Raw genomic sequence first — 57,671 nt, 5'->3', positions numbered from 1 at the left:
CAACTCTTTCACGTTCATATACTCCACTTTCCTCGTGGAAGCTCTCGACCATCTCCCGCTTGGCAAGCACATCTTTCCAGCGGCGTCGTCATCCCGACGAAGGCGACGCGCGAACCGCACCGCGAGAGAATCACTGAGCCAGAATTGCCCCGAAGCCTCCCTGCAGGATGCAGATGGCAACTTCGCCCTCGCGTCTCAAATCTCGCCCAAGTTCCTCAGGGCATCCGGCCCGACGGCGCGCAACGCCGCCTCGCACGGCTCGATCGCGTAGTTCGGCTGGGTAATGACCGGGTCGGGCATCAGGGCCACGCGCTCGACCGCAAGCGGATGATCGGCGAGGTCGTCGTAGATGCCGAAGCCCAAAGCCCGCTGAGGGCACGCCTCCACGCATATCGGGCCCAAACCGGCGGCGACGCGGTCGTGGCACCCGTCGCACTTCTCGATGTGCGCGCTCGCCTCGTTGAAGCGCGGGGCGTGATACGGGCACGACAGAGCGCATACCTGGCACCCCGTGCATCGTTCGACATCGACCCTCACGAACCCGAATTCGTCCTTGGCAATGGCATCGGAGGTGCAGAAGCGCAAGCAAACGGGATTCGTGCAGTGGTTGCACGACATAGAAACGTAGAAGGCGAACACATCGTGCTCCCATGCCCCCTCGTCGTTCTGAGTCCAGATTCCGCCGGCGTACTCGTGCACGGTGCGAAATGCCGGGCCCACCCCGAGGTCGTGGTAGTCCCGGCAGGCCATCTCGCAGGTCTTGCAGCCGGTGCAGCGCCGCTGGTCGAACGAGAAGCCGAACTGATGGTGCGAATCGCCCAAAGCGTCCGCTCCCGCGACGGGCGCGGACGTCACCTTCGCGCGCGTCATCGCGCCCCCTCCCCTCGGCCCGCCTCAGCCTCACGCCGCGCCGCTTCCGCCCGTTCGGCGTCGGTCAGGTGGCGCAGACGCACCAGACACGAGTTGTGCGGATTGCCATGTGACCACGCCGTCGGCTCGTCGGAGGAGACCGTGTTGGCGCACCCACCCCAATCGAGGCGATCGCCCTGCATGTCCGCGTCGTGCCAGGCACCCTCGGGCAGCGCCACCACGCCCGGCATGATGCGCGGCGTCACCCGCGCCCGGCACACAAGGGCGCCCCGATCGTTTTCGACGACCACCAGAGCGCCCGAGGCGATTTGGAGCCGCTCGGCATCGACGGGGTTCACCGACAAGCGCCTGGGCACCACGACCGCAAGCTCGGGCACGTTGGAAAATGACGAATGCGCGCTCTGTCGCCCGTGATAGCTGATCATTTGGAAGGGATAGGGGCCGTCAAGTGCCGCCTCGGCGCCCTCGGGCGCGGCGATGTACGCCGGGATCGGGCTTACCGGCAGACTCGGATCGGCCGCCAAAAGCTCCGCGACCTTTTGATCGTATATCTCGACCTTCCCCGAGGGCGTGGGCAGAGGATGCGCTTCCGGATCTCGTCGGAAATCGGCGTAGGCGACCGCCTCCCCCTCGTAGGGACGCCGCACGACCCCCTGATCGGCCAGTTCGGCACGCACGGCCTCGGCGGAGGCGGCAAAGCAGCTCTCGCGCAGCCGCAGCTCGTCCATCTCGCCCAACGTGGCGACGCCTTCGCAGAAGGCCTCCTCCACCCCGAGTCTGCGCGCGAGCTCGCGGGCCACCTCCCATGCGCACCGACGATCGAGCGCATCGCCGCCCCACGACGCAGCCGAGATGATGCCGCGGACGCCGTCGGAGTTTCCCGACGAAACGAGCACGTCGCGCTCGGCCTGGGCCACATCGGGCAGCACGATATCGGCGTAGCGCATCGAGTCGGTCATCATCACGTCGATGCCCACGATGAACTCGCACAGGCTCTCGTCGGCGAGGATCTCATGGGTTCGATTGATGTCGGCGTGCTGGTTGGTGAGCGCGTTGCCCGCATGGTTGATGATGAGCTTCACCGGCGTGTGCAGACAATCGGCCCCACGCACGCCGTCGGAAGCCGTAAGCTCGCCTCTCCGCTCGAGCGCGCGCGACCAGAGAAACGCCGGGATGGCCGTTTCAACGGGGTTGTCCCCCACCGGGTCGTCGGGAAGCGCGGGCCTAAAGAGCCGCTCGCGCGCCCCACTGTTTGTACCGGGAAGACCGAAATTGCCCGTGAGCAGGGCAAGCAGACAGATCGCCCGCGCCGATTGCTCTCCGAAGGCCGTGCGTTGCGGGCCCCAGCCCTGCATGATGAATACCCGCTTCGCACCGGCGAGCTCGCGGGCGAACGAAACGATGCGGGCCGAGGGGCATCCCGTGATGCGGGCAGCCCACTGCGGCGTCTTCGCCACACCGTCCGGCCCTTCCCCCAGCACGTAGGCGCGATAGCTCTCCGAGGCGGGCACACCCACAGGCATCGTCGCGCCGTCGTATCCGACGCAGTACCGGTGCAAAAATTCCTCATCGGTGTGCCCCTCGGTGATGAGCACCCAAGCCACGCCGGCCACAAAGGCCGCGTCGGTACCCGGGCGAAGGGGGATCCACGCATCGCCCTCGCCCGTTACCGCGTCGCTCTGGCACGGGTCGATCGCGATTACCCTGAAGGGGCGCCCCTCTCCCTCGGCCTCCTCACGCGCCTGCGCGAGACGGTACGCGCCGCTTGCCCCGCCCATGCGCGTGAGCGCTGGGTTGGCGCCGAAGAGCACCACCAAATCGGCCCGGGATGCCTCGGAAAGCAGCGATCCAGTGTAGTAGCCGTCGTCGCCAAAGAGCGACGTGCACGCCGTTTGCAGCTGCATGCAACTGTAGTCGCCGTAGATGCCCAAATGTCCGCCGTAGCAGTTCATCAGTCGCTCGAACGGCGAGCCGGAACCCGACCATATCGCCGTCGCGTAGGGAAGCAGCACCGCTTCGTTTCCCCATCGCGCAACCGTTTCCTTGATGCGCCCGGCAATCTCATCGAGAGCCTCGTCCCAGCTGATGGGTTCGAACCGACCCGAGCCACGAGGCCCCACCCGGCGCAGCGGCTCGTTCAAGCGATCGGAGCTGCCCAGCCAGTAGCGCAGGGCCCGGCCGCGCAGGCACGCGCGCATCTGCGGGTTGCCGGGCTCCTCGGGGCGACAATCGGTCTCCGTCCAGAGAATCTCGCCGTCGCGCACTTGGAGGCGCAGCGCGCAACGGGATCCGCAGTTCACCGAGCACGTCTGCCACACCTCTTGCGCCCCGTTCCGGCCGGACGACCACCCCTCGCGCCTTACCATGGAAGCTCCGCCAGTGCATCGAGGGCTGCATCCTCCAGCTCGAGCAAATGCTTGAGCGCGCGTTGCACAACCCGCTCCTCCACCGCCTCGCCGAACATCGACACGAGCACGGCGTACAGATCCTCGGCCACCTCCTGCACGCAGATCATTCCCTGGGGCGTGAGCTTGAACAGAATGCCGCGAGCATCACGCTCGTCGGGCACGCGCACCAAATAACCCTGTTCCTCCAGACGCACCGAGGCCGTGGTCACATAGGCCCGCCCCGTTCGCAGGAAGGCCACCATATCGCGAGCGCGCATCATCCTCGCCGCTGTACGGCGCTTGGGATAGAGCTCCAGCAAAAAGCGGAAATCAGTGAGCGATAGCGACGTCGCCTTCTTGACGGCCGTCTGAACCGCATAATGGAGCATGGCCGTCGCCGCCAGCCCGCGTCGGGCATCAAACGCCTCGGACGCCTCCCCCGCAAGGGGCCTGCGCGCGTAGTAGCTACCCGGCATCGAAAACGCGCGGCGCAGCAGATCAGCCAAAACAGCGCGTTCCTCTTCGGAAAGGTCATCCACGCACAGCGCGAAGAATGCATTCAGGCGCTCAGTCAACCGTGCCGCTCTCTCGCGCCCGGCCCGCGTCAGCTCGATACAGCCATCATCGCAGACCCTAAGAAGATCCCGATCCGCCAGAACGCCCACCGCTTCGTCGACATCGGCCGGCTTCAGCACCAACAGCCGCGCGGCGCGCATCGGGAGCACCCGTTCGGATTCAGGCAAGGTCAGCTGCGCCAGAAGACGAAACTGAAGCGGGGTCATCTGCTTGGGGAGAAGCTTAGTCACGCCTCGGGTCGCCTTGGCGATCACAGCGCACCACAAGGTGACGATATGGGCCTTCGCATAGTCCACGTCCCGCCCCTTTCCGCCTCTGCGTCCGATCGGCGCGCAAAAAAAGCGCCTGCACCTGCGACATTATAGCGTACGCAGGAACAGGCGCTAAGCGAGGGGGCCTTCTTTAGGCTACCGAGGCCAACGTATTCGGCGAAGCGGCTTGAACGACCCCGAGCAGACCGCCGGCGAGATCGGCCAGAAGGCCATAATAGGTCGCCCCCTCCTTGTGCAGCGCCGCTGCAAATTGCCCGAACCACGGAACCAAATCGGCCTCGACGAACGACTTCAGCAAAGCTGCCTCCTCCGCCTTTGCAAGGCCGTTCGAGGCCGCCCGCTGCGCGAGCGCGCTGCAGTAGAGGAGCTCGATACCGATATGGTCGGCATACTGGTTGTTCTCGTTCGACACCTCGAGCCCCGCATCGCGAAGGCGCTCCTGCATGCGAAACGTCGGCTCGCCGAACCCGTTCGTCACACCTTCCTGCACATAAAACGACTCCCAGGGTGCCACTGCCGGCTCCGGCGGCCCGATGAACAGGCGCGCGTACTCAACCGAGACATCGCGCACGCGCTCGTCGCGCGGCGTGCCTTCGTCCGCGGCGGCCCAGGCGAACAGCCCGTCCAAAGCGCACGTCACTTCTTCGCTTCCGAAATCGGGGAAGGCGGCCCAAAATGTCCGGCCGAGTCCCGCATCGGACGTTTGGCTCATCGGGGCGAGAAATGAGTTCCCCGCGAAGGCCAGCGCCCGGGCCAGCTCATGCGCGGCCGCCTCCTCGCACCCGTAGGGCCTCTCGTGCTCCAAGGCGTACTCCATGACGCACTCCCTTCCTCTCCTTAGTCCTATTTCTCGCGGCGCTCCACGATCAGCTTGCTCGCGAGCACCATGAACGCCAAGATCACCAGGGAAATCACGCCGGCGACCACGAGGATCTCGATCGGCGTGGGCGCATACGAGCTCAGCACCGCAAACGACGCCGTGCCGGTCGCGTGCGCCGCCTCACTCGAGCCGGAGATAATGCCCGGCGCGCCCATCACGTTGGGAACGATGAAAGCGGTGAACAGAAGCCAGATGCGCTTGCAGAACACGCCCACGACGATGAGCACGCAGGCCACGTTGACGAGCACGGCGCTCTGGCGGTTCTTCGCGAACACGAGGATGCAGAACGGAACCACCAAACCGCAGATGATCTCGAACCAGAAGAAAGGAGCGGTAGGACCGGTCGTCAGCAACGCCAAAGTCTCCGCTCCGGCCGCTCCGGGATAAGCCATAGTGAGCACTTCGCAGAAGATGAAGAACGCGTCCACCGCCACGCACGTGCACAGAAGACCGGCGAGCATCGCCATGAGCTCGCGGGAGGTATCGTAGATGCCGGCCTTCTTCAGAATGCCGAGCACCACAAGCAGAAGCGCGAGGCCCGAATCCATAGCGCTCGCCACGAAAATGGGAGCCATGATAGCCGTGTACCAGCCCTCTTTGGCCGCTTCCAGACCGAAGATCCACGCGGTCACCGAGTGCACCAGAATGGCGCAGGGAAGCGCGAAGCGCGACACGATGGACACGGCATGCTGGTTGCCGCGCGTCATGAACACGAGATAGAGCACGTTGATGATGAGGTAGCAGGTAATGACGCACACGTCCCACAGAAGCGGGGAGGTCGGATTGGGGCCGGTCAGAATGCGCCACACGCGCTGAATGCCGCCCAAATCGATGAGCACGAACATGCCCGCCGCGCAGATGCACACCGTGGAGAGGATGATGGCGGGAAGCGCCACCGCCTTGAACTTCGTGATGTGGAATACGCTCGCCGAGGAGGCCACGATGAGGCCGCCGGCGGAAAGACCCACGAAGAACATGAAGTTGGTGATGTAGAGGCCCCACGAGGTGCCGTTGTTCATGCCCGTCACCGTCAGGCCGAAGATGAGCTGGTACACCCAGCACCCCACGCCCACGGCCACCACCACGGCCAGGATGGCCGCCAGGACTTTGTATCGCTTGATCAGTTCCATGAGAGCCTCCTATTCGAAGTAGTGAACGGACGGACGGGTGCCCTGGCCTTCCAGGAGCGTCCACGCCTTGCGGTTCAGAATGGTCTGGGAAATCTCGCTGTCCGGATCGTCCAAGTCGCCGAAGATGCGCGCATGGGCCGGGCAGCACACGACGCACATGGGCTCCTCGCCGCGGTCGGTGCGCTCCTTGCACAAGGTGCACTTCTCGGCCACGCCCTTGGGACGCACCGGCACCTCGGCATCGCCGTAGTTGGCGCCCGTCACGCGCACCGGCGTCTGCCAGTTGAAGTTGCGCGCGTTGTAGGGGCAGGCGGCCATGCACATGCGGCAGCCGATGCACTTGTCGTAGTCGATCTCCACGCGGCCCTTGTCGTCCTTGTAGGTGGCGCCGGTGGGGCACACGCGCTGGCACGCCGCGTTCTGGCAGTGCTGGCAGGCCACGGGCAGAAACGTGCGCGTCACGTTGGGATAGGTGCCGAGCGCACCGTCCATAACGTCGCAGTCCTCGGTGAGCACGCGGTTCCACAGCATTCCCTCGGGCACGTTGTTCTGCATCTTGCACGACAGGGCGCAGGTGTGGCAGCCGACGCACCGGTCGAGGTTGATGGCAATGGCTAGTCTGGTCATGATGTCCCTCCCTTACGCTTTCTCGATCTCGACGAGCGTGTCGGAGAACGGAATCACCGGGCCGCACATGAGATCGTAGCCGCGCTCGATCATCGTGTTGTTCGTGACGTTCTGCAGGTTGCCCGCGACGGTGTAGTCGGCCGTGGCCGCCTCGTAGATGCGCGCCGAGCCGGGACGGATGGCGTCGTTCGCAGCCGCATGCACTTCGAACTCACCGCGGTCGTTGAACACGCGCACAGTGTCGCCTGTCTCAAGGCCACGGCTTTCCATATCGGCCGGGTTCAGCATGACGAGCGGCTCGTACATCAGCTGGAGCCAGTCCGAATCGTAAAACTGGTTGTGGATGCGGAAGCGTGTGCGCGTGTTGGTGAGCTGGAGCGGGAACTGCGCGCGCAGGGTCGCATCGGCGATCTCGGTGCAGGGCTCCCACTGGGGTAGCTGCTGGTCGAAGGGCACCATGGTGTCGTAGTACAGCTCCATGCGGCCCGTCGGCGTCGGGAACACTTGGTCGGGCACGACCTCGCGGATGACCTCGCGATCGGGCACGGGCCATACGGCACCGTTCTCCGAGATCTTCTCCACCGTGAGCTCGGACACCCACGGCTCAGTCGAGGTGGAAAGAATCGCGTTGCAGCGATCGACCGAGCTTGCGGGAATGCCGGCCTCAAGGCCCAGGCGGCTCGCCAGCTCGCGCTGAATCCACAGATCGGTATGCGCCTCGAAAAGCGGATCGATGACCTTCTCCTGGATGACGATCTGGCTGTAGCCCGCCTTCACGTTGCCGAACGGCTCATCGTACTCGAAGCGCGACGTGCACGGCAGGATGTAGTCGGACCACTTCGCGCCCTCGGTGAAGTAGGGATCCATGGTCACGATGAAGTCGAGCGTGTCGGCCCAGTCGCAGGTCACGTTCATGTTGGCCAGATGCTGCGCCACGATGTCGCCGCAGAAGATGGCCGCATGGCAGTTGCTCTCCTTGTAGGGCATGTCGTAGATGCTCACTTCAGATGCGGCGGCAGCCCAGTCCTCCGGCATCGCCCACGCGCCAAGTGCCGGGGCGTAGCTGTTGTAGGACTGACCCACGTAGACGCCCACGCCCGTGCCCGGCTTGCCCACATTGCCCGTGATGGCCACGAGCACCGCGGCGGCGTGCCCGGCGATATCGGCGTTGGTCATCTTGTCGTTGCCGCCCCAGCCAAGCGCCAGCGACGAAGGGCCCTCGGCGTACTCCTCGGCCAGGCTGGCGATGCGCTCGGCGGGAACGCCCGTGATCTCGGCCGCCCAATCGATCGTGTAGGGCTTCTGTCCCTCTACGAGCTTATCCCACACCGTAACCGCGTTGCGGCCGCGCACCTGGGCGGCGCCGGAGAGCGCCGGCGCGGCGCATTGGGTGTGGTGGACCGGCGCGCCGGTTACCGGATCGATGACGAAATAGGGGTTCTGCTCGGGCGTCTCCGGCTCGGCAGCGGCTGCCGCATCGACCGGGGCGATCTCCTCATGATCGCGGATGAGCAGGCCCGTCTCGGCGTCGACGAGGAACGGCATCGTCGAGTGCTGCGCCATGAACTCCTCGTCGGTAAGACCGTTATCGATGATGTGCGAGATCATGCCCAAAAACAGCGCCGCATCGGTGCCCGGCTCAATGGGAATCCACTCGTCGGATTTCGAGGCGGTCGTGGAATAGTGCGGGTCGACCGTCACCATGTGCGCGCCGGCTTCTTTGGCGTCGAAGAACGTGAACACGTTGGGCAGGCTCGACTCGCAGTAGTTCGATCCCACCGTGAGCACGAGCTTGGAACGCTGCCAATCGCGCGCCTCGGGGGCACACATCGCGTACCCCGCGCCAAAGCCCATAGCCGGGTCGAGCCCGTTGCCGGTGCCCACGTCGATGCCGTCGAAGCCCCCGTTCTGCGCGCCCAGCATGGGAGCCAGAAAGCCGAAGTCGGCCTCGGCGGTGGCGAGCACCATGATGGAGTCGCGGCCGTAGGAATCCTGCGTGGTCTTGATAAGCTCGGCGATCTCGTCGAGCGCCTCGTCCCAGCTGATCGGCTCGAACTGACCGCTCCCGCGCTCGCCGACGCGCTTGAGCGGCGTCTGCACGCGGCCCTTCCCGTAGATGTGCGCGACCTCCGAGATGCCCTTCAGGCAGATGGTCTGGAAGTCGGGGTTGCCCACGCCGTTGGGCTGCACCTTCACCATGCGCCCATCGCGCACCGTGCACGCCAGCGAGCACATGCCCCCGCAGTGGCTCTGGTGGTAGGTGCGCGCCACATGCTCCTCTGGTGCGGCCTCGGCGGTGGCCGGCGCGAGCCAGCCGTCGACAGACGCCATGCCCGCCACACCGGCGAGCCCCGCAACGCCGGCCGCGGCGCCGGCGGTCTTCAGGAATCCGCGGCGCGTCAGCTGCCCGCGCGTGCTTGAAGACTCGGTCATCTCTCCTCCTTGCTCTCGTTTTCAAACGGGTTTTGAAACCGCGCAAAAGTATAGGAGCGAAACCGGTGAAATTCTAGGAAACAAGTTTCCCATCTATAGGCTTTGAACTGGTGTTTTACAAAAATTCTGAGGTAATTTGGTAAACAAAAGCGTCGGTTCCCTGCGCCGCCGAACACAGAGGGACCGACTTCGCAAATCAGATCAATCTCAGGCCAACTGCATCCAGGTCATGCCTGCCGTGCGCGACTCCGTCGTCGTCGACAAGTCGCTGCTCATCGCTGACCTCTTCCGCAGCGGCTCGAAGGCCACGCTCTTCTGTCGGCCGCGCCGATTCGGGAAGTCCCTCAACCTGAGCATGCTGCACTGCTATTTCGAGATCGCGCCATCCGACTCCCCCGCCGAGGCACCCGATGACGACGTCTTCGCGTCCATGGCCATCTGGGACGAGGACGCCGTGGCGTTCCGCAAGCACCACCGCGCCTATCCGGTCGTCCATCTCTCCTTCAACAACACCAAGGCCCAGACCTGAAGCGAGGGGCGGCGCTCCATCGAGGAGAACATCGTGGGCGAGCACCTGCGGCACGGCTACCTCGCCGAGAGCGCCGCGCTCTCGGCGGAGGAAAGGGCACTCTTCTCCCGTATCGCAGGAAGCCACGGGGAGGACCAGCTGCCGACCAACTCCCTGCTCCTCCTTTCCCGCCTGCTCTTCCAACACCATGGGCAGCGCGCAGTGATTCTCATTGACGAGTACGACGCCCCCGTCATGAGCGCGTCGGCCAACCATTACTACCGGGAGGCCGTGACGTTCATGAAAATGCGGGCTACCATACCACCGACGATGTTGAGATGCCGAACAACACCCGCATCCGGCGGACCCTGCGCATCCCCAACGCCGAGATCCGCGAGCTGTACCGCACGGAGATCATCGAGCGCTTCTCCTCCGTCGCCGTGACGTTGCAGGCCTAAACGCTGCTTTATCAAGTGCAAATACTCGGTTCCAAAGCAGATATATCAAATTTATTACACCCTATAGCCTAATCTTTCGATTAGTTTATCATTTTGTGATACTATGTATCATATTCTTTACAAAAGGAGATCCATGCTGCTCAACGAAGACATAGCGGAAAGGGTCAGAGAAGGCCGGCGACGGCTCGGTTTGACGCAATCCGATCTCGCAAACCTTGCCGGAGTGAGCCGTCCCACCATTGCCCGCATAGAAGGAGGAGGCGCAGAGCATATCGCCCTGGGCACCGTTGAGCGCATTCTCAACGCCACCAATTGGGAGCTCAGCCTCGATCGCGGGGTGCGCCCCAAAATGCGCAACGATTCCTTCGACATGGAGGCCTATCTCGATTCGCTGTATGGTGATGCGCGATGAGTTCCGCGCGCGAGAAGAACCTCGAGGTACTCATCGCCGGGGAAGCCGTCAGCAACCTCTCCATGTCCAAACCCATAGATATCACGTGCCTGCAAGCCTAGGCCCCGACCCGGCTTCTCCCGCGCGTATCCCGTTGCCTTCCACAAGGCCCTGGCGGCGAGAGGCACGGCCGCCGTGGCGGTACGGAGGTAGGTCGGCTTCCGCAGAAACACTTTACCCATTAAGTGCACAGCAAAGCGGGCCCCTCACCGTGAGGGGCCCGCTTTCTATTCCCGTGGCGGGAAGAAGGCTGTGCCTGGAAGAATTATGCCAGGGCGTACTTTGCGGCGTTGGTGCCGGCGTTGCGGCCGAAGGTCATGCAGTCGGCGATAGCGTTGCCGCCCAGGCGGTTCTCGCCGTGGATGCCGCCGGTGCACTCGCCCGCGGCGTACAGGCCGGGGATCGGCTCGCCGTCGGCATTGCAGGCCTCGGACTCCACGTTCACGCGGATACCGCCCATGGTGTGGTGCACGGTGGGCACCTTGCGGCAGGCGTACCAGGGGCCCTCGGTCATGGCCGCATCGGCGGTGTTGTCGGCCACGAAGCCGAATTCGTCGGTGCCGCCTTCCACCACGGCGTTGTAGGCGTCGATGGAGGCCTGCAGGTTCGCGGCGTCCACACCCATCTCGCCGGCCAGGGCCTCCACGGTGTCGCCAGCGACGATGTGGCCCAGAGCCAGCATGTTGTTGATGGTGGCGCCGTTGGCGTCCGGCTCGTCGGGATCGGGGTAGCGCAGGGTGTTCACGACGATCCAGTAGGTGCCGTCAGGCTGGGCGAAGATGTTCTTGCACAGAACGTCGCGCTCGGCGCCCTCGTTCACGAAACGCTTGCCGTCGGTGTTCACGAAGATACGGTTGCGGCCGGAGGTGCGGATGTCCTCCATGAGGCCCGTGCCCGGGGTGCCGCAGGGGTGCAGCTGGATGTCGGACAGGCAGATGAGCTCGGCGCCAGCGTTCTCGGCGAGCACCATGCCCTCGCCCTGGGCGCAGGGCTTGATGTTGGTGCAGCCGATGGAATCGTCCAGCACGACTTCCTTCCACACGCCCGTGTTCACCTTCTGACGGTACTCCACGTTGCCGCCGAAGCCGCCGGTGGCGATGACCACGGCGCCGCAGTTCACGGTGACCTCCTGCTCGCCGTCATAGAGCGCCTTCACGCCCACCACGGCACCGGCGTCATCCAGGATGAGCTCTTTGGCCTGCATGTCGTTGAGCAGCATGATGGCATCGGCGTTGTCGTCGATGAACTGCTGGAACGAGCGGATGTAGGTGTTGCCCGACGGCGTGGCCGGGTAATGGCTGCGCTGGCCGAGCGATCCGGTGGCCGAGCCGATCTCGTCCTTGAACTCGACGCCCAGGCTCTCGAGCCAGTGGACGGAATCCAGCGCATTGTCCGTGAGGAAGTGCACGAGCTCGGGATTGTTGGTGTTGTGGCCGCCCTTCATGGTGGTCTCGTAGAAGGTGGGGATAGAGTCCTCGATGCCCTGGGGCTCCTGGCGCTCGGGATCGACGGCGTTCAGCGCGCCCTCGGAGACGTTGGTGGAACCGCCGGTAATGCCACACTTCTCAAGCACGATAACGCCCGCGCCGGCCTGCACGGCCGCGATGGCCGCCGCCAGGCCCGAGCCGCCGCCGCCCACGACGCACACGTCGGCGTCGTAGACCTCTTCCACCGCCGGCTTCTCGGGCACGGGCGCCTCCGAGAGCACCTCGAAGGCCTGAGCCTGCTTCGCGCAGTCCTCAAGACCGGTCTGCAGGGAGAGCGAGGACAGCGTCGCGCCGGTGACGGCATCGATGTTGATGGTCTGGTTGTCGATGGCCTGCTGCTGCAGGGCCTTGAGCGCATCGGCGCCGACGCCGAGCGACTCCTGGTTGGCCGACGTGTCGATGGCCGTGATGGCGTCATCGGAGAAGGTCACGGTCATGGTGTAAGGGGCATTGTGGCCCGTCACCTCGGTCGTGTAGGTGCCCGCCTTCCACGGCGCGGAATCGGCCAGCTCCTCGGCACGGGTATGGGGCGCGCAGCCGGCCAGACCGAAGCTGGCCAGACCGCCCCAAACGCCGAGGACGGCCGCCCCTTTGCAGAACGTACGACGAGAGATGCCATTCAGGGGAACAGAATCGGATGTGCGGGTCATGATGAGCCTCCTTCTAACGCGTCACAGTAAGGGAACCGGGAGTCGCTTGAAGGATCAGCCTGCCGAACTATCGGACCGCCCAAGTGGCTCGAACGATTACCTGATAGCTGGACTTTAGCGCGCCAGACAGTGGTAACTGCCAGTCAACAGGCGCTTGTTGGCTTTGCGCGCGAACTATGTAGGAACTCTGAAACCCTGTCAACAATTCGTCACATTGGGCACCGATCTGTTTGATTCGCTGCACGGGAAAACCGCTACCGCAGGCGCGCGGCCAGCGAGACGGCCTCGCGGCCCAACTGCCTGGCCAGGGCAAAGCCGATCTTATCGGCCTTCACGGAACGCCATTGGGGCTGGCCTTCCTCGCTCAGCCCCGCGAAACCCGTTGCCACCACGCCGCCGGCCAGCGGCGCGCCCTGGGTGCGCGGATGGACGGCGAGCATGCCCTGGGTGGCGAACCAGCTGTCCAGAAGGGCGAGCGTCCCCTCCCCTCCGCAGTTGTTGAGGCCGGCCGTGGAAAGCGCGCCGCCCACCTTGCCCGTCAGCACGTTCTCCACCATATGGAAGGGGCGCGTGCGATCCATGAAGTTCTTCATCCGCGCGCTCACCGTGCCGAAGTAGTCCGGCGAGGCGAGCAGAACCACGTCGGCGTCCCGCAGCTTCTCGTAGAGGTCGTTCATGTCGTCCGCGAGCGTGCAGCTCGTCTGCGCGAGACAGCGGTTGCAGCCGATACAGAACCCGATATCGAGCCGGGAGAGCTCCACCAGCTCGCCGCTCACCGGCACTCCGAGCGCCGTCCCCTGCTCGGCCGCGCCGTCGAGCGCCGCCTGCAGAAGTGCCGCCGTCCCCTTCCCGGCCCGATGGCTCCCATTGATTCCCAGCACTTTCATGGGTATTCTCCTCTCCAACGAAGGGAGCCCCGGCCTTGTGGGCTGCGGGGCTCCAGATAGCAGGTTCGGTTTTGCCGATCCTCTCTTACATGTTGTGGAAGGCGTACTTCTCCGGGTTCTCCTTCACGTCGGCACGATTCTTCGGGTTCATCTTCAGCGTGCCCATGATGCCGTCGTTGGTGTTGGAGGCCAGCACCTGGTTGCGGTTCTCCATCTTGATGCAGTTCTCGAAGCTGGTGCCGTCCAGCGAGCACTGCAGGGCCTCCTTGGTGAGGCGCAGACCGAACGGGGCGGTCTCGCGGCACATCTCCTCGGCCATGGCCACGGCGGTCTCAAGCACGTCATCGTCGGCCACCACGCGGTTGGCGAAGCCCCACTCGTAGAGCTTCTGGGCATCGAAGCGGGCCGGGTTCATGAGGATCTCGCAGGCGCGGGCGTAGCCGACGATCTTCGGGAGGAAGAAGGAACCGCCCATGTCGGTGCCGGTGTAGCCGATGGACAGATAGCCGGCGTTCATCTTGTAGGACTCGCCGAGCACGCGCATGTCGCAGGCGCAGGAGATGGACAGGCCGCCGCCCACGGCGAAGCCCTTCAGGGCGCCGATGATGGGCTGCTCGCAGCGGCGCATGTTGATGATCTGGTCGGAGCACATGCGCTGCATGATGTAGAAGTCGCGCTGGATGCGGCCCATGTCCTCGGGCGGATCGAGGGCGAGGTCGTTCAGGTTGAAGCCGGCGCAGAAGGAGCGGCCCTCGCCGGTCAGCACGATGACGCGGCAGTCCTTGTCCATGCGCACCTTGATGAGGAAGTCGTTGAACTCGGCCATCTGGGCGTAGGACATGGCGTTCAGGTTGTCCGCATCATTGAAGGAGCAGATGTAGACCGGACCGCGCTGCTCGATCTTCAGCTTCTCGTAGTCGTAGGTGAACTCGGGCAGATGGTAGGCCTCCTGGTAGACACTCATGGATGAACCCCTTTCGCGCTTGTTTACTCAAGTTTTACTTTTTAGCCCATTAGAATTTTGTTCCGCCTGACTTGCTTTTGATTTTTAAGGATGACACAGCGGTTTTCCACGGACAATTTTGAAATATTGTTTCTTTTACTACCCAATTAATTGATTTTGTGGGTCTATAGATTTCCGCGCATCGCTTGGCCCTATTGACTCATCAATTATTCCAATTATCTTTTCTCAATTTTGGCTTCCTGTCCGATAAATACCTTTGTATGCTAAAAGCACGAATTTCTTCTGGGTATCAGCGGAGGCGCTCGAGCACCGGGGAGCCGCGCACGAGCGGCCGGGCGCTTCCGTGGCAAAAGGGTTTTAGGTTCTTTAGAAAGGAAGGCCTATGATCACCGATCTCAAGATCAACGAGGAGAAGAAGAAAGAGTACTACGAAAAGGGGTATTGGACGCACGACACCATCCGCGACGTCTGGGAGCGCCAGGCGCGGGCGAACGCCAACAAGGAATACGTCGCCGACGACCAGGGCTGCCGCATGACCTACGGGGAAGTGGACGACGCGGCAAGCCGTCTGGCCGCGTGGCTCGTGTCCCAGGGCATAAAGCCCGGCGACGTGGTCACCCTGCAGTTCCCGAACTGGGCCGAGTTCACCATCGCCTACGTGGCCTGCTTCAAGGCCGGCGCCGTCATCCAGTCGCTCGCCCGCAACTTCAACGGGGCCGACCTCACCTACGCCATGAACCTCGTGGAGAGCCGCGCCTACATCGGGCCCACCTCCTTCCACGGCGTCGATTACGAGCAGCAGATCCTCAACATCGCCGGCGACATCCCCACCCTGAAGGTCATCGCGCTGGTGGACAAGAAGGCCCCCAAGCAGACCGACCTGCCCACCGTGGCCGAGATCGTTGCCACTACCGAGCCCCTCGCCGAGAAGGTGCCCGTCGAATCCGACCAGGTGGCGTGCCTGCTCTCCACCTCCGGCACCACGGGCAAGCCCAAGGAGGTCATGCTCACCCACAACAATATCCTGTTCTCCGAGCGCGTCTTCGTGGAGGGTCTCGAGCGCACCGCCGATGACGTCATGTGGATGCCGGCACCGCTGAACCACGCCGTGGGCTTCTTCCACGGTCTCGTGGCGCCGATGCTTCTGGGCGGCCGATCCGTGCTCATGCAAGACTTCGCCGTGAAGGACGCCATCGACCTCATCAACGCCGAGGGCGCCACCTGGTCCATGTGCTCCACGCCGTTCATCTACGACATCGTGAAGTACCTGGACGCCCATTCGGACGAGTCGCTGCCCACCTACGTGCTGCACTCCTGCGGCGGCGCGCCGGTGCCCGGGGCGCTCATCGACCGCGCCCACAACCACGACATCCTGCTCTGCGAGATCTTCGGCTCCACGGAGAGCTGCCCGCACGTGTTCGTGCCCCCGAGCAAATGCGTGGAATGGAACGGCGACTGGTCCGGCATCCCCTTCCCCGGCATCGAGGTGCGCTACATCGATGAGCAGGGAAACGATGTGGCCCCGGGCGTCCAGGGCGAGCACATCTCCCGTGGCCCGCACCAGTTCGTCGGCTACCTGAACGAGCCGGAGCGCACCGACCGCGCGCTCACCGACGACGGCTGGTGGTTCTCGGGCGACCTGGGCTACATGGACGAGGACGGCCGCATTCGCATCAACGGCCGGCGCAAGGAGATCATCATCCGCGGCGGCGAGAACCTGTCGGCCCGCGAGATCGACGACAACCTGGTGGGCTGCCCCGGCGTGGGCGAGTCGGCCACCATCGGCATGCCCGACGACCGCCTGGGCGAGCGCATCTGCACCTTCGTGGCGCCTTTGGGCGATACAGTGCCGACCCTGGAGTCGGTCACGGCCTACCTGGAAGGCGAGGGCGTGCCCAAGCGCCTGTGGCCCGAGCGCATCGAGATCATCGACGAGATCCCGAAGACTCTCATGGGCAAGGTGCGCCGCAACGTCCTCACCGACGAGCTCGCGGCTCGCATGGCCTAAAGCAGCCGGCACGTCAAGCTGGCACGATATCAATAGGGCATTCCTATGAATGCCCTCTTTCTTACTATGACCATTTCGACACGGTCGTTTGTATGATAGTAACTACAAGGTTCGTGGCCGCCTGGGGAGCGATAGCGGCCGGTCAGAAAAGCAGAAGGGGCTGACATGATCGACGACCTGAAGATCAACGAGGCGCTTAAGAAGCGTTGGTACGACAAGGGGTATTGGACGCACGACACCATCGCCGACATCTGGGAGCGAACGAGTGCCGCTCACCCCGACCGCGAATACGTCTGCGACGACACGGGAAGCCGCCTCACCTACGGGGAGGTTGACGACAAAGCCGGGCGTGTGGCCGCATGGCTTGTCGCCGAGGGCGTGGAAGCCGGCGACGTTGTCACCCTGCAGTTCCCCACCTGGGCCGAGTTTACCATCGCCTATGTGGCCGTGCTGAAAGTCGGCGGCGTGGTGCACCCGGTGCCGCGCAACTACAACGACGTGGATCTGGAATACGCCATGAACCTCGTCGGCTCCCGAGCCTACCTCTCCCCCACCTTCTCCCACAACACCGACTACGAGGCGCAGATCCTCTCTGTTCGCGACGCCATACCGAGCCTGGCCGCCATCGCCGTGCTGGACAAGCAGGCGCCGAGCCACTCGGAGCTTCCCACCTTCGACGACATCTACGGGCGCTTCGAGCCCTTGCGCGAGCCCGTCGCCGTGTCCGCCGATTCCGTGGCCTGCATTCTGCCCACCTCGGGCACCACGGGCAAGCCGAAGCAATCCATGCTCACCCACAACAACATCCTGTTCTCCGAGCGCGTCTTCACGAGCGAGCTCGGGCGTACGCAGGGCGACGTCATGTTCATGCCCTCGCCCTTGAACCATGCTACCGGCTTCTTCCACGGGCTCATCTCCCCGCTTCTGCTCGGCGGCCGGGCCGTGCTGCAGCAGGACTTCCGCCCGCGCGAGGCCATCAAGCTCATGAACGCCGAAGGCGTCACCTGGTCCATGTCGGCCACGCCGTTTATCTACGACATGCTGAACGTGCTGGACGCCGAGGACGGCCTGGCCTTCGACACCCTGCGGCTGTTCTGCTGCGGCGGCGCGCCCTTGCCCCCGGCGCTCATCGAGCGCGCGGCCCGCTACGGGGTGCTCCTCTGCGAGATCTACGGCTCCACGGAGAGCTGCCCGCACGTGTTCGTACCCCCGGAGAAGTGCGCCGAATGGAACGGCGCCTGGTCGGGCGTTCCCTTCGCGGGCATCGAGGTCAAGGTCATCGACGAGGCCGGCAACGAGGTGCCCCGGGGCGCCCAGGGCGAGGAGATCTCGCGGGGGCCGCACATGTTCGTGGGGTATCTGAACGAGCGCGACCGCACCGATCGCGCCCTGGACGATGAGGGATGGTTCTATAGCGGCGATTTATGCTACATGGATGGGGAGGGGCGCATCCGCATCAACGGGCGCAAGAAGGAGGTCATCATCCGCGGCGGCGAGAACATCTCGGCCCGGGAGATCGACGACGACCTCATCGGCGCGCCGGGGTTGGCCAACTCGGCCACCATCGGCATGCCGGACGCGCGCCTCGGCGAGCGCATCTGCACCTTCGTCGTACCGAGCGACCCCGCCGCGCCCCCCACCCAGGACGATCTCATCGCCTACCTGAGGGAGCGCCACGTGGCCAAGCGCCTGTGGCCCGAGCGCATCGAGATCATCGACGAGATCCCCGTCACCGCCACTGGCAAGGTGAAGCGCTTCATCCTCGCGCAAATCTTGAAGGAGCGCATGGAAGCGGAGTGATCTCTTCACCGTCGGTAGAGTAGGCTGCCGCTGGGAGGTGTGCCTCCACGCGCAGTTCCGCAGCGAACGAAAGTGCCCAGTGGGCACTTTCGCCGAGCGAGGACTGTTTGAGCATGGAGGTATACCTCCCAGCGGCAGCCGGACAAGCAGCAAAAAGCCCGAGCACCGCTGATCGCGCTCGGGCTTTTTGCTAGAGACTTCTTTTAACTTATCGGTACTCCCGGTCGAGCTCCTTGGCGATGGTCATGCGCTGGATCTGGTTCGATCCCTCGAAGATCTGGAAGATCTTGGCGTCGCGCATGAGCTTCTCAACGGGATACTCCTCGGAATAGCCGTAGCCGCCGAGCACCTGCACGGCGTTGCTCACCACCTCCTGCATGGCGTCGGTGACGAAGGTCTTCACGATGGCGCCGTCCTTGCGCACCATCTCACCGGCGTCCATCTGGCGCATGCAGTTGTTCACGAGGACGCGCGCCGCCTCGGTCTTGATGGCCATATCGGCCAGCATAGCCTGCACCATCTCGAAGTCGATGAGGCGCCGCCCGAACTGCTTGCGCTGCTTGGCGTAGGCCACGGTCTCGTCGAGCGCCCGCTGCATGATGCCCACGGCAAGCGTCGAGATGAAGGCCCGGGAGAGGTTCAGCGCGTTCAGCGCGATGGACATGCCGCATCCGACTTCCCCGATGACGGCGCTTCTCGGTACGCGCACGTTCTCGAGAACGACCTCCGTGGTGTCCGACAGGCGGAAGCCCATCTTGTGCTCCTTGGCGCCGGCAGCAAGGCCCGGGGTGTCGCCGTCGATGAGGAAGCCCGTGATGCCGTGGGCGCCGGCTTCCGGATCGGTCTTGGCGAACACAACGTAGATGTCGGAGATGGAGCCATTGGTGATGAAGGTCTTCGTCCCGTTCAGGACGTACTCGTCGCCGTCGAGCACCGCCGTGGTGCGCATGGCGGCGACGTCCGACCCAGCGTTCGCCTCGGTGAGGCAGAAGGCGGCGAATCCGTTGTTCTCGGTCTTTTCCACGAAGTGGCGCGCCTGCTCCTCGGTGCCGTTCAGAAGGATGTTGCGGAAGGCGACGAAGTTCGTGACGAAGGTGTCGGCGTAGGCGGCGTCAACCCAGGCCAGCTCCTCGAACATCATGGCGCAGGTCTCGTAGCTTAAGCCCATGCCGCCGAACTGCTCGGGGATCTCCACCATGTGCAGTCCCAAATCGAAGCCCCACTGGTACAGCTCGCGGGGGCACTCCCCTGCCTTGTCGGCCGCGGCCACGTGCGGCATGACCTCGTTGCGGGCGACGTCGCGCACGAGCTTCACGAGTTCGCGCTGCTCCTCGGTGTAGGTGATGGCCATAGGTTTCCTCTCTCTTTCAGCCCCGCGGGGCACTTGCATGCGGCTCTATCGCGTGCCGGGCGGAACGAGACCGCCGGCGCTAGCGGTTCTCCTGCAGAATGCCCTCGTCGAAGGCATAGCGCAGCTGGGCGTTCACCGAGCGAACGGCACCGTCGTGCAGCTCGGGCCGCACGTCGTTGTACACAGCCTCCACTAAGGCCTCGGCATCGGCGGGGATGCCGCTGCGAACCGCGGACACCACCTGCTGCAGCCGCTGGAGGCGGTGACGGCGCGCCTGCTCGATGCGCTCGGAGGGGTTCTCGATCACCGGCCCGTGGCCCGTCAGCAGGCGCTCCACGCCGCGCTCGGCCACCAGGCGCCCGAGCACGTCCAAACTCGCCAGATAGTCGCCCATGCGCCCGTCGGGCCAGCAGACCATCGTGGGGCTCTGGGCGAACACCACATCCCCCGTCACCACGAGCGCGCCCTCTTCCACAAGAAAGCCCACCGAATCGCTGGAGTGGCCGGGCAGCGGCACGACCTCGATGGCCAGCGACACTCCGGGCAATTCAAGGGGCCCAGGGCCCAGCGTGCCCGACGCCACGCCCAGCACCGGCGCGCCGAAGACCCGACCCGCCTCCTCGGCGCACTCGGCGTGGTCGAAATGATCGTGGGTTACCGCCACGGCGGCCACGGTGAGGCCGCGCCGAGCGCAGGCCTCGGCGATGCGCCCGATGCAGGCGGCGTCGTCGGGACCCGGATCCACTACCACGCAGGCCCCGTCGTTCGGAGCGGCGAGAATCCAGCTGTTGGTGCCGTGATAGGTGAGCGGCGTGGCGTTGGGATGTCGTACGCACTGGGCGAAAGGCCCCACCATGGCCTCGTTGTCCGGAGGCGTGAAGCGCGCACTCATGTCTCGCTCACCTCGCAGCCGAGCACCACCTCGCCGCACGCCCGCGCCACCGGATGCGGCCGCACGTGCCCGTCGAAGGGAGTGTTCCACGCCTCGTCCACCGAGGTCGCTGCCACGATGGAGGTGAGATTGGAGATAGTCGGGGGCACGAGCTTGAGCAGCCCTGCATCGAAACGCATGAGCGCCTCGCCCGGGGCGATCCAGGCCGCCTCCACGGCCTCGCTCGTGCGGCCGTCGGCGTGCTGCCCCTCGGGCAGCCGCGCCAGGAAGAAATAGGTATCGTAACGCCGTGCCTCGCTTTCGGGAGTGACCCAATGGCTGCGCAGGCGCATCAGATCACTGCGCAGCACGAGCCCCCGCTCGCGAAGGAATTCCCCGAAGGAGACGCGCCGCGTGGCCACGGCTTCACGTTCGGCAGCCCAATGGTCTTCGCGCTCGTCGACGGGCGCGCCTCCGTCGGGAGTAGAGGCCAGAAGCACGCCGCTCTCCTCGAAGACCTCCCGGGCCGCCGCCGTAATGACGCCTTTTGCCACGGACACGGGACAGCTCATGAGACAGGCCCACTGCTCCGGAGAAGGCCCGGCCCAGGGCACGGCACATTCCACATCCCGCACGTCCATGCCGCCGCCGGGAAACACCACGGCGTCCGGCGTGAAGGCCATGGTGGAGGCGCGGCGCAGCATGAAGACATCCACCGGAGCCGCATCCACGGTCTCCTCGATGGGCGCTCCCCCCACAAGCGGGCTCTCGAAACGACGATAATGGGGCTTGCCCTCGCTCACCAGCATAACCGTGGCGGCCATGCGCGGGGCCACCGACTCGCCGGGCGCTCCTGCTAGGAAGGCCCGGGCGCGTTCCACCACACCAGGCTGATCGTCCACCGAGTACTCCACGTAGGCGCCGGGGGAAAGCGGCTCTCGGATGCTCTGGACACGCCGTCCCTCCGCCGCGCCCGCAGCCGTCGCGCCCACCGCCTTCGCCGTCTTCTCGGCTCCGTGCCTCATCTTGCCCGCGCTCTCGCTCATTTTTCCGCTCCTGCCAACAGCTCGGCGATGTCCCTCACGGGCACATCGGAATCTGCCGATACCATACCATCGGCGAGCATGGTCAGACAGAACGGGCACGAAGTCGCCACGAGATCGGGGTCGGTGTCAAGCGCCTGGGCGCAGCGCGCCTCGTTGATGCGCGCACCGGCGCTCTCCTCGAGCCACATGCGACCGCCGCCGGCTCCGCAGCAGAAGCTCGTCTTGCGGGCGCGCTCCATCTCCGCCACGCTTCCGCCGGCGGCACGGACCACCTCGCGCGGTGCCTCATAGATGTCCTGATAGCGGCCCAGATAGCACGAGTCGTGGAAGCACACGCGCCCGAGCGCCTCTCTCGCGCGGGGCAGGCGCCCCTCGCGCACGAGCCGTGCCAAAAGCTCGCTGTGGTGGATCACCTCGAAATGCCCGCCCAGCTGCAGGTAGTCCCGGGCCAGGGCCTGGTAGCAATGGGGGCACTGCACGATGATCTTCTTGACCCCGTAGGCCTGAAGCGTGGCGATGTTCTCGCTGGCCAGCATGAAGTAGACGAACTCGTTGCCCATTCTCCGCGCCGCGTCCCCGCAGCACTTCTCCTCGTTGCCCAAGATGGCGAAGCTCACACCCGCCTCCGCGAGCAGCGACACCAAGGCCGCGGACACCTTGCGATTGCGTGCGTCGAAGGCCCCGGAGCAGCCGGGCCAGTAGAGGTACTCGGCATCGGGGGCCTCGGCGATGGTGGGCACATCCAGCCCCTCGGCCCACTTGGCGCGGGTCTGCCAGCCCAGCCCCCACGGGTTGCCGTTGTTCTCCATGTTGCGGAAGGTGGCCTGGGCCTCCGGCGGGAACGCGCTTTCCATGGACACCTGGTAGGTGCGCATCTTCACCACCTTCGGCACGTGCTCCACGAAGGCCGGGCACGCCTCCATGCAGGCGCCGCAGGTGGTGCAGGCCCACAGGGTCTCGGGCGCGATGACCGCGCCCACGAGCGGGCGATCGACGATGGCGCGCTCGGCGTCGGCGAGATCGGCGTTCTCAAGGAGCGCCTCAGACGCCGGCAGCTCGGGAACCGCCTTCGCCCCCTTCCCGCCCTCGTCGGCGGCCGCGCCGTTCTTCTCCAGGGCCGCCTCCTTCTGCAAGCGGTAGATTATGGGCCCCCGCTGCTCTAGCTCGGCGCCCAAATCCTGGATGAAAGACTTGGGGCTTAGGGGCTTGCCCGTGGCAAAGGCCGGGCAGAGGTCCTGGCAGCGGTTGCAGCGCACGCAGGCCTGGGTGTCGAACAGATCCTTCCACGTGAGCTCCTCCAAGCGGCCGCAACCGAAGGAGAGCAGGCCCTCGTCCTCCATGTCGATGAAGGGCAGCTCGCCTTTGGGTTTCAGATCGCGCCAGTAGACGCCGGCCGGCACGAGCAGCACGTGAACGAGCTTGGAATAGGTCCAGTAGGCGATGAGCGCGAAGGCGAGCGCCATGTGGAACCACCACAGCACGCGGTGGGCAAGCTCGATCTGACCCTGGTTCCAGCTGACGAAGAGCCCTGCGAAGAGGCTCCCCACCGGCGACCAGGCGCTCCAGGGATCGCCCGTGCCGGCGATGCGCAGGCCCTCCAGCACGAATCCCGTGAGGCCGATGGCCAGCAGCAGGCCCAAAACGACGATGTCGCCGGGCTTGGTGTCAAGCGCGCGGTTCGCGATGCGACGCACGATGCAAGCCACCATGGCGATGCAAAAGGCGGCGCCGGCGATGTCGACGGTGAGCGAGAGGAAGTACAGGTAGAAGTCGCCTTGGACGAGAGGGAGCCCCAAATCGGCCTGGGCGGCCACGGTGGCGGTGGCGATAAGCAGGATGATCATGGCGACGTACATGGCCACGTGCACGAGCCCGGGCCCGCGCCGCTCGGCCACCTTCACCTGCAGAAGGGCGTCGCGCACCGCGCCGCGCAGACGCTCGCCGCGCCTATCGGAGCGATTCTCGGGCTCGCCGATCTTCCACAGGCGCCAGCGCCGCACGAAGAAGACGACGGCTACGGCCAGCGCCGCGATGAAGCAGGGGTAGATCAGCCAGTGGCCCGTGATGTTCCACAGAACCTCGCGTGCCGGCACCTCGCCCATGACGCACCTCCCCTATTTGCGCTCGCGGACGGCGGCCTCCAGCAGCGGCACCGCCTCGAAGAGATCCGCGACGATGCCGTAGTCGGCGCCGGCGAAGATCTCCGCCTCGGGATCCTTGTTGATGGCCACGACGCACTTCGAGGCGCCCATGCCGGCCATGTGCTGGATGGAGCCGGAAATGCCGCAGGCGATGTACAGCGAGGGCGCCACGGTCTTGCCCGTCTGGCCCACCTGGTACTGGATGTCGACCCAGCCCTCGTCCACGGCCGGGCGCGAGGCGCCCACGGCGGCCCCCAGGGCATCGGCCAGAGACTCGATGACCGCGAAGCCCTCAGGCCCCTTGCAGCCGCGGCCGCCGGCCACGACGATGTCCGCCTCGGCCAGATCGACACGCTCGGAGGCGGCGCGGGCCACGGACTGCACGATGCGGGCGAGGTCGGCTGCGTCGGCTGGGGCCGCGACGACCTCGGCGGTGCGGGAGGCGTCGGCCTCGGGCACCGGAAGCGCCTTCGGGCGCACCGCGGCCACCACGGTGGGGGCGGCTGCGGTTGCGCGCTCGATCACCTTGGCGGTGTAGGGCAGGCGCGTGAAGACGACCTCGTCGCCGGCCTCGATATCCACCACGTCCGAGAACAGCGGCGCATCCAGGGCCTCGGCCAGAAGAGGGGCCGCCACGCGAGATTCGGCGCCGTCTGCGAGCAATACCACGGCCGGGGCGCTCTCGGCGGCCAGCCGGGCCAGCGTGCGGGCCACGGCCTCGGGGGCCGGTGCGGCCTCGCTTTCCACAATCACAACGCGGTCGGCGCCCCACGAGGCGAGCGCCTTGGCGTGGCCTGCGGCGGACGCGCCCCACACGATGGCGACAACCGTCGCGCCCGCCTGGTCGGCCAGCGCCCGGGCACCGCCCAGCATCTCGGCATTTACCTGGCGCAGCGCCTCATCGGCACCGTTGACCCCTACCCATATATCAGCCATGAGAAAACCTTTCTCTTAAAACCTGCGCGAACGTTGGAAGCGAATGAGCGGCGGGCTAGAGGACCTTCGCCTCCTCGGCCAGAAGGCGCACCGTCTCGGCCACGGCCTCGGGCGCCTCTCCCGCCACGATGCGGCCGCCGGAGCGACCCGGCTTCAGCTCCCGGGAGACGACGGTCACCGTTGTCGGCTCGGCCGCCGCGGCAAGGTCGGCCACGGGGCGCACCTCGGCGCCACGTCGCCGCGCCTGCATGACGTCGCGCACCGAGGGGTAGCGCGGCTCGGCCAGCCCCTGCTGGGCGGCCACGACGGCCGGCAGAGGAAGGCGCGCGGTCTCCACGCCGTCGTCCACCTCGCATTCCGCGACGATGGCGTCGCCTTCCACGGAAAGACCCGTGGCCATATTCGCCAAGGGAAGCCCCATGATGGCCGCCATGCGCCCCATGACCTGGGCCGCCGCCGTGTCGCCGGATTTCCAGCCGCCCATGACGAGGTCGGCGCCCATCGTGGAGGCCGCCTCGGCGAGCAGGGCCGCGGCCTGGGCGGCGTCGCGGGCCGTCCACTGGTCGTCCTCGATGAGCACGGCCGCGTCAGCGCCCATGGCCAGCCCGTGGCGCACGGCGGCCAGGCAGTCCTGAGAGCCAAGCGTCAGCAAGGTAACGGTGCCGCCCAGCTCTTCTTTCAGCTGCACGGCGCGCTCCACGGCGAACTCGCTGTAGGGATCGATGACCATGGTCTGGCCCGTTAGCTCCACCTCTCCGGCCCCGTCAAGCGCTATGACGGCCTCGGTGTCCACCACCTGCTTCACGCAAACGACGATGTTCATCTCATCCCTTTCACCCGTATACGGTCTCTTAAGGGTAATTTTACGGAAGGTCCTTTACGCGCAACACCACTACTCCCCCGCTTTTGTCCGCACCATACGGACGTATTTTTCTATCTGTCCCAAAATGCACAAAGCCCCGATCGTCCGCAATGGGACAGATCAGGGCTTTCTGGGAGTTATTGGAAGTTCTTATGCCCTTATAAGGGACGTTCTGTCCCTCAGGGCGCGGCTACAACCCGCAACCAATGGCCGCCAGAGCGCGGCTCGGCCGAGCGACCGGATCTACTGGGCCGCGTGCAGCTCGGCGTAGCGCTTGACGAGGGCCTCGTTCACGCAGGGCGGCACGAACTGGGACACATCCCCGCCGAGCGAGGCGATCTCGCGCACGATGGAAGACGACAGGTACATGTGCTGCGGCGTCGACATGATGAACAGCGTCTCCAGCTCCTTGTCCAGCTGGTAGTTGAGCGCCGTCATCTGGAATTCGTACTCGAAGTCGGTGATGGCGCGCAATCCCTTCACCACGGCCTGGGCGCCCATGCGGCGGGCGAAGTCGACGAGCAGCTCGTCGAAAGGCTCGACGCGCACGTTGGGCAAATCGCGCGTGACCTCCTTCACAAGGGCCACTCGCTCCTCGAGGGAGAAGAGCGGCTTTTTCTTCGCAGAGACAGCCACGGCAACGATGACCTCGTCGACAAGCTGGGCGGCACGGCTGATAACGTCGAGATGTCCGGCGGTGATGGGGTCGAAGGTGCCGGGGGTAAGCGCACGTTTCACGGCGGCTCCCTTTCTCTTAACGGCGGCCGCGCAAGGCGGCTCGAACGACTTGGCTCCGACGCGCGGGGGCATCGGACGGTAGCGGCACCGACGCACGGGCGCGCCAGATGCTCCTTGGAAGTTTACACGATGCGCAGCGCCCCTTCTCCTAGGATTCGAAAAAGGGCCGGCGCACCGCTCGAGAGCCATTGTAGAAAAGACCGCTGCGGCATTATATAGACATATTCGTAAATCTGTCCCATTAATTCGTCCGAAATACGATCAATCTTACCAATACTTGTCCAATAGCATCCCAATTCATCGGATTCATTGATAGAATAGTCCCAGAGAAGAGATACCGCTTGAATCATTGGAAGAATCGAGGCGGCCATGCAAGTACACGTCATCCATGAAATCGACTGCTCCGTCGAGCGGATCGACCCTGCCGTCGTCGAGGCTTTCCTCGACGCCGAGCTCTCCGACGATCCCATGCTCGCCGACTCCATCTGTGCCATGGCGGACGCCATGAGCGCCGAGCTGCATCCGCGCGGGGTCTACAAGCTGTTCAATCCCGCCATCTGCACCCTGCCGCCGAAGTACACCGAGCCGGCTATCAAGCTCGTGGGCACGCTCGCGGTCCTCTACGGCAGCGCCGCCTACGAGCGCATGAGCGAGGCGGAGCACACGGCCATGGTGGTCTCCACCGTGGGCACCGACGAGGAGATCGCCCGCCTGCGGGAGCGCCTCGTAAGAAGCGACATGGACGCCCTGCTCTTCGACGCCTGCCTGGAGGCCATGGCCTCCCTGGCTGCTGACAAGCTGGCCGAGGCCGTGGCCGACGACGCCCACGAGCGCGGGCTGCACCGGGGCAGCACCCTGGAGACCGGCGTCGAGGACTTCCCCCTCACCATGAACACGACGCTCGCCTTCTTCACCCAAACCGAGAAGCGCTTGGGGCTCACCGCCGCCGAGGACGGCACGCCGTCGGATCGCTGGAGCACCTGGGGCGTCATCGGCCTGTACAACGAGACCCAGAAGAAGCGCCGCGGCTGCGCCTACTGCCACAACGTGCGCACCTGCACCATCCGCAAAATCGGCATGACCTGCCACGGCCGCCGCACCCGCAAGAAGGCGAAGTCCACCCCTTCCGCTGACCAGCAGTAATCGACCTCACGAACCTTAAAGGGCACCGACAGGTGCCCTTTTTCTGCATCTCATTTCACTGGTTCAAAGCACTCGGGATGCTGCTCGCCGCCCTCTGCGCGCGCTCCGGAAGATGTTGATCGACGACCTCTGCGCGCCTCCAGGAGACGTCGCTCACCGCCCCCTGCACGCGCTCCGGAAGGTGCTGCTCGCCGACCTCTGCGCGCCCTCCGGAGAACGCGGCCGTTAAGAAATAGCTTCCACTTCAGCAGCAACGATGCCGGGACGGTACCGACTGATGTGCGTCATCTTCGCTATTTCTTTTGCCGCGTTCGCAGGAGGAAAAAGCGCGCAGCGGGCGGCGAGCAGCACCTTCCGGAGCGCTTCCCCCAGGTCGATTCCAAGCAAAAAAAGGACCCGCATGCGCAGGTCCCTTCCATCCGAGTTGTATCGCAGGAGCGATTTAGATGGTCCAGAGGTAATCCGGATCCTCGGCAGCCTTGGCGTACTCCTTGAGGATGCCACGGCCGGAGATGTGCACCATGATCTCGACGGTGCCGCCACCGATCTGGAAGCCGCGGCAGTCGAGCATGAGGCGGGAGACGCGGGTCTCGTCGGTGAAGCCGAGGCCGCCCATGAGCTGCAGGGCGCGGGAGCACACGTCGGTGAGCGCCGGGGCGCCGTAGCGCTTCAGCATGGCGGCGTCGTTGTTCACCGGAATGCCGTTGTCCATCTTCCAGCAGGTGCGGTACAGGAAGTTACGGGTGTTGGTCAGAGCGATCTGCATCTCGACGATGTGCTCCTGCACGAGCTGGAAGGTCTTGATGCCCTTGCCGAACTGCTGACGCTCGTTAACCCAAGCGCAGGCGTCGTCCATGGCGGCCTGGGCCTCGCCGAGCAGCTCCGCCAGAAGCACGCAGCGCTCCCACTCGAAGTTCTTCATGAGCTGCAGGAAGCCCTTGCCCTTGATGCCGAGCAGAGCGGACTCGTCAACCACGACGTCGTCGAAGATGATCTTGGAGAAGGGCATGATCTGCATGCCGATCTTGTTCAGCGGCTCGATGGTGACGCCCTTGGAGTTGGCGGGCACCAGGTACATGGACATCTCCTTGTTCTCGGCGGAGGGGTCCTCGTCCTTGCACACCACGATGAAGCCGTCGGAATTCTCGCCGGAGGTCACCCAGGTCTTCGTGCCGTTGATGTGGATCTTGCCATCGGCGTCCTTGGTGGCGGTGGTGGTCATCCACTGGTTGGCGGAGCCGGCCTCGGGCTCGGAGATGGCCAGGCAGTACGGCGGGTAGCCGTTCTCCTTGTAGTAGTCGATGGCGTACTGGATCTGCTCCGGGGTGCCGAACTCGACCATGTCGAACATGATGAGCAGGTTGGGAGCCATGGGGATGTTGCCGCCGCAGTGGTTCAGCTCTTCGATGATCATGGCCATGGTCTGATGGTCGACGGGCTTTCCACCGTACTCCTCGGGCAGGCCGTACATTCCCCAACCGTCGTCGACCCACGCCTTGGCGATCTCGGGGGCGATGCCGCGGTTCTTATAGCCGGCGGCGATGGCCTCCTCGGTCAGGTGCTTCTTGCCCCACTCGCGAATGCCGCGCTTGATCTCGAGCTGCTGCTGGGAATAGCTGAAATCCATTTCTTCCTCCTTTAAGGAACGTTGCCTTTATTCAAAACGCCTGCGCGTTTGAACCAAATTGAGAGAGCGGGCGCCGCGCCGTTTGAACACGGCGCCCGCAACCGGGGATAAGCCCGATTTAGATGGCCATGGAGGCCTGGTAACCGCCCTTGACGGCCTCGAGGGTGCGGTACACCTTGCCGTCGGGGGTGGTGGCGTCGCCGATGAGCTTGGCGTGCGGCCACACCTTCACGATCTCGTCGTACAGATCGGTGTTCTGCTCCACGCCGAGGGAGGTCAGCACGGTGTCGCACTCGATAAGCTGCTCCTCGCCGGTTTCGACGTTCTTCACCTTGGCGCCCTTCTTGGTCACCTCGATGAGCTCGGTGAGGGGCATCAGGTGCACGCCCTTCTTCTTGAGCAGGTTGATGGTGGGGTTCTTGTCGATGATGCCGATGCCGTTGCCAAGCTTCTTGGCCGGATCGATCACCCAGATCTCGCGGCCGTCGCACATGGCCTCGGCCACTTCCAGGCCGGCGAAGCCGCCGCCCACGACCACCACGCGCTTGCCCACGATGGCGGTCGGGCCGCTCTTCATGTTCAGGCCCATGCGCATGAACCCGACGGTGCCGCCCTGGGCCTTGATGGCCGCCACGGCCGCCTTCCAGATCATGCCCTTGCCCTCGGGCACGATGCCGTTGCACATGGCCTTGATGTCCTCGGACTTCACGACGTTCTTGCCGTCGATGCCGGGCACGTCGATGGGGATGATGCCGCCGCCGGGCGAGACGATGACCTGGTCGGGGTTCAGGGCGCGCAGGGTGTCCACGTCGACCTTGGTGTTCAGCTTGATCTCGATGTTGGGATGAAGCTTCATCTCCTCGTTCCAGTAGGACACCAGAGGCTCGATGTTGGCGTTGAGCACCTGGGCCATGGTCAGCAGGCCGGCGAGCTTGTCGGACTTCTCAAGCACGGTCACCTTGTGCCCGCGCTCGGCCGCCACGCGGGCCGCCTCCAGGCCGCCCGGGCCGGCGCCCACGACGGCGATGTGCTGCTTCTCGGTGGCGGGCTTGTCCTGGGGCAGGCCCACTTCCACGCCCTCCCACACGTTCGCGTTCACCGAGCACTGGCAGGGCTTGCCGATGAAGATGTTGTCCAGGCAGCGGGAGCACACGATGCAGGGACGCACCTGCTCCGGACGGCCCTCCTCCACCTTGCGGGCGGTGTCGGGATCGGCGATGAACTGGCGCGCCATGCCCACCGCGTCGCCGTAGCCCTCGGTGACGACCTTCTCGCACATGTCGAGCGTGTTGATGCGGGTGCCGGGGAAGACGGGCTTGCTGGTCACGGTCTTCACCTGCTTCGCGAGGTCGATGAACTCGCCCTCGGGCACGATCTGGTTGGCCACGGGGCGGGGCGCCTCGTGGAAGCCGGCCTGCACGGACCAGGCGTCAACGCCGTGGGCCTCGATGATCGGGATGAGCTCGAGGGTGTCGGCGATGCGGTTGCCGTCGGGCATGAGGTCGTCGGCAGAGATGCGCACGAGAATCGGCATGTCATCGCCGCAGGTCTTGTGAATCTCGTCGATGATCTCGCAGAGGAAGCGGGCGCGGTTCTCGGCCGATCCGCCGTACTCGTCGGTACGGTGGTTGGAGTACTTGGAAAGGAAGCGCATCACCATGTAGCCGATGCCCGCGTGGATCTCGATGATGTCGATGCCGGCATCCTTGCAACGGCGGGCGGCCTGGCCGTACTGCTTGACGACCTCGGCGATCTCCTCTTTGGTGTACTCGCGCTCGGGCATGCCCACGAACGGGCCGGAGGGCACGTCCTTGGAAGGAGCGTAGGACAAAAGCGGATCGTCGCCAGAGGCGCGCCACTCGTAGCACAGCTGCAGCTGGGCGGCAACCTTGGATCCGTGCTTGTGGCACACCTCGGCGATGCGCTGGAAGCCGGGGATGAACTCATCGTCCCAGCATCCGCAGGCGCCGGTGGTCGTGTGGTACTTCGGCTCGGTGCCGAAGCAGTCGCACACGTAGCACGACCCGATCTCGATCAAACCGGCATGGCCCTTTGCGCGCTGCTCGTAAAAGTCCACCAAGTCGTCGGTCACGTGGTAGTTGTCCACCTTCTCGATGGTCATCGGCAGCATCACGAAACGGTTGCGCAGCTCGACATTGCCGATCTTAAACGGCTCCACCAGTTTCTGGTACTTCGCCACGGCTAAACTCCTTTCAATTACTTCCCCACAGGTTTCAAGGGTATTAGGTATGATTTCAAGCTTTTGACCATGTTGCCTTCTCATGATCCTCGCATTTGGAAATCTCTACCCAATTTGACTTGCTTTGTCCGCCTTTCGAAGCGCCGACCGAGCTGAAGTCTCCTCGTGACTCTTATTCTACGGAGATTGTTTTGCTTTACGATGGACAGATTTATCTATCTGTGTAGTACTTCATAGGCAAATCTTCATCATCCATAGGCATTTGCCGCATAAGTGGCCGTTTTGACCCCGTTAAATAGGCGCAACTAACCGAGTCATCGGCATTTCCATTGCACATTTTGATTTATCTGTCCCATATTTCTTCGAAAGATCCTATAATGAGCGAAACGGAAGAGAATCGAAGGAGGAACCCATGAACGCGCTTTCCACCATGTTGCTCATCTCCGACGCCTTCGTGGAGCTGTGCGACGAGATGCCCCTGCGCAAGGTGTCCATCAGCGATATCGTCGAGCGCACGGGGAAGAACCGCAAGACCTTCTACTACCACTTCGAGAACAAGGACCGCCTCATCATCTGGATCTTCCGCTACGACATGGGCCAGTGCCTAAAGCAGCACTTCTCCGAGTCGGTACTCCTCTACGACGATAACCCGGAGGATCCCACCTCGCGATTCCCCTACTATATTACCCAGAAGTCCGGCGTGCGCTCGCTCGACCACGCAGAGTTCTTCCAGTGCTTCGCCGAGGTGCTGGAGGGGCGCCGCAACTTCTACCGCCAGGCGCTCGTGGACAACGGCCCCTACTCGCTGCGCAACTACCTGTACGCACTGTACCTTGAGGCCATGAAGCGGGACATCGACATCATTTTGTCCAACCGCTACCTGCCGAAGGACAACATCGACTTTCTGGCCGAGTTCTACACCTGTGCCTTCCTCTACTACTACATCCGCCGCTGCGACGCCCGCGGCGTCGAGTCCATCGGCGGTCAGGCGGGACCTTTCGCAAACATCATCCACAGCTCCCTTGAAAACGAGATCAAGGAAGCCCAGATGCGGCGCAATTTGTAGAAGTAGGCCCCTTCCATAGCTTTTGCCTATTTTCCATTGGAAATTTTCGGGCGGTTTCTATTGGACGAACCTCAAGACGGGCTGTCAAACTGTTCACCAGGGTATACGCGCCCGCGCGCGACGGCACGGGCACACGATCACGAGGAGGCTTTATGGGCAAGTTGACCGACGAGGAGTTCCGCGATTTCCTGAAGACCTGCCGCGAGCTGGCGGAAGGCCCCTTCGAGGAGATGCAGCGCGAGGTGGAGGTCACCAACAAGTTCCCGCAGGAGTTCATCGACCTGGCCCGCGAGAACAACCTGTACCGCTACGCGCTGCCCGAGGAGTACGGCGGATGGGGCTTCACCGAGAAGGAGATCCTGCAGGTGCAGGAGGAGTTCTCCCGGGGCCCGGGCGGCATGCGCATGCACCTGCACTACGCCGCCGACCTGAACTGGCGCATCCTGGACGACTACGGTTGCGACGAGCTGAAGGCCGCCTACATGGACAAGTTCGCCGACAAGACCATCTTCACCTGCTTCGCGCTCACCGAGCAGACCGGCGGCACCGGCGCCGACGTGCACACCACCGCCGTGAAGGACGCGGATGGGAATTACATTCTGAACGGCGAGAAGTGGCTCATCTCTCACACCGACGTGGCCCAGTTCGCCTACGTCATCGCCGTGACCGACCCCGACAAGGAGGGCGACGAGCGCCTCTCCGCCTTCTTCGTGCCCATGGATGCCGAGGGCTTCGAGCTCGTGGACATGCCGCACATGATGGGCTGTCGCGGCGCGGGGCACGCCGGCTTCAAGATGACCGACGTGAAGCTCGAGCCGAAGTACCTGCTCGGCAAGGAAGGCCAGGGCATGGAAGTGGCCATGCACTCGCTGGCCATCTCCCGCGTGCACATCGCCGACTCGAACCTCGGCATGTGCCAGCGCATGCTGGAGATGTCGCTGGCCCGGGCGCGCGACCGCGTGACCTTCGGTAAGACCATCAACACGCGCCAGGCCATCAAGATGAAGCTGGCCGACATGGCCACGGCCACCCACGCCCTGCGCTGCATGATCATCGACTTCGCCGAGGACTACGACCGCGACCCGCACAACCCCTACATCGCCGAAAAGGCGGCCATGTGCAAGCTGTTCTCCATCGAAGCGGTGAAGAAGGTCTCCGACGAGATGCTGGAGATCTTCGGCGGCGACGGCTACTTCGAGGACTCCCCCTACGGCCCCACCGAGCGCCTCTACCGCGACTGCCGGGCGCTGTGGCTGGAGGAGGGCTCCCCCACCATCCAGCGCATCACCATCGCCCGCGAGCTGGAGCGCCACGACGGCGTCGTGGAATACCCCGCCCTCGACTGGATCGCCGGCACCGATCTGTAAGCACCGAACGGCAGCCATCCCCCTTCACGAGCAAGGCCCTGCGACGCAAATCGCAGGGCCTTTTGCATGAAGACGATTGCTAGATCCGATTTCCCCGTAGGGGCTGACCTTGGTCAGCCCTCCCCTGGTAAGTTAAATTCGCTTGAGGAGGGGCGACCAAGGTCGCCCCCTACGGGATCGGTCAGGACAAGACGATGGAACCGGCCTACCCGAAGCGGTACTCCACGCCCATGGTGGGCCGGGGGTTCTCCCACCTCCTCACGATGGTGCCCTCGCAGGCGATGCGGCAGGTGCCGCACTCCAGGCAGCCGGCGTAGTCGAAGCTCGTCGCGCCGTCCTCGCCGATCTTGTAGAGGGCGGCCGGGCACACCCGCACGAGCTTCTTGAACTCCTCGATGTCCGGATCCTCCACAAGCTCGATGTGGGCGTTCTCCTCGTCCACCTCGTACTTGTTCACGGCGATCAGCTCGTCGACGTTCACGGTAATCGGTGCGATCTGGCTCACAGTGCGCTCACCGCCTTCCTTACCTCGTTGGCGGTCTTGAAAAGCCCGCGCTTTTTGATAATGGGTATGATGCGGCGGCGCAGGGGCTCCTGCGGGCGCCCGTCCACGCTGAACATGGCGTTGAACACCTCGGCCGCCATGGTCGGGTAGTCGTTGAACATCGCGTCCCACCCCTCCAAGACGTGGGGCCACTTGCGGAAGGTCGCGAGGTCCTTGATGACGAAGGAGTCCTCCATGCGGCGCTTATAGCCGGAAAGCCCCGCCGCGCTCACATCCCCCGCGTCGATGGCCTCGACGGCCGCCTCGGCGGCCATGCGCCCGCTCGCCACGGCGAAGTCCATGCCGCGCACCTGGTAGCCCATGTTCATGCAGAGGCCGGCCGCCTCGCCGGCCACGAGCGCCCCGTCGAACACGTACTGGGGCACCATGTCGTAGCCGCCCTCGGGCACCATGTGCCCGGAGTGCTCGACCATCTTGGCTCCCCGGATGATGGGCGCCACCGCCGGATGGCCCTCGAAGTCCTCCAGCATCTGGTAGACCGGGGTGTCGTTTCCGCCGCCGGCCGCCGTGGAGATGGTGGCCACGAGCCCCAGCGAGATGGAGTCCCTGTTGGTGTACAGGAAGCCCCCGCCCACCTTGCCGTGGGTGCAGTCGCCGACGAACAGCATCGCGGCGCCCTCGCCCTCGGGCAGAAGGAACCGGTCCTCGATCACGCCTGCGGGCAGCTCGAACACCTCCTTGATGCCGACGGCCATCTGATGGGGCGCGGGACGGGCGTTGCCGAGGCAGCGCTCGGACAGGAGCGTGTTCACGCCCTCGGCCACGATGACGACCTGCGATGTGATCTCGTCCTCGCCGGCGCGGATGCCGACGACCTTGCCGGACTCGTCCTTCAAAAGCTCCTCCACGGCGATGCCGCAGATGTACTCGGCGCCGGCGTCCTCGGCCTTCTCGGCCAGCCACTGGTCGAAGGGGCCGCGCAGCACCGAGTAGGAGTCCTTGCCCTCCTCGGCGAGCACGGGGCTCGTGAAGTCGATGGTCATCTCCGAGTCGCTGTTCAGCATGGCGATGCGCTCGTGGGTGATCTTGCGCTCCAGGGGCGCCTCGGACTCGAAGTCGGGGAACACCTCCTTCAGCGAATGGCTGTAGATGCGCCCGCCCGTCATGTTCTTGGCGCCGGCGTAGTTGCCGCGCTCCACCACGAGCACGCTCTTGCCGGCCGAGGCCGCCACGTAGGCCGCCACCGCGCCCGCGCACCCGCTGCCGACGACGATGATGTCGAAATCTGCGTCAGACACGCTTCTCTCCTTTCAGATTCTCACTCGATCCCAAGGGCGGCAGGCCGGCGACCATGGCCGCGCCGGCGCCTCCCACCCTTGATCGATAAGGCCTACAGGGCCGCCGTCAGGGCCGGCAGCACGTCTTTGATGTCGCCCACCAGACCCCAGTCGCATTGCTTGAAGACGGGGGCGTTCTTGTCCTTGTTGATGGCGAACACGGCGCCGGAGCGGTTGCAGCCCACCATGTGCTGCATCTGGCCGGAGATACCGCAGGCCACATACACCTTCGGCGTGAGCGTGAGGCCGGAGACGCCCACGTAGGTGCTCTGGGGCATCCAGTCGACGCCTTCGGTCAAGGGACGGGAGCAGGCCACGCCGCCGTCGATCTTGTCGGCCAGAGCGCGGGCCAATTCAAGCTCGGATTCCTCGGCGAACCCGCGGCCGCAGGCCACGACGGCCTCGGCCTTGAACAGGTCGGTGCCGCCCTTCTCGCGCTCGCGGGAGGACACCAGGCGCAGCGGACGGGCCGGGGCGATCCAGGCCACGGTCTCGGCCACGGCGCTGCCCGCAGGCTCGACGTCGGCGAAGGTGCCAGGGGCCACCGTGTAGAAGGCCACGTCTCCCGCGGCCTTGCGCACGCGCTCGCCCACGCCGCCGAAGTAGAGGCTCAGAGCGCCCCCGTCCTCGAAGGCCGTCACATCAGTGATGGCGGCGGCCCCTGCAGCGGCGGCCAAACGTCCCAGCACCGACTTCACATGGCGGGTCGGCTCGGCCAGCACCACAGCGGGCTGCTCTTTCTCGTAGACGGATTGAATGGTGAGGTAGGCATCGTCGGCCACGGCGCCCTCGGGCACCTCGACGATATAGGCGGCATCGGCGACGTTCTCCGGGGCCTCGCCGAAGACTACGAGCGCCACCTCGTCGGCGAGAGTGCGGGCGCCGGCTGCCAGCTCGCGGGCGGCCTCGGGATGCTCGGCAATAACCAGTGCTTTCATGTTCATGTCTCCTTATCGGGTCGTGGAATTCGAAGTGTGGGGAGGGACGCCTACAGGGCCGCCTTGAGCGCCGCGGCAAACGCCTCGATGGCGCCGTCGGCGGAAGCGTCAGCCACGTTGCAGGCGCGCTCGGCGGCCTCGGGAGCCGCACAGGAGACGACCTCGACGGCGCTCACGGGAGCTACGGGAGCGCCCTTCACATCCATGGGCTTCTTGCCGGCCGCCAGAATGTCCTTCATGCCGGGGATGCGCGGCGTGGCGACATCGGGCGTCACGGCGATGACGGCCGGCAGCGGAACCTCCACTTCCTCCACCACGTCCTCGAGCGTGCGCTCGACGACCATCGAGTCGCCCTCGACCTTGATGGCCGTCACCGCGTTCACGGAAGGAACTTCAAGACGGGCAGCCAGCTGGACATCGACCTGCTGGGCATATTCATCGGCAGAGCCGTCGCCGCACAGGATGAGATCGAAGTCCCCCTCGCCCACGACCGCGGCCAGCTCCTCGGCCGTGCCGGCGGTATCAAGAGCGGTCAGCGCGTCGTCGGCGACCATGACCAGATCGTCGACCCCGCGGGCGAGCACGTTCTTCTTCAGCTTGGAGTCGTCGATGGAGGCCGCCCCCACCGTCACGGCGGTCACCGTGGAGCCGGGGTTGGCAGCAGCCAGCTGGGCCGCCGCCTCGAGCGCGTTCAAATCGTAGGTCGACACCGTCCCCTTCGCCTTGGAGAAGTCCAGGGTGCCATCGGAGGCCACCTGGATGTCCTGATCGTCGGGAACCACCTTGAATGCCACTGCGATCTTCACTTCTGCACCTTTCTCTTTAAGAACTTCTCTCACGTATCGGTTCGTTTCAAGCGGAGCACCTCGCTGCAGCCGATGGCGCTCCGTTGGTGCCATAGTGCCGCGGCTCGCTTTGGCCGTCATCGCCAAAACCCCGTGAAAGCATCGTTACTCAAAATGTAGTGATGCCCCTCAAGCTGGGTATTCCCCATATACCGCGCCCCTTGCGATGCCCCCGGAAGCCGCCCCGCCTACCATAGATTTTGATGCGAGGGACGCATCGTCTGGCAATCAGTTACCAAGAATCTAGGAGGAACCAATGGTTGACTACTTTGGCACCGACACCGTCGTATCCGAGCTGCGCGATGACGGCCTGCTCATCATCCGCATCAACCGCCCCGAGGTGGCCAACGCCCTGAACGGCGTGACCTCCGCGGCCATGGAGAACATCATGAACCACGCCGAGACCGACAAAGCGGTGCGCGCCATCGTCGTGACCGGCACCGGCAAGGTGTTCTGCGCCGGCGAGGATCTCTCCGAGCTCTCCGAGGGCGGCGAGTGCCAGACGGTCACCGAGCACGGCTTCGGTGGCCTCACTGCGCGTTTGTGCTCCAAGCCGGTCATCTGCGCCTGCAACGGCTCGGCGGCCGGCGGAGGCATGGAGATCGCGCTTTCCTGCGACATGGTGGTAGCCGCCGAGAACGCGAAGTTCGGCTGCACCGAGGTGGGGCTCGGCATCATCGCCTCCACCGGCGGCATCGTGCGCCTCGCCCGCGACATCAACCGCAAGGACTGCATGGAGCTTCTGCTCACCGGCAAGAAGATCAAGGCCCCCGAGGCGAAGGCCCTCGGCCTCATCAACTACGTGGTGCCCGCCGAGGAGGTGCTCGACCGCGCCATCGAGCTGGCCGAGGAGTGCCTGAAGAACGCGCCTCTGGCCCTGAAATGGACGAAGTTCATCGTGCATGCCGCCGACCAGATGTCCGAGGAGGACGCCATGCGCTTCTCCGATGCGGCCTACCGCTTCCTGGAGAAGACCGACGACGGCATCGAGGGTCCGGCCGCCTTCGTCGAGAAGCGCACCCCCCACTGGACCGGCCGCTAGGCGAACCGCCTCATAAGCATTCAGCACATGAAGAGCCCGCCACCGAGGCGGGCTCTTCTGCCGCTTAGAGACTGACGCTCCTTACTTCCCAAACTACGCGTCCTAAACCCTGTCTCGAATCCGTGCGGCAAGATCGCCATACACCAAGGGGGGGTCTTTCTCCCATGCTGCCGAAGCTCCGCATAAGCAGGAAGAGCCCGTCACTCAGACGGGCTCTTCCATTCTCGAAATTTAAGATCTTCTGCCGATAGCTGGAACCCTGAGAACCAACGCTCTATCTATCGGCGATGCCGCTCGTCTCGGCGAGGGACTTGCCCCGGGTCTCGGGAGCCATGAAGTATGACAGCACAAGCCCCAGCAGCGCGAGCCCCGCCGCCACAAGCATCACCGGGCCCACACCCCAGGCAGTCAAGGCCAAAGGTGTCCCATAGGTGGCCGCGATAGTGCCGATGCGCGAGAATCCGATAGCAATGCCGACGGCCGTCGCGCGCACCTCAGTGGGAAACAGCTCGTTGGGATACAGCCATTGCAAAATACCCGGGCCACCGCTAAAGAATGCGTACAACCCGAAGGCGAGGATGATCACCGCCACCGACGCCGTGGGCCACAGGCCCAGCACGAGCAGTCCCACCGCCATGAGCGCGAAGCTCATGAGCAGCAAGGGGCGTCGCCCCATGGAATTTAGCCAGAACATGGCCGGAATGGATCCAACGAGGAAGAACAGGCTCACAGCGCTCTCGCCCAAAATGGCCTCATGGCCCTCCCCCAGCCCGAAGGCGGTCATGATCTCAGGTCCGAAGGTGTAGATGGCATACATGGGCACCACCTGGCACAGGATGAACACCCCAAGAAACACCATGCGCTTGAGATACTCGCCGCGCATCAGCGTTGCCAGCGGCGTCTTGTCTGCCGGCTTCGCGGGAGCAAGCTCCACATCGGGACCGAACACACGGTCCATCACGGCTCGAGCCTCGGCAACGCGCCCCTTGCTTGCCAGCCACAGAGGCGATTCGGGAATGTCGTGCCGCCCGATGAGCAGCACCACGCAGGGTACCACGGCGCTGCCGAGCATCCATTTCCATCCGTCTTCCATACCGTAGAGCCCATAGCCCACCACTGCGGCCACGGTGGCTCCCAGATACCACGCCGCCGACACCATGCCCATGGAGATCGACCGATGTTCCTTGGGCGTGAACTCGGCAATGAGCGAAGTCGCGATGGGATAATCGGCGCCTACGAACACGCCGATGAAGAAGCGGGCGGCCACGAGCTGCCAGGCCTCGGCAACGAATACGCTCAGAAGTGAGAACAGCCCGATCGCTACCAGGTCGATGATGAACATCTTCTTGCGACCGATGATGTCGGTGAGGTAGCCCCCGGCGATGGTCCCCGCGAAAATGCCGACGAGCACCGAGGCGCCGATGGCGGCGCTCCAGTCCTCGGTCAGCCCGAACGCCGGCACGATCTGAGTGAGTGCGACGCCGATGAGCGACAGCACGTATCCGTCCAGAAAAGAGCCGCCCGAGGAGAAGAAGGTGATCTTGCGCAGAAACGGCGTCATGGCCACGTCGTCCATGGTCCTCTTCGCCGTTTGGCGCACCTTGCGGGCCACATCCCTGCTGATCTCCTTCGCAGCCGCCGGGACGGGAGGGCTCGCCACCTGCGTCATCGCCTTCACATCGCCTGCCACGACAGCCCTCCTATTCCCATTCGGCGAGACAGGCGCTCAGATACGGCTTGGCCTCGGGCTCATCAGCGTTTACCATGCAGAAGCGGGCCTCGCCCTCGCCCACCTTCCATACCTGGGTGCAAAGGCGCGTGCCCGGCAGCACCGGAGAAGTGAAGCGGCACTTGAAGCGGCGCAGGCGCTCGGGCTGTCCGGGAATGAGCAGCGCGATGAGGTGGCGCATGGCGATGCCGGCCGTGCAGACGCCGTGGTTGATGGGGCGCGCCAGCCCGGTCTGCTCTGTGTAGGCCCAATCGATGTGCTGCTGGTGCCAGTCGCCCATGAACCGGTAGATGAGGGGCCACTGATAGCCGCACACCTCCTCGTAGGTGAGATCCGGCTCGCGGTCGGGATACTCGACGACGTCCTTCGGGGGCCTCTCGCCGCCGAAGCCCCCGTCGTAGATGCAGCAGTCGTAGGTCTCCACGGTGCACAGATGCACGCCGTCGGCGGAATAGGACTTCCCCACCTGTTTGGAGAGCGACCCGCGGCCCTCCCCGCGATCCCAGATGGCCTCCTGCACGACATAGGTCTCCACATGATCGTTCATCTTGAAGGGCGCATGGAAATAGGCGTCGATTCCATAGTGCAGCGAGCCGCTGTAATCGAAGCCGTAATCCAGCGTGGTCGTCATCTCCTCGTTCACCGTCAGCGGCACGCCGAAGATGGGCAGCACCTTAAGCCGCGGGTTCTCGGCATCGTGCTCGTTCATGTACTCCAGATCGGTCTTTCCGTCCCAGCCGGCGCCGCAGCCGAGCGCGCAGATCTCCAAGTCCTTGAAGGTGTAGTCCCGAACGAACGGGCCGAACGTCCTGCCGACGATTTCCGTTGAGATGGCCATGCTGAATCCTCCTTTTGCCAATGGATTTCTCTGGTCTAGTCAAGCGCGCAGAGCAGCTTCTTCTCCACTTTCCCGACACTGGTATGGGGCAGGCGCTCTACGATCTCCATGATGGTGGGCACCTTGAAATCGGCCAGACGGCAGGCAACGAAGTGCGTGATCTCCTCAATGGCGGCCGTATGCCCCTCGTGCAAAACGACAAAGGCCTTCACCGCCTGGTCGCGCACCGGGTCGTCCACGCCGATGACGGCGCATTCGGCTACGGCCGGGTGCATCAAGAGCGCGTCTTCCACCTCGGTGGCCGACACGTTCTCACCGCCTCGCTTGATCATGTTGCATTTTCGATCGACGAAATAGAACCAGCCTTCCTCATCGCGGTAGCCTTTGTCGCCGCTGAGGTACCAGCCCTCCCCATTCACGGTTCTCGCCGTGGCCTCGGGATCGTCGTAGTAGCCCTTCATGAGGCTGATGCCGGGAATTCCCCTCACGGCGATCTCCCCCACCGCACCGGGTGCCACGGGACGTCCCGCCTCGTCCAGGATCTCCACCTCGTAGCCAAGCCCCGCGCGCCCCACGCTCGGCCAGCGGCGCGGGCCATAGGGCAAGTCGGTGAGCGCCCAGCAGATGGACTCCGTCGCGCCGTAGCAATTCTGCAGGCGCACGGAGAAGCGCCGCTCGAAAGCCTCCTTCTCCTCATCGCCGATGGGCAGGTAGTACTGCACCGACCGGACGCGGTGCTCGCGCTCGGCGGCATCGACGGGCTGCATCATGAGCGTGCGGGCCATCATCGCCACCATTTGGATGGCCGTGGCGCCATGCTCGCGCACCTGGCGCCAAAAGTTGCGCGCGCTGTACTTCTCCAGCACGACGAGGCTGGCGCCCGCCGTGAGCACGGGCATGAGCGCCGCCAGCTGGAAGTTCGAGTGGAAGGCGGGCATGGTGGTGAGCATCCGGTCATCGGGCCCTAAGGCGCATTGCCAGTCTCCGTAGTAGCCGGCGAAGAGCATGTTCGCATGGGTGATCTCCACGCCCTTGGGGCACGAGGTGGTGCCGGAGGTAAAGATGATCATGGCCGTGTCCTGGCCGTCCAACGCACACGGATCGTCCAGCGCATCGCCGCACGCGCCCACGCCGGCGTCGAAGTCCACGGCGGCCGCGACGAGTCCCTCTCCGCCGCTGTGGGCGACGAGCACCCGCTCCATGGGATAGATGCGGCGCTCCTCGCAGGTGTTGTTCGGGCACGGGGGCGCGGCCTCGGCGAAGTAATAGCCGAGGCAGTCCGGCTCGCAGATAACCGTGTGGATGCCGCAGCGGTCGAATTGGAAGGCGCACTCGTCGAAGACGAGCTGCATGTTGATGGGCACCGCCACCGCGCCGATCTTCGCCAAGGCGAAGGTGGCCGACACGTACTCCGGCGAGTTGTACAGCTGGATGGCCACGTTGTCGCCTTGCCTCACACCGACGGCCAAAAGGAAGTTGGCCATGCGGTTCACCAGACAGTCGAACTCGCCGTAGGTGAACGAGCGACGGTGGCCGGCCCGATTCTCGCAGGTCAGAAAAAGATGATCGCCGCGGCTTGCGGACAGCTCGTTCCACAAATCGCGGAGATTCTCATTGCCTACGACGGTCGCCATGGCGTTCGTTCCTTCCCTCGAACTTGTCAGTGGGAGGAAGGCCCGCCCTTCCCCAGCGGGCCTTCCCTGCGCATAGTTGACGCGATGCGCTCGCGCGGACGGCACGGCTACTCAGCACACTTCACAATGCCATCAGCCGCGAATCGGGCAATCTGCTCATCGCTGTAGCCGAGCTTGGTCAGCACGTCCACCGTGTCGCCGCCCTGGGCGGGCATGGGGCGCCAAATGCGACCGGGGTTGTTCTGGAACTTCGGGAAGACGCCAAGCCCATGGAAGGTCTCCCCGTCGGCCGTCTCCCAATCGACCCAGGTGTCGCGCAGGCGCAGGTGCTCCTCCTCGACCAAATCCTCCATGTCGTTGATGACCTGAGCGGCAATGCGATGGGCGGCGAAGTCCTCTTCGATCTCGTACTTGGAATGGGCCAGGCAATACTCCTCGAAGGCGCGCTGGATCTCCTCGGCGTGGGGATTCGACAGCCACAGCCCGCTCGTGTCCTCGGGAATCTCCGGCATGCCCCACAGATGCCCCAGGCCGATGGTCTCGAGGAAATACTTGTTCTGGTCGACGCCATAAAGGCACACGCCCAAGAAGCCGTCCTTACAGGCGAACTCGCCAATGCCGCAGAGATTCTGGTTGCGCGCACCGGGGCGAGGCCACTTGATGCCCTCGTTCAAGTAGTCCACGAGGTAGTACTGGCCGATAGCCAAAAGCGTCTCGTACATAGCCAAATCGATGGACTCGCCCTTCCCCGACTTCTCAGCCTTGTACAGGGCGGCCAGAGCCGAGCTTGCGATCATGAGCGTGTTGAAGTAGTCGCCGGCATAGGGCCCCGGCAGCATCGGCTGCTCCTCGGTACCGTTCTGCATGATGATCCCGGCATAGGCCATAACCGTCAGATCATAGGCCGCGCGCTTGACCATCTTGGGATCGCCCGTCTGGCCGAAGCCGGACACGTGCACGATGACGAGCTTCGGGTTCACGGCCCACAGCACCTCGTCGGTCAGCCCCTTGCGAGCCCACGTGCCTCCCTTCGACGCCTCCATGAAGATGTCAGCGTCGCGGATCATGTTGAGGAATATCTCGCGACCCTCCTCAGAGAAGTAGTTCAGAGCCACGGAACGCTGGTTGCGGCGCTCGGCCTGCTTGATATAGGCCGTGTCGCGAATGGTGTCGCCGGCGCCGGTGTTCTCGAGCCAGGTGACGTCCGCGCCCCAGTCGGCCATGAGGTCGGCGGCCTTGGGACAAGCCAGCTCAACAGCGGCATAGACCACCTTCACGCCATCAAGCGGACCGTAAGAGGGTTTCTCGGTAGGGATAGCCATTGTTTCTCTCCTTAAATCGTGTTTCTCTCAATACCTCGCTGGTTCGCCCAAGGAAGTTAGGCCTTGTAAGCCTTGCAAGCACCCTTAGAGGTGGCGAGGATCATCATCTCGTCGGTGCCACCGGAGACGCGGTCGACGCGCAGATCGCGCCAGATGCGGTTGATGCGGTGCTCGGAGGCCACGGCGATGCCGCCCATCACCTGCATAGCGTCGTCGGTCACTTCGAAGGAGGCGTTGGCGCAGTAGTACTTGCACATGGCGGCCATGGCCGGGTCGAAGTCGCCGCCGTTGTTGTCGGCCATCCAGGCGGCCTCGTACAGCATGTTACGCATGTTGGCCAGCTTGATGCACATCTCAGTGATCTTCAGCGAGTTCAGCTGGAATCGGCTGATGGGCTTGCCGAAGGCGATGCGGGTGTTGGCGTGCTTCATGGCGTCCTCGAAGGCGCAGATGGCGGTGCCGTAGTCGCAGGCGCCCACGAGCCAACGCTCGAAGTTGAAGTCGGACACGCCGCGCATAAATCCGTTGCCCTCCTTGCCGAAGATGTCGGACTCCTCCAGCTCCACGTTGTCCAGGTACACCTCGCAGCAGCTGTCCATGCGAAGCCCCAGCTTCGGCAGCGGGGAGAGCTTCACGCCCGGCTTGGACATATCGACGAAGAACTCGGTGAACTGCGACTCGTCATCGGCGTTCTTGGCCATGATGACCAGGTACTTCACGCCGGCGGACGAGGTGATGAAGGTCTTGGTGCCGTTCAGGTAGATTTTGCCGTTCTCGCGCTTGTACGTGGTGGCCAGCGCCCCCACATCCGAGCCTGCGCCCGGCTCGGTGCAGGCGGAGTTCCAGATCTGCTCGCCGGAGCCGAGCGTGCTCATGACGGCGTCGATCTGCTCTTGGGTTCCCTCGCGGATAATGGTCTCGAAGCCGGGCAGCTGGTAGAGCACGTAGGTGGGCGCACCGTAGCGACCGAGCACCTCGTAAACGGCCATCAGCGTCACGCAGGGCTGCTCCAGGCCCAGGCCGCCGTGGGACTCGGGCAGCATGATCTGGTCGAAGCCCAGCTCGCACAGGCCCGCCACCCAGCGCAGGGGGTAGACGTGCTTCTCGTCGCACTCGTGGAAGTAGGTCTCCCAGTTCTCGCTCTCCATGTACTCGCGGTAGCTGTCGACGATAAGCTCCTGCTCGTCGGTGAGTTTGAAGTCCATTCTTCTGTCTCCTTTCAAAGGGTGCTTTGCAAAGGGAACGCGCCCCGCGCGCCCCCGGATTGCCAATAACTAGGCGAGGCCCAAGGTCTCGCGGTAAAAGGTGGCGCCGTGTTCCAGCGCGTCGTTGGCCGCATCGAGCATCTTGGTGTAGTGCAAGAAGGCGTGGATAACGCCCTCGAACAGCTCGAAGCGGAAGGGGGTGCCGTACTGCTCGCAGATGGCGGCCAGGGTGGCCGAGTCGTCGCGCAGCGGGTCGAACTCGGCGGCGGCGATGTAGCAAGCAGGCACATCATGGGTCAGGTCGTTCAAAAACAGGTTCGCGTAGTGCTCCGCCGCAAGGGCCGCGGGATCCTCGGCGTACAGGTTCAGGTAGAACTGCCAGTCCTCCTCGGTGAGGCCGTCCCACGGACCGCCCAGGAGCCGCATGGAGGAAGAGTCGGTCAGGCCGAACCACCCGTAGAACAGAAGCAGGCACTTCACGAAGTCGGCGCCGCCCATCTCCTCGCGCAGATACAGCGTGGCGGCCAGGCCCAGGTGCGCGCCGCCGGAGTCGCCGGCAAAGGCCAGGCGGTCGCCGTCGATGCCCCAGGCCTTCCCCGCCTCGTGCAGGTGCGCGGCCACCGCCGCCGCCTCGCGCACGGCGGAGGGGTACTTCGCCTCCGGGGACAGCCGGTAATCCACGGCCACCACCGGCACGCCGGCGCGCTTCGCCAAGATGCGGCAGATGCGGTCGTGGGTGTCCAAGTTGCCGAGGACGAACCCGCCGCCGTGGACGTAGACGATGGCCGGCGCCGTCGCGCCCTCGGCGATTTCGCAGGGGTAGTAGCGCCGCACGCCGATGGCGCCGAAGGAGCCTTCCACCGCATCGTCGACCACACGGTCCATCTCAGGGGCTCCCTCGTTCCACCAGGCGCGGCCGGCCACGTAGTTCTCGCGCATCTGGGCGAAGCCGGCGCTTGCGTCGTTGGCGTCCCCGGCCAGCTCGTCCTCCTTCGCGAGGACGGCGGCCATCTGCGGGCTGATGCGGGCGAGCACGTCAATCTTGTTCGGCATAATAGGATCTCCTTGTCCTTTCCCGAATCCTGCGGTCTTTCCGATTTCCTCGCGTCGCTAGATGGTGGCCTCGCCGCCGGCGATCTCGGTCGCCTCGGCCTCCTCGGTCTTATCGACGGACTCGGCGCCGAAGTGCTTCTTGATGGTGCGGAGCAACATGACGAGGCAGATGCAGCCGATGACGCCGAACATGATCTCGAAACCGAAGATGCTCGTGTAGGCATCGATGCCCTGGGCGTCGATGAGGCCGCCGTACCAGGTGTGGATGAACACGTCGGGCATGAAGCCGACCACGGACAGCACGCCGGCGGCCGTGCCGAAGATGCGCATGGGGATCTTGATCTCCGAGAGCGGAGAGCTTCCGATGGAGAAGGCGCCGTAGGTGGTGAACCCGAACACGACGACCAGGATGGCGGCGACCATGGCCGCGCCCGGATCATGCGGGAAGACGATGAAGCCGAGCAGCACCGCGATGGACAGGATGAAGGCGCCCAGGATGACCTTGGAGGGGCTCTTCAGCTTCGTGGCCAGCCAACCGACCACAGGGCCGGCGATGAGGCCGATGCCGTAGGTGCGGATGAGGCCCACGACGTTCACGAGATTGCCATCGGCGTTGAAGCACTGGGTGAGGTAGGGCGTGGTATAGGTAGCGCCCTGGTACACGGCGTAGACGCAGAAGTAGGCGACGCAGGCCCAGATGACGCCGGGGTGCTTGATGGCCTCGACGGCCTCCTTCAGGCTGAACAGCTTGGCGTTCTTGTCGATCTCGCCCTTGAAGTCGGGGATGAGGAAGATGGAGGCCACACCGAGCACGGCGATGACCACGGCCAGGAAGATGAGCATGACCTGCACGCCCTGGGCGACATTGGCGATGGCGGCGATGATGCCGGCGTTGATGAGGCCGATGACCAGTCCGGTCACGCCGTAGATGGAGTAGCTGATGCCGATCTTCGAGGCGTACTCGTCCTCCTCGCAGCACAGGCGGATCACCTTGAAGCGGGTGCCCCACCACACGAGGATGGAGGTGATGCCCATGGCTACGAACAGCACGAGGCAGATCTCCACCGACGGCAGCATGGCGTAGATGCCCACGAGCACCGCCGTGGCGAGGAAGCCCACGGTGGCCAGCGTGCGCATGCGGAACTTGTCGGCCACGATACCGGAGGGCAGATAGCAGATCATGGCCGCGATGCCGTAGGCCGACACCATAAGCCCCAGATCGGCGTTCGTGCAGCCGAGCGCCTGCATCAGCGGATCGTAGAACACATTCTTAAGGTACATGGGCGCGTAGATGATGGACGAGCCCATGGAGATGAGCACGACGAGTGCCCACTTGTGAAGCGACGTCAAGTCCTTGTACGTCACTTCCCCCTTGCTCTTTGCAAGCAACGACATGGTGGTGCTTCCTTTCTCTTCTTCTTATCCCGGCACCGCGCCGAGCCTTAAAGGATCTGCTCGGCCGGTACCGCATTGCCGACCGATCTGGTGAGAATTCTGCCTTCTGGAAACCACCGTGGCATCGCTCGATGACCGTGAAAACCTCGTTACCTAGTTTCTTGCGAGGAGACACATTCCAGCGAAAAGTGGGACAAGGTATCGCAAAACCCCTGCGAAAAGCGGAGTACTTAAAAACTTGCGATCCCTTTTTCCCTGATGACCTTTACACTGGCAGCTTGAATTTGATACCGTGGAGCCCTGGTCGACGCCATGTCAGCCGGAGGACCGAAGCGATGTCGCAATCCGCAGGACGGCAAAGGGGAGAGCACCAATGGAAGCAAGCCGCGCCGAGTTCGATTCGCCCGATGTTCGGGAAGGGAAAGGTCCTTCTGCCCTCTTCGATCGACCTTTGCTGAAATACGTGGGATTCGCCTTGCTGCTCGCATGGCACTACGTACTCTGGTTCGTGCCGAGCTTCTTCTTCCACACCCAGCTGCTTGACGAAAGTGTGACGCTCAGCTGGGTGGCAAGCCTGTTGGCGACGGCGGCGTTCCTTTTCGTCTTGGCGGGACTTCTCGGACGCAAGCGTCACCTAAGCGACTATCCCGCCGTCCTTCCGGCCGCCATGATCGTCGCCGCGGCAAGCACCGTGGCCCTGGGTTTCTTCCCCTTCCATCTTGCACCTGCGGGCCTCTATCTCGTCGTGATCATCGCCCTCAGCGCCTCCGAGGCCGCGCTCTGGATACTCTGGGGCGAGCGCTATGCCTGTGTGAAAGCGAACTTCACCATCAACCACATCGGCACCGTCTTCGGCATCACGCTCTTTCTGTGCGTGCTTATCGCCTCCCTTCTGCCGCCGACGATAACGGCGCCGGCGACGGCCCTGCTCCCCCTGGCATCGGGAGCCCTTCTGGCCTTCGCCCGCAAGGACGAAAAGCGTGCCTTTCCCGTACTCCTGCCGCGCAGCGCTACAAGCAACGGCTTCAAGAACATGCTCGGCGTTGGCTTCGTCACGCTGCTCGCCTGCGCCGCCTGCTATTTCCTCAGCTGCATCATCCCATGGGAAGTGCTGCCCACCGGCGAGGACTCCTTCACATTCGGCATTTTGGGCGGGGCTCTGTTCATTCTCGTCATCGCCGGCATCTACACGCTGTCGCGCAACCGCCTCAACATCTTCAAGATCTACCCGGCCCTGCTCATCGCCATCATGGTGGGCTTCTCGCTGTTCCTCTCCTCGACGTTCGCTTACTTCCCCGCCTTCATCGTCGGCATCGGCGTGCAATCGCTCTTCGAAGTGCTGCTCATCATGTACTTCGGCATCCTCACCACCAAAGGCTACGCGACCCCGGCGCTCACTTTCGCCATGGCCGGCGGCTTCGTGCGCCTGGGGCTCGCCGCGGGCAACTCGCTGGCGCTGTGGTACGAGAGTATGGCAGTGCCAGTGACCCAGGCCCTCACACCGCCGACCTGCCTGGCCTTCATGTGCCTGCTCGCCGTCGTGCTCGTGCCGCTCGTGCGCATGGAGTTCAGCATCGTGGCCCTCACCGCTGCGCCGCCCACGCGAAACGAGGTGGAGGAGATCTGCGCCGAAGCGGCAGCCGAGTTCGGCCTGTCGGCCCGCGAAGCGGAGATCCTGCTGCTCATCGCGCGCGGACACACGACTAACTCCATGGCGGAAAAGCTCGTCATCTCCCCTTACACCGTAAACACCCACATCCGCCACATCTACGACAAGATGCAGATCCACAAGCGCAGCGAGCTTCTGAACTACCTGAACATGCAGCGCTCAGATTTCTAGAGCACGACTCGATAGGCAGGAACCGATCCCTCCGTAGGGGCTGACCTTGGTCAGCCCTCCCCTGGCGAGTCGACCCCACTTGAGGAGGGGCGACCAAGGTCGCCCCCTACGGGATAATGCGATAACCTTTCGTGACAAATCCATGGCACACAAGATGAGGTATTGCCAATTCTGCTTATTCACTGTATATTTACAGCAAATTCTTAGGAGGTTGCTATGCCGCAGATCAAGCCACTGTCCGAATTCAACCGGAACCAGAACGCCCTCATCGAGGATCTCAGCCACTCGGGCGAGCCCTTGTACCTCACGCGCAACGGCTCGGCTTGCGTCGTGGTGATGGACTCGGCCGCCTTCGATGCCGCCATGGCCTTCCGCAACGAGATTTACGAGCAGGAGATGCGCACCTACCGCGGCATGCTCAAAGGCATCCAGGAAATGCAGGAGGGCAAGCTTCACGACGCCCAGGACGTCATGGACGAGCTGCGGGCACTCAGGGGCTGGGAGTGATGGCCGCCGAAGGCATGCGCGTTCTCTTCACGGACTCTGTGCGCACGTTCATCCTGGAGAACGTTTACAGTGAGCGGGTGGCGCTCGCCATCGATCGCCAAAGGGACATGCTCGCGCTCTTCCCGGAAATGGGCCGCGAGTACGACCCCGTCTACGATGCGGCGCGCCTCTCGGTTCCGTGCCGGTGGATCGCCATTCCCGACACCCCCTTCACCATCTATTACGTGATCGACTACGACGCCGACGAAGTGAGAGTGTTCTACATCGAGCACCAGCGCATGAACCCCATGGGAAGGTTCTCGTAGCGGAAGCCGTCTCGTAGGGGCTGACCTCGGTCAGCCCTCTGCTGGTGGAGCAACCTCGCTCGAGGAGGGGCGACCGAGGTCGCCCCCTACGAAATCATCCCCGAATCGGTGCGAGCTCGCATAGAGAAACGGAGCCCTCCGAACCGTTCGGGAACTTCCCTACTGCCCGGATTTCACCAATTCCTCGGCCATCTCGCGGAGCTTGAACTTCTGCACCTTCATGGAGGGGGTCATGGGGAAATCGTCCACGAAGAAGACGCGCTTGGGCACCTTGTAGCGGGCGATGCGCGGGATGGCGTAGGCGCGCACGTCGTCCTCGGTCATGTCCTCGTATCCCGGGCGCGTGCGGATGAACGCGCCGACGATCTCGCCGAGCTTCGCGTCGGGGATGCCCACCACCTGGGCGTCCAGCACACCGGGCATGGTGAGCAGGAAGTTCTCCACCTCGAGCGGGTAGATGTTCTCGCCGCCGCGAATGATCATGTCCTTGATGCGGCCCGTGACGCGGAAATAGCCGTCCTCGTCCACGGTGCCCATGTCGCCGGAATGCAGAAAGCCGTTCGCGTCGATGGCCTTGGCCGTCTCCTCGGGCATCTTGTAGTAGCCCTTCATGACGTTGTAGCCCTTGCAGCACAGCTCCCCGTGCTCCCCCGGCCCGCAGATGTGGCCGTCGTTCACGTCGAGCACGCGCACTTCCACCGGCGGATGGGCCCGGCCCACGGTCTCGCACTTGTGGGGAATGTCATCGTCCACCGAGGTCTGGGTGAACACCGGGCTCGTCTCGGTGAGGCCGTAGCAGATGGTCACGTCGCGCATGTTCATGCGCTCCATGACCTCGCGCATGGTCTCCGGCGGGCAGGGGCTGCCGGCCATGATGCCCGTGCGCAGGTGCGACAAGTCGAAGGAGTCGAAGTCCGGATGGTTCAACTCGGCGATGAACATGGTGGGCACGCCGTAGACCGCCGTCGCCTTCTCCTTGTCGAGGGCCTGAAGCACCAGCTCGGCGTTGAACTCCTCAACAATGAGCATGGTGCAGCGATGGGTGAGGCAGGCCATGACCCCCAGCACGCAGCCGAAGCAGTGGAAGAACGGCACCGGCAGGCACACGCGGTCCTCAGGCCCGAGCTTCTGCCCCTCGCCGATGTAGAAGCCGTTGTTCAGGATATTGCGGTGGGTGAGCATAACGCCCTTGGGAAAGCCCGTAGTGCCGCTCGTGTACTGCATCATGACCACGTCGTTGTTGTCGAACTGGCCCTGGGCCCATTCCAGGGAGCTGTCGGGCTTGTGCTGTCCGAGCAGCAGAAGCTCCGGCACGCTGTAGAAGCCGCGGTGCTTCTCGGGCCCCATGTAGATGAGGTTCTCGAGGAAGGGATACTCCTCGGAATGGAGAAAGCCGCGCTGCACGTTCAGCGACTCGGGCACCAGATCGCGGATGATCTGCAGGTAGTCCACATCGCGGTAGGCATCGATCACGCAGAGCGCCTTCATGTCCGACTGCTTCAGCACGTAGTCGAGCTCGTGGGACTTGTACACCGGGTTCACCGTGACCATGACCACGCCGATCTTCGCGGAAGCGTACATGAAGGTGAGCCAGTCGGGGATGTTGCGCGCCCACACGCCCAAATGATCGCCCGGCTTCATGCCGATGGCCAGGAGGCCCTTGGCCAAAGCATCGGTTCGCTCGTCGAAGTCCTTGTAGGTCCAGCGCAGGTCGCGATCGGGGTACACGACGAACTCGTGATCGGGATCGATCGCCACCTGCTGCTTCAGATAGGCCCCAATGGTCAGCTCCGAGTGCAGCGGATAATCGGGAGACCCGGGAACGGGCGCGTCAGTGGTCTTGTTCTCTTCCGTCATAAATCCCTCCCCCGCTTAGAACGGCGTATATACGCACGCCAAGAACTTCGCGTTTTGTCCGTTGTGCGCTCTCACCTGGTGGGGCACGATAGAATCGTAGTAGATGGACTCGCCGGGGCCGAGCACGTAGGTCTCGTTGCCGTACTCGATCTCGATCTCACCCTCCATGCCGTAGAGCCACTCCTCCCCTTCATGGGAATCCAGCTTGTGCGTGGCCTCGCCGGTGGGGCTCACGGTGATGATGAACGGGTCCATATGACGGGAGGGACGGCCCGCCGCCAGGCTGAAGTAGGACAGGTCGCCGGCGTCCTTGGCGGTCTGGAGCGATTTCACGCGCTCCACTTCCTCCATCTGATCGGTGCTGATGTAGGCGGGCCCGTAGGTCTCGTCGTCATCCATGAGGGTGCCCAGGCGCACGCCGAGGGCGCGGGTGAGCTTGATCAGCGGCGCCAGGGACGGCGGCACCTCGCCGGCCTCCAGCTTCTCGATGACCGTCACGTCGCAACCGCAACGATCGGCCAGATCCTGGCAGGTCAGATGATGCGCCTCGCGCAGCGTGGTGATCTTGCGCCCGAGCTTGTTGTCCTCAGCCATAACGTGCCTCCTTGAAATTCGATATCGCACTATTTTACTTGAGGACGGAAAAGGGAAATAAAGAAGCCGATGAGATGCCCCATCGGCTTCGGTGAACGTAACGCCAGGCACGCTCTTCGGCAACGCCCTTAGAGAAGAGGCCTCCTTTAGCGCTTCTCGGCGAGCAGTCGGTTGAGCGCATTCAAGTAGGCCTTCGCCGAGCTGACGATGATGTCGCCATCGGCCCCGCGGCCCACGTACACCTCGCCGCCGGCGGCCTTCACGCGCACGGTCACCTCGCCGAGCGCGTCGATGCCGCGGGTCACGGCGTTCACGGCGAACTCGGACAGGTCGTTGTCGACCTGCACGATCTGATCGATGGCCTTGTACACCGCATCGATCGGGCCGGCGCCCCAATCGCACACCGTCCGCACGTCTCCCTCGGGCCCGCGCAGGGTCACCGTGGCCGTGGGCTTCAAGGGGAAGCCGCAGCTGACCTGCACGCCCTCAAGCGTGTAGATGGCGCACTCCTCGCGATCGCGCTCGTTCACGAGCGCTTCCAGATCCTCGTCGTAGACTTCCTTCTTCTTGTCGGCCACGTCGAGGAAGGCAGTGTAGAGGCGGTCGAGCTCCTCGCCCTCGTATTCGTAGCCGAGTTCCTCCAGGCGGTGCTTCAGGGCCGCGTGTCCGCTGCGGGCCGTCAGCACGATCTGGCTTTGGCCCACGCCCACCTCGGCCGGATCGATGATCTCGTAGGTGTCGCGCTTCTTCAGCACGCCGTCCTGGTGGATGCCCGAGGAATGGGCGAAGGCGTTGGCGCCCACGATGGCCTTGTTGGCCTGCACGTTCATGCCGGTGATGGAGCTGACCAAGCGGCTCGCCTTGATGAACTCGCGGGTGTTGATGTCGGTGTGCGCATCGAGTTCCTTGCCGTGCATGCGCATGGCCATGACCACTTCCTCCATGGCCGTGTTGCCCGCGCGCTCGCCGAGGCCGTTGATGGTGCACTCGATCTGCGTGGCCCCGTTGCGCACGCCAGCCAGCGACAGCGCCGTGGCCATGCCCAAGTCGTTGTGGCAGTGCACCGACACGGTGACGTCGTCGATGCCGGCCACGTTGTCCATGAGGTACTTGATGCGCGCGCCGAAGTCCTCCGGCAGCGAGTAGCCCGTGGTGTCCGGGATGTTCACCACCGTGGCCCCCGCCTTGATGACTGCCTCGATGACCCGAGCGAGGAACGCGAAGTCCGACCGGCCCGCGTCCTCGGCGTAGAACTGCACGTCTTCCACGTACTTCTTGGCGTAGCTGACCGCGTGCACCGCCCGTTCGATGCACTCGTCCTCGGTGATGCGCAGCTTGTCGCGCATGTGCGAGGGCGACACGCCGATGCCGGTGTGGATGCGGGGACGCTTCGCAAACTTCAGCGCATCGGCCGCCGAGTCGATGTCCTTGTCCACGGCGCGGGTGAGCGCGCACACCACGGCCGCGTCGCCGGCCAGCTCGGAGATGCGGCGCACCGACTCGAAGTCGCCGGGGCTTGAGATGGGAAAGCCGGCCTCGATGACATCGACGTTCAGGCGAAGGAGCTGGCGGGCGATGACGAGCTTCTCCTCCGTGTTCATAGAGGCGCCCGGCGACTGCTCGCCGTCGCGCAGCGTGGTATCGAAGATGTCGATCTTGCGTGTCATGCCGTCCTTCTTTCTTCTTTTCTTCTTCCGACAGTTCGCGCCCGAGACGCGGACATAGTTGACCGAAAGCATCATAGCAAAAACCAGCGGCGCCCCCGTTAAGAGGCGCCGCTGGACACGGTTAAATCTTTCTATAGCCCGACATCGGAGCCGTCGATGGCCGCTACAAGGTGATCTTCCACAGGTTGCGCAGATCGATGGCCCCGCGTAGGCGGTCGAGCACCGCTTCGGACACGTCCCCCTCGACATTCATGTACACGAGCGCGCAGGACTCCTCCGGCTTGGTGCCGATCTGCATCGTGGTGATGTTGGCCGCAGCGTCGCCCAGAATGGTGCCGATAACGCCGATGCGGCCGGGCGCGTCCACATACTCGAACACAAGCGACGTGGTCGCCGGCGCGATATCGATCTTGTAGCCCATGAGCGAGATGATGCGGGGCGTGTGCTCCGTGCCGAACAGCGTCGCCGCCACCTCCACCTCGTCGGCCACGATGCGCACCGAGGAGGCGTACTCGCCGGCATCGCGCACCGAGGCCGTCGTGACGGAAATGCCGTGCTGGGAGGCCACCGACTCCGCGTTGGCCGCCGAGAAGGCCCCGAGGCGCCGGTAGGACAAGCCGCCGTCGAGCACCGCCGCGAGCAGCGGCGCCGGGTCGGCATCGGCCAGGCCGCCGGCCAGCTCCACCTTCAGGCTCTTCGGCGTGTGACCGAGAATCTGGCTGGCCATCGATCCCATCATTTTGCAGGCGTGCACGTAGGGGCCGATGGCGTCGAAGACCTCCGGCGGCAGCGGCGAGAGGTTCACCGCCGTAGCCACCATGCCGCCCTCCAGGCCCGCTTCCACGTACTCGGCGATCTGGGTGGAGGCGCGCCGCTGGGCCTCGTGGGTCATGGGCGACAGATGCGGCGTCAGAATGGCGTTCTCGAACTCGTGCAAGGGCGAGTCGGTGCAGGGCTCGGCCTCGAAGGAGTCCACAGCCACGGCCGCGATCTTGCCGGCGGCCACGAAATCGGCCAGGGCGTCCATGTTGAAGATGCCGCCACGGGCCGCGTTCACGAGCACGACCCCGTCCTTCATGGCGGCGAACTCGTCGGCGCCGAACATGCCGAGCGTGCTCACCGTGCGGGGCAGGTGCACCGTGATGAAGTCGGCCTGGGCGAGCACCGGCGCCATGTCGTCGTAAAGCGTGACGCCCAGATGCAGGGCGCGCTCGGGCGAGCAGTAGGGGTCGTGCCCGATGAGGTTCATGCCGAAGGCCGCGGCCCGCTCGGCCACAAGGCCGCCGACGCGTCCCAAACCGAAGATGGCGAGCGTCTTGCCGAACAGCTCGCTGCCCATGAAATCGGCGCGCCGCCACTGGCCCTCGTGCATGGACGCACTTGCCTCGGGAATGTGGCGCGCGGCGGCAAGCAGGAGCGCCATGGTGTGCTCGGCGGCCGAGATGACGTTCGAGTTCGGCGCGTTGCACACGATGACGCCGCGCTCGGAGGCGGCCTCGATATCGATGTTGTCCACCGTCACGCCCGCGCGCCCGATGATCTTCAAGTTCTCGGCGGCATCGAGCAGCGAAGAGTCGACCACCGTGTTCGGATGCACGATGAGCGCGTCGTAGGGAGCGATGGCGCCGATGAGCTCCTCGGCCGTGGGGTCGATGAGCATGTCAACTTCATAGCCGTGCTCGGTGAGCGAATCGATGCCTTCCTGCACCAAGTCCTCGGTAACCAGGATCTTCTTCGTCATGAGCGCCACCTTCCGCATTCGTCGCCCTCGCAGGGCTTCCGCTTTATCACGGGGAGGCTGACGCCTCCCCCTTTTGTTTGGTCGTTAACCGTTGTTCTTCTCGAACTCGGCCATGAAGGCGACGAGCGCCTCGACGCCGGCCTTGGGCATGGCATTGTAGATGCTAGCGCGCATGCCGCCCACCGAACGATGGCCCTTGATGGACTCGATGCCGTGGGACTTCGCCTCGGCCACGAACAGCGCATCCAGCTCGTCGGAGCCCGTGACGAAGGGCACGTTCATGAGCGAGCGATCCTCCTTGCGGGCGGTGCCGCGGAACAGCTTGCTCTGATCGAGGTAATCGTACAGAATGGCGGCCTTCTCCTTGTTGCGCTCGGCCATAACGGACAGGCCTCCCATCTCCTTCAGCCACTTGAACACGAGGCCGCAGATGTAGATGCCGTAAGCCGGCGGGGTGTTCGACAGCGACTTCGCCTTCGCCTGGGTGGTGTAGCGCATGATGGTGGGTGTAAAGGGCAGCACGTCCTCGCGCACCAGATCGTCGCGCACGATGACGATGGTCACGCCGGCGGGGCCTATGTTCTTCTGCACGCCGCCGTAGATGAGGCCGAACTTCGACACGTCCATGGGCTCGGAGAGGAACATCGAGCTCACATCAGTGACCAGCGGAATGTCACCGGTCTCGGGCAGCGTGTGGTACGTGGTGCCGTAGATGGTCTCGTTCTGGCAGATGTACACGTAGTCGGCCTCAGGGTCGAACTCGAGGCCGGCCACGTCGGGCACGTAGGAGAAGTTCTCGTCCTCGGAAGAGGCCACGCAGCGCGCCTCGCCGTAGAGCTTCGCCTCTTTCCAGGCCTTCTTCGACCAGGAGCCGGACACGATGTAGTCGGCCTTCTTGTTCTGCATGAGGTTCATGGGGACGGCCGCGAACTGCTGGGTGGCGCCGCCCTGCAGGAAGAGCACCTGGTAGTTGTCGGGAATCTGCAGAAGCTCGCGCAGGTCGGCCTCGGCCGTCTCGATGATGTTCGCGAAGGGCTTGGAGCGATGGCTCATCTCCATGACGGACATGCCGGTGCCATCGTAGTCGAGCATCTCGGCGGCCGCCTGGCGCAGCACCTCCTCGGGAAGCACAGCGGGACCGGCGGAAAAGTTGTAGACCCTAGCCATGAGGCGATTCTCCTTCATCACGCGCCCGAAGCCCCTGCGGCGGCGCCGATGCGCCCCGTCCTGCGTCATGCCCCGAGCAGCCGTCAGTTACTCGGCCATTGTAACCCCATATGCGAGCCGCGCCCTCAACATAAGAGCCGAGCGGTTCGGAGGCGGAGAATCCACGCCCTTGCAAAGTTTTTGGCAGAAATGGTCACAAAATCGAGTTCTGGGTTTTGCATCTCACTAAAATATACGTTTTTCGTTTATTTTAACGGTCACTCAACTAGTTTCGAGCCCGATTTCGGGCGGATGGTGAAGCAATTATCATAATCTGGGGGTGCGGACAGTTACTTGGACAGCGGCCTACGCCGCCAGCCCCAACCGCCTCCTGCGGTTGTCTATCGTATCGTAGACGGTCCTGCCGCCCTCCCG

The 57,671-nt window shown here is 64.2% G+C and carries 46 protein-coding genes and 1 pseudogene; 11 read left to right on the top strand and 36 right to left on the bottom strand.

Features of this window, described 5'->3' with window-relative positions:
- Positions 1 to 195: 195 nt before the first annotated feature.
- From ACW4LP_RS10155 to ACW4LP_RS10125, 7 genes are all read right to left on the bottom strand, one after another.
- Positions 196 to 870, bottom strand: coding sequence for a 4Fe-4S dicluster domain-containing protein (locus ACW4LP_RS10155; RefSeq protein ID WP_022739815.1), 675 nt, complete (start codon positions 868 to 870; stop codon positions 196 to 198).
- Positions 867 to 3,236 (bottom strand): DMSO/selenate family reductase complex A subunit, encoded by a 2,370-nt coding sequence (locus ACW4LP_RS10150; RefSeq protein ID WP_418379749.1) that lies wholly within the window; start codon positions 3,234 to 3,236, stop codon positions 867 to 869. The genes ACW4LP_RS10155 and ACW4LP_RS10150 overlap by 4 nt, the downstream gene beginning before the upstream one ends.
- Positions 3,230 to 4,129, bottom strand: coding sequence for a helix-turn-helix domain-containing protein (locus ACW4LP_RS10145; protein WP_022739813.1), 900 nt, complete (start codon positions 4,127 to 4,129; stop codon positions 3,230 to 3,232). Before ACW4LP_RS10145 ends, ACW4LP_RS10150 begins: the two co-directional genes overlap by 7 nt.
- A gap of 106 nt (positions 4,130 to 4,235) precedes the next feature.
- Entirely contained in the window at positions 4,236 to 4,922 is a 687-nt protein-coding gene (locus ACW4LP_RS10140; protein WP_412669260.1) for a TorD/DmsD family molecular chaperone, read from the bottom strand.
- A gap of 26 nt (positions 4,923 to 4,948) precedes the next feature.
- On the bottom strand, positions 4,949 to 6,115 hold the full coding sequence (nrfD, locus tag ACW4LP_RS10135; protein ID WP_279054572.1) for an NrfD/PsrC family molybdoenzyme membrane anchor subunit: 1,167 nt from the start codon (positions 6,113 to 6,115) through the stop codon (positions 4,949 to 4,951).
- Positions 6,116 to 6,124: 9 nt separating this feature from the next.
- A complete protein-coding gene (locus ACW4LP_RS10130; RefSeq protein WP_173114037.1) occupies positions 6,125 to 6,742 on the bottom strand; it encodes a 4Fe-4S dicluster domain-containing protein in 618 nt (205 codons plus the stop codon).
- A 12-nt stretch (positions 6,743 to 6,754) separates the two neighbouring features.
- Entirely contained in the window at positions 6,755 to 9,175 is a 2,421-nt protein-coding gene (locus ACW4LP_RS10125) for a molybdopterin-containing oxidoreductase family protein (protein WP_455803788.1), read from the bottom strand.
- A 229-nt stretch (positions 9,176 to 9,404) separates the two neighbouring features.
- On the opposite strand from ACW4LP_RS10125, the pseudogene ACW4LP_RS10120 reads away from it, so the two are divergent.
- Together ACW4LP_RS10120 and ACW4LP_RS10115 are read left to right on the top strand one after the other, a co-directional pair.
- Positions 9,405 to 9,977 (top strand): annotated as a pseudogene (locus ACW4LP_RS10120) (AAA family ATPase); the annotation flags it as partial.
- A 297-nt stretch (positions 9,978 to 10,274) separates the two neighbouring features.
- Positions 10,275 to 10,553, top strand: coding sequence for a helix-turn-helix domain-containing protein (locus ACW4LP_RS10115; RefSeq protein WP_022739807.1), 279 nt, complete (start codon positions 10,275 to 10,277; stop codon positions 10,551 to 10,553).
- Positions 10,554 to 10,857: 304 nt separating this feature from the next.
- Here the strand turns inward: ACW4LP_RS10115 and ACW4LP_RS10110 are convergent, their stop codons facing one another.
- From ACW4LP_RS10110 to ACW4LP_RS10100, 3 genes are all read right to left on the bottom strand, one after another.
- A complete protein-coding gene (locus ACW4LP_RS10110; protein ID WP_455803787.1) occupies positions 10,858 to 12,729 on the bottom strand; it encodes a flavocytochrome c in 1,872 nt (623 codons plus the stop codon).
- A gap of 254 nt (positions 12,730 to 12,983) precedes the next feature.
- Positions 12,984 to 13,616: a flavodoxin family protein gene (locus tag ACW4LP_RS10105; RefSeq protein WP_415979528.1), complete on the bottom strand. Its 633-nt coding sequence runs from the start codon at positions 13,614 to 13,616 to the stop codon at positions 12,984 to 12,986.
- Positions 13,617 to 13,701: 85 nt separating this feature from the next.
- A complete protein-coding gene (locus ACW4LP_RS10100) occupies positions 13,702 to 14,580 on the bottom strand; it encodes an enoyl-CoA hydratase/isomerase family protein (RefSeq protein ID WP_022739804.1) in 879 nt (292 codons plus the stop codon).
- Between the two features lie 382 nt (positions 14,581 to 14,962).
- Here ACW4LP_RS10100 and fadK (ACW4LP_RS10095) point away from each other — a divergent pair, with 382 nt between their 5' ends.
- The gene (fadK, locus tag ACW4LP_RS10095) at positions 14,963 to 16,588 is read left to right on the top strand and encodes a medium-chain fatty-acid--CoA ligase (RefSeq protein ID WP_455803786.1); all 1,626 of its coding nucleotides are present in this window, start codon (positions 14,963 to 14,965) and stop codon (positions 16,586 to 16,588) included.
- 165 nt (positions 16,589 to 16,753) lie between these two features.
- Complete coding sequence (gene fadK / locus ACW4LP_RS10090) at positions 16,754 to 18,388, top strand: medium-chain fatty-acid--CoA ligase (RefSeq protein WP_455803785.1); 1,635 nt, start codon at positions 16,754 to 16,756, stop codon at positions 18,386 to 18,388.
- Between the two features lie 208 nt (positions 18,389 to 18,596).
- On the opposite strand, the gene ACW4LP_RS10085 is transcribed toward fadK (ACW4LP_RS10090), so the two are convergent.
- From ACW4LP_RS10085 to coaD, 7 genes are all read right to left on the bottom strand, one after another.
- Entirely contained in the window at positions 18,597 to 19,739 is a 1,143-nt protein-coding gene (locus tag ACW4LP_RS10085; protein WP_455803784.1) for an acyl-CoA dehydrogenase family protein, read from the bottom strand.
- A 79-nt stretch (positions 19,740 to 19,818) separates the two neighbouring features.
- The gene (locus ACW4LP_RS10080) at positions 19,819 to 20,631 is read right to left on the bottom strand and encodes an MBL fold metallo-hydrolase (RefSeq protein WP_022739800.1); all 813 of its coding nucleotides are present in this window, start codon (positions 20,629 to 20,631) and stop codon (positions 19,819 to 19,821) included.
- Complete coding sequence (locus ACW4LP_RS10075; RefSeq protein WP_455803783.1) at positions 20,628 to 21,656, bottom strand: NUDIX hydrolase; 1,029 nt, start codon at positions 21,654 to 21,656, stop codon at positions 20,628 to 20,630. The genes ACW4LP_RS10080 and ACW4LP_RS10075 overlap by 4 nt, the downstream gene beginning before the upstream one ends.
- Positions 21,653 to 23,758, bottom strand: a complete 2,106-nt coding sequence (locus tag ACW4LP_RS10070) for a heterodisulfide reductase-related iron-sulfur binding cluster (RefSeq protein WP_455803782.1) — start codon at positions 23,756 to 23,758, stop codon at positions 21,653 to 21,655. The genes ACW4LP_RS10075 and ACW4LP_RS10070 overlap by 4 nt, the downstream gene beginning before the upstream one ends.
- Before the next feature lie 12 nt (positions 23,759 to 23,770).
- Positions 23,771 to 24,733, bottom strand: a complete 963-nt coding sequence (locus ACW4LP_RS10065; RefSeq protein ID WP_455803781.1) for an electron transfer flavoprotein subunit alpha/FixB family protein — start codon at positions 24,731 to 24,733, stop codon at positions 23,771 to 23,773.
- A gap of 55 nt (positions 24,734 to 24,788) precedes the next feature.
- Positions 24,789 to 25,556: an electron transfer flavoprotein subunit beta/FixA family protein gene (locus tag ACW4LP_RS10060; RefSeq protein ID WP_223900866.1), complete on the bottom strand. Its 768-nt coding sequence runs from the start codon at positions 25,554 to 25,556 to the stop codon at positions 24,789 to 24,791.
- Positions 25,557 to 25,838: 282 nt separating this feature from the next.
- A complete protein-coding gene (gene coaD / locus ACW4LP_RS10055) occupies positions 25,839 to 26,333 on the bottom strand; it encodes a pantetheine-phosphate adenylyltransferase (protein ID WP_022739795.1) in 495 nt (164 codons plus the stop codon).
- A gap of 369 nt (positions 26,334 to 26,702) precedes the next feature.
- Here coaD and ACW4LP_RS10050 point away from each other — a divergent pair, with 369 nt between their 5' ends.
- The gene (locus tag ACW4LP_RS10050; RefSeq protein ID WP_455803780.1) at positions 26,703 to 27,476 is read left to right on the top strand and encodes a phage tail protein; all 774 of its coding nucleotides are present in this window, start codon (positions 26,703 to 26,705) and stop codon (positions 27,474 to 27,476) included.
- Positions 27,477 to 27,701: 225 nt separating this feature from the next.
- Here ACW4LP_RS10050 and ACW4LP_RS10045 read toward each other — a convergent pair whose 3' ends face one another.
- The 3 genes from ACW4LP_RS10045 to ACW4LP_RS10035 all read right to left on the bottom strand — a co-directional run bounded on the left by ACW4LP_RS10045 (position 27,702) and on the right by ACW4LP_RS10035 (position 31,303).
- Entirely contained in the window at positions 27,702 to 27,878 is a 177-nt protein-coding gene (locus ACW4LP_RS10045) for a hypothetical protein (protein ID WP_455803779.1), read from the bottom strand.
- Positions 27,879 to 27,918: 40 nt separating this feature from the next.
- Complete coding sequence (locus ACW4LP_RS10040; RefSeq protein ID WP_270357644.1) at positions 27,919 to 29,103, bottom strand: acyl-CoA dehydrogenase family protein; 1,185 nt, start codon at positions 29,101 to 29,103, stop codon at positions 27,919 to 27,921.
- 118 nt (positions 29,104 to 29,221) lie between these two features.
- Positions 29,222 to 31,303 (bottom strand): oxidoreductase, encoded by a 2,082-nt coding sequence (locus tag ACW4LP_RS10035; protein ID WP_114539147.1) that lies wholly within the window; start codon positions 31,301 to 31,303, stop codon positions 29,222 to 29,224.
- Between the two features lie 412 nt (positions 31,304 to 31,715).
- Between ACW4LP_RS10035 and ACW4LP_RS10030 the strand changes: the two genes are divergently transcribed.
- A complete protein-coding gene (locus ACW4LP_RS10030; protein ID WP_114539148.1) occupies positions 31,716 to 32,369 on the top strand; it encodes a TetR/AcrR family transcriptional regulator C-terminal domain-containing protein in 654 nt (217 codons plus the stop codon).
- Positions 32,370 to 32,521: 152 nt separating this feature from the next.
- Positions 32,522 to 33,736 carry an acyl-CoA dehydrogenase family protein gene (locus tag ACW4LP_RS10025; RefSeq protein WP_022739790.1) on the top strand — a complete coding sequence of 405 codons (1,215 nt, stop codon included), beginning with the start codon at positions 32,522 to 32,524 and terminating at the stop codon, positions 33,734 to 33,736.
- Between the two features lie 205 nt (positions 33,737 to 33,941).
- On the opposite strand, the gene ACW4LP_RS10020 is transcribed toward ACW4LP_RS10025, so the two are convergent.
- From ACW4LP_RS10020 to fixA, 4 genes are all read right to left on the bottom strand, one after another.
- Positions 33,942 to 34,241 carry a ferredoxin family protein gene (locus ACW4LP_RS10020; RefSeq protein ID WP_455803778.1) on the bottom strand — a complete coding sequence of 100 codons (300 nt, stop codon included), beginning with the start codon at positions 34,239 to 34,241 and terminating at the stop codon, positions 33,942 to 33,944.
- Positions 34,238 to 35,539: an FAD-dependent oxidoreductase gene (locus tag ACW4LP_RS10015; protein WP_455803777.1), complete on the bottom strand. Its 1,302-nt coding sequence runs from the start codon at positions 35,537 to 35,539 to the stop codon at positions 34,238 to 34,240. Before ACW4LP_RS10015 ends, ACW4LP_RS10020 begins: the two co-directional genes overlap by 4 nt.
- A 92-nt stretch (positions 35,540 to 35,631) precedes the next feature.
- Positions 35,632 to 36,516 carry an electron transfer flavoprotein subunit alpha/FixB family protein gene (locus ACW4LP_RS10010; RefSeq protein WP_455803776.1) on the bottom strand — a complete coding sequence of 295 codons (885 nt, stop codon included), beginning with the start codon at positions 36,514 to 36,516 and terminating at the stop codon, positions 35,632 to 35,634.
- Positions 36,517 to 36,566: 50 nt separating this feature from the next.
- Complete coding sequence (fixA, locus tag ACW4LP_RS10005) at positions 36,567 to 37,322, bottom strand: putative electron transfer flavoprotein FixA (protein ID WP_455803775.1); 756 nt, start codon at positions 37,320 to 37,322, stop codon at positions 36,567 to 36,569.
- A 295-nt stretch (positions 37,323 to 37,617) separates the two neighbouring features.
- On the opposite strand from fixA, the gene ACW4LP_RS10000 reads away from it, so the two are divergent.
- Positions 37,618 to 38,403, top strand: a complete 786-nt coding sequence (locus ACW4LP_RS10000; protein WP_412668266.1) for an enoyl-CoA hydratase/isomerase family protein — start codon at positions 37,618 to 37,620, stop codon at positions 38,401 to 38,403.
- Between the two features lie 274 nt (positions 38,404 to 38,677).
- Here the strand turns inward: ACW4LP_RS10000 and ACW4LP_RS09995 are convergent, their stop codons facing one another.
- The 7 genes from ACW4LP_RS09995 to ACW4LP_RS09965 form a co-directional block, all read right to left on the bottom strand.
- Positions 38,678 to 40,093 carry an MFS transporter gene (locus ACW4LP_RS09995; protein ID WP_455803774.1) on the bottom strand — a complete coding sequence of 472 codons (1,416 nt, stop codon included), beginning with the start codon at positions 40,091 to 40,093 and terminating at the stop codon, positions 38,678 to 38,680.
- 10 nt (positions 40,094 to 40,103) lie between these two features.
- On the bottom strand, positions 40,104 to 40,970 hold the full coding sequence (locus tag ACW4LP_RS09990; protein ID WP_455803773.1) for a MaoC/PaaZ C-terminal domain-containing protein: 867 nt from the start codon (positions 40,968 to 40,970) through the stop codon (positions 40,104 to 40,106).
- Between the two features lie 35 nt (positions 40,971 to 41,005).
- Entirely contained in the window at positions 41,006 to 42,604 is a 1,599-nt protein-coding gene (caiC, locus tag ACW4LP_RS09985) for a crotonobetaine/carnitine-CoA ligase (protein ID WP_455803772.1), read from the bottom strand.
- Between the two features lie 107 nt (positions 42,605 to 42,711).
- Positions 42,712 to 43,926, bottom strand: coding sequence for an L-carnitine CoA-transferase (caiB, locus tag ACW4LP_RS09980; protein ID WP_455803771.1), 1,215 nt, complete (start codon positions 43,924 to 43,926; stop codon positions 42,712 to 42,714).
- A 56-nt stretch (positions 43,927 to 43,982) separates the two neighbouring features.
- Positions 43,983 to 45,131, bottom strand: coding sequence for a crotonobetainyl-CoA dehydrogenase (gene caiA / locus ACW4LP_RS09975; RefSeq protein ID WP_455803770.1), 1,149 nt, complete (start codon positions 45,129 to 45,131; stop codon positions 43,983 to 43,985).
- A gap of 69 nt (positions 45,132 to 45,200) precedes the next feature.
- Complete coding sequence (gene aes / locus ACW4LP_RS09970) at positions 45,201 to 46,184, bottom strand: acetyl esterase (protein WP_455803769.1); 984 nt, start codon at positions 46,182 to 46,184, stop codon at positions 45,201 to 45,203.
- A gap of 57 nt (positions 46,185 to 46,241) precedes the next feature.
- Positions 46,242 to 47,579, bottom strand: a complete 1,338-nt coding sequence (locus ACW4LP_RS09965) for an MFS transporter (protein ID WP_227070241.1) — start codon at positions 47,577 to 47,579, stop codon at positions 46,242 to 46,244.
- A 373-nt stretch (positions 47,580 to 47,952) separates the two neighbouring features.
- On the opposite strand from ACW4LP_RS09965, the gene ACW4LP_RS09960 reads away from it, so the two are divergent.
- From ACW4LP_RS09960 to ACW4LP_RS09950, 3 genes are all read left to right on the top strand, one after another.
- A complete protein-coding gene (locus ACW4LP_RS09960) occupies positions 47,953 to 49,419 on the top strand; it encodes a response regulator transcription factor (protein WP_455803768.1) in 1,467 nt (488 codons plus the stop codon).
- 216 nt (positions 49,420 to 49,635) lie between these two features.
- Entirely contained in the window at positions 49,636 to 49,926 is a 291-nt protein-coding gene (locus ACW4LP_RS09955; protein ID WP_114539162.1) for a type II toxin-antitoxin system Phd/YefM family antitoxin, read from the top strand.
- Positions 49,926 to 50,231, top strand: coding sequence for a type II toxin-antitoxin system RelE/ParE family toxin (locus ACW4LP_RS09950; protein WP_241520656.1), 306 nt, complete (start codon positions 49,926 to 49,928; stop codon positions 50,229 to 50,231). Before ACW4LP_RS09955 ends, ACW4LP_RS09950 begins: the two co-directional genes overlap by 1 nt.
- 159 nt (positions 50,232 to 50,390) lie before the next feature.
- Here the strand turns inward: ACW4LP_RS09950 and ACW4LP_RS09945 are convergent, their stop codons facing one another.
- From ACW4LP_RS09945 to serC, 5 genes are all read right to left on the bottom strand, one after another.
- Complete coding sequence (locus tag ACW4LP_RS09945) at positions 50,391 to 52,088, bottom strand: AMP-binding protein (RefSeq protein ID WP_278571613.1); 1,698 nt, start codon at positions 52,086 to 52,088, stop codon at positions 50,391 to 50,393.
- A 15-nt stretch (positions 52,089 to 52,103) separates the two neighbouring features.
- Positions 52,104 to 52,682, bottom strand: a complete 579-nt coding sequence (locus ACW4LP_RS09940) for a helix-turn-helix domain-containing protein (protein ID WP_022739788.1) — start codon at positions 52,680 to 52,682, stop codon at positions 52,104 to 52,106.
- Positions 52,683 to 52,828: 146 nt separating this feature from the next.
- A complete protein-coding gene (locus tag ACW4LP_RS09935) occupies positions 52,829 to 54,349 on the bottom strand; it encodes a 2-isopropylmalate synthase (protein WP_279054610.1) in 1,521 nt (506 codons plus the stop codon).
- Positions 54,350 to 54,512: 163 nt separating this feature from the next.
- Entirely contained in the window at positions 54,513 to 56,090 is a 1,578-nt protein-coding gene (gene serA / locus ACW4LP_RS09930) for a phosphoglycerate dehydrogenase (protein ID WP_237974306.1), read from the bottom strand.
- Between the two features lie 84 nt (positions 56,091 to 56,174).
- A complete protein-coding gene (gene serC, locus ACW4LP_RS09925) occupies positions 56,175 to 57,257 on the bottom strand; it encodes a 3-phosphoserine/phosphohydroxythreonine transaminase (protein WP_303147073.1) in 1,083 nt (360 codons plus the stop codon).
- Positions 57,258 to 57,671: the final 414 nt, after the last annotated feature.

It is taken from the genome of Adlercreutzia sp. CNCM I-6215 (genome assembly GCF_977072315.1).
Note: the sequence above shows the minus strand (reverse complement) of the source record. Positions and strands in the feature narration are given on the sequence as shown.

Excerpts from the sequence above, each read along its gene's own strand:
- ACW4LP_RS10105 (WP_415979528.1), bottom strand. The coding sequence starts at position 13,616 with ATGAAAGTGCTGGGAATCAATGGGAGCCATCGGGCCGGGAAGGGGACG.
- ACW4LP_RS10065 (WP_455803781.1), bottom strand. The coding sequence starts at position 24,733 with ATGGCTGATATATGGGTAGGGGTCAACGGTGCCGATGAGGCGCTGCGC.
- fadK (WP_455803786.1), top strand. The coding sequence starts at position 14,963 with ATGATCACCGATCTCAAGATCAACGAGGAGAAGAAGAAAGAGTACTAC.
- nrfD (WP_279054572.1), bottom strand. The coding sequence starts at position 6,115 with ATGGAACTGATCAAGCGATACAAAGTCCTGGCGGCCATCCTGGCCGTG.
- ACW4LP_RS10040 (WP_270357644.1), bottom strand. The coding sequence starts at position 29,103 with ATGGATTTCAGCTATTCCCAGCAGCAGCTCGAGATCAAGCGCGGCATT.
- ACW4LP_RS10140 (WP_412669260.1), bottom strand. The coding sequence starts at position 4,922 with ATGGAGTACGCCTTGGAGCACGAGAGGCCCTACGGGTGCGAGGAGGCG.
- ACW4LP_RS10025 (WP_022739790.1), top strand. The coding sequence starts at position 32,522 with ATGGGCAAGTTGACCGACGAGGAGTTCCGCGATTTCCTGAAGACCTGC.
- ACW4LP_RS09965 (WP_227070241.1), bottom strand. The coding sequence starts at position 47,579 with ATGTCGTTGCTTGCAAAGAGCAAGGGGGAAGTGACGTACAAGGACTTG.
- ACW4LP_RS10050 (WP_455803780.1), top strand. The coding sequence starts at position 26,703 with ATGCAAGTACACGTCATCCATGAAATCGACTGCTCCGTCGAGCGGATC.
- aes (WP_455803769.1), bottom strand. The coding sequence starts at position 46,184 with ATGCCGAACAAGATTGACGTGCTCGCCCGCATCAGCCCGCAGATGGCC.
- ACW4LP_RS09950 (WP_241520656.1), top strand. The coding sequence starts at position 49,926 with ATGGCCGCCGAAGGCATGCGCGTTCTCTTCACGGACTCTGTGCGCACG.
- ACW4LP_RS10085 (WP_455803784.1), bottom strand. The coding sequence starts at position 19,739 with ATGGCCATCACCTACACCGAGGAGCAGCGCGAACTCGTGAAGCTCGTG.
- ACW4LP_RS10150 (WP_418379749.1), bottom strand. The coding sequence starts at position 3,236 with ATGGTAAGGCGCGAGGGGTGGTCGTCCGGCCGGAACGGGGCGCAAGAG.
- ACW4LP_RS10110 (WP_455803787.1), bottom strand. The coding sequence starts at position 12,729 with ATGACCCGCACATCCGATTCTGTTCCCCTGAATGGCATCTCTCGTCGT.
- ACW4LP_RS09990 (WP_455803773.1), bottom strand. The coding sequence starts at position 40,970 with ATGGCCATCTCAACGGAAATCGTCGGCAGGACGTTCGGCCCGTTCGTT.
- caiA (WP_455803770.1), bottom strand. The coding sequence starts at position 45,131 with ATGGACTTCAAACTCACCGACGAGCAGGAGCTTATCGTCGACAGCTAC.
- ACW4LP_RS10155 (WP_022739815.1), bottom strand. The coding sequence starts at position 870 with ATGACGCGCGCGAAGGTGACGTCCGCGCCCGTCGCGGGAGCGGACGCT.
- caiB (WP_455803771.1), bottom strand. The coding sequence starts at position 43,926 with ATGGCTATCCCTACCGAGAAACCCTCTTACGGTCCGCTTGATGGCGTG.
- ACW4LP_RS09955 (WP_114539162.1), top strand. The coding sequence starts at position 49,636 with ATGCCGCAGATCAAGCCACTGTCCGAATTCAACCGGAACCAGAACGCC.
- ACW4LP_RS10100 (WP_022739804.1), bottom strand. The coding sequence starts at position 14,580 with ATGAGTGTCTACCAGGAGGCCTACCATCTGCCCGAGTTCACCTACGAC.
- ACW4LP_RS10125 (WP_455803788.1), bottom strand. The coding sequence starts at position 9,175 with ATGACCGAGTCTTCAAGCACGCGCGGGCAGCTGACGCGCCGCGGATTC.
- ACW4LP_RS10075 (WP_455803783.1), bottom strand. The coding sequence starts at position 21,656 with ATGAGCGAGAGCGCGGGCAAGATGAGGCACGGAGCCGAGAAGACGGCG.
- serA (WP_237974306.1), bottom strand. The coding sequence starts at position 56,090 with ATGACGAAGAAGATCCTGGTTACCGAGGACTTGGTGCAGGAAGGCATC.
- ACW4LP_RS09960 (WP_455803768.1), top strand. The coding sequence starts at position 47,953 with ATGGAAGCAAGCCGCGCCGAGTTCGATTCGCCCGATGTTCGGGAAGGG.
- ACW4LP_RS10080 (WP_022739800.1), bottom strand. The coding sequence starts at position 20,631 with ATGAGTGCGCGCTTCACGCCTCCGGACAACGAGGCCATGGTGGGGCCT.
- ACW4LP_RS10130 (WP_173114037.1), bottom strand. The coding sequence starts at position 6,742 with ATGACCAGACTAGCCATTGCCATCAACCTCGACCGGTGCGTCGGCTGC.
- ACW4LP_RS09940 (WP_022739788.1), bottom strand. The coding sequence starts at position 52,682 with ATGGCTGAGGACAACAAGCTCGGGCGCAAGATCACCACGCTGCGCGAG.
- ACW4LP_RS10000 (WP_412668266.1), top strand. The coding sequence starts at position 37,618 with ATGGTTGACTACTTTGGCACCGACACCGTCGTATCCGAGCTGCGCGAT.
- ACW4LP_RS10010 (WP_455803776.1), bottom strand. The coding sequence starts at position 36,516 with ATGAAAGCACTGGTTATTGCCGAGCATCCCGAGGCCGCCCGCGAGCTG.
- ACW4LP_RS09945 (WP_278571613.1), bottom strand. The coding sequence starts at position 52,088 with ATGACGGAAGAGAACAAGACCACTGACGCGCCCGTTCCCGGGTCTCCC.
- caiC (WP_455803772.1), bottom strand. The coding sequence starts at position 42,604 with ATGGCGACCGTCGTAGGCAATGAGAATCTCCGCGATTTGTGGAACGAG.
- ACW4LP_RS10115 (WP_022739807.1), top strand. The coding sequence starts at position 10,275 with ATGCTGCTCAACGAAGACATAGCGGAAAGGGTCAGAGAAGGCCGGCGA.
- ACW4LP_RS10060 (WP_223900866.1), bottom strand. The coding sequence starts at position 25,556 with ATGAACATCGTCGTTTGCGTGAAGCAGGTGGTGGACACCGAGGCCGTC.
- fadK (WP_455803785.1), top strand. The coding sequence starts at position 16,754 with ATGATCGACGACCTGAAGATCAACGAGGCGCTTAAGAAGCGTTGGTAC.
- ACW4LP_RS10045 (WP_455803779.1), bottom strand. The coding sequence starts at position 27,878 with ATGCGGGTCCTTTTTTTGCTTGGAATCGACCTGGGGGAAGCGCTCCGG.
- serC (WP_303147073.1), bottom strand. The coding sequence starts at position 57,257 with ATGGCTAGGGTCTACAACTTTTCCGCCGGTCCCGCTGTGCTTCCCGAG.
- ACW4LP_RS10070 (WP_455803782.1), bottom strand. The coding sequence starts at position 23,758 with ATGGGCGAGGTGCCGGCACGCGAGGTTCTGTGGAACATCACGGGCCAC.
- ACW4LP_RS09935 (WP_279054610.1), bottom strand. The coding sequence starts at position 54,349 with ATGACACGCAAGATCGACATCTTCGATACCACGCTGCGCGACGGCGAG.
- ACW4LP_RS10030 (WP_114539148.1), top strand. The coding sequence starts at position 31,716 with ATGAACGCGCTTTCCACCATGTTGCTCATCTCCGACGCCTTCGTGGAG.